Source organism: Nocardia barduliensis, assembly GCF_013315795.1.
In the GTDB taxonomy this organism is placed as follows: domain Bacteria; phylum Actinomycetota; class Actinomycetes; order Mycobacteriales; family Mycobacteriaceae; genus Nocardia; species Nocardia barduliensis.
In genome coordinates, this window is sequence record NZ_JABLTE010000066.1 from 1 (window position 1) to 45,153 (window position 45,153).

At 70.0% G+C, this 45,153-nt stretch carries 43 protein-coding genes and 1 pseudogene; 26 read left to right on the forward strand and 18 right to left on the reverse strand.

The window, feature by feature from the left end; translation table 11 throughout:
- The first annotated feature begins 1 nt into the window (after position 1).
- Both HOV91_RS25075 and HOV91_RS25080 read left to right on the forward strand, forming a co-directional pair.
- The gene (locus HOV91_RS25075; protein WP_246350756.1) at positions 2-1,390 is read left to right on the forward strand and encodes a cobyrinic acid a,c-diamide synthase CobB; all 1,389 of its coding nucleotides are present in this window, start codon (positions 2-4) and stop codon (positions 1,388-1,390) included.
- Complete coding sequence (locus tag HOV91_RS25080) at positions 1,377-1,745, forward strand: cobalamin biosynthesis protein (protein ID WP_174187861.1); 369 nt, start codon at positions 1,377-1,379, stop codon at positions 1,743-1,745. Before HOV91_RS25075 ends, HOV91_RS25080 begins: the two co-directional genes overlap by 14 nt.
- Positions 1,746-2,032: 287 nt before the next feature.
- Here the strand turns inward: HOV91_RS25080 and HOV91_RS25085 are convergent, their stop codons facing one another.
- On the reverse strand, positions 2,033-3,130 hold the full coding sequence (locus HOV91_RS25085; RefSeq protein ID WP_174187862.1) for an Rv3169 family protein: 1,098 nt from the start codon (positions 3,128-3,130) through the stop codon (positions 2,033-2,035).
- 2 nt (positions 3,131-3,132) lie between these two features.
- The gene (locus HOV91_RS25090; protein ID WP_174187863.1) at positions 3,133-4,263 is read right to left on the reverse strand and encodes a phosphotransferase family protein; all 1,131 of its coding nucleotides are present in this window, start codon (positions 4,261-4,263) and stop codon (positions 3,133-3,135) included.
- Between the two features lie 262 nt (positions 4,264-4,525).
- On the opposite strand from HOV91_RS25090, the gene HOV91_RS25095 reads away from it, so the two are divergent.
- Together HOV91_RS25095 and HOV91_RS25100 are read left to right on the forward strand one after the other, a co-directional pair.
- Complete coding sequence (locus HOV91_RS25095; RefSeq protein ID WP_312884760.1) at positions 4,526-5,857, forward strand: DoxX family protein; 1,332 nt, start codon at positions 4,526-4,528, stop codon at positions 5,855-5,857.
- An 85-nt stretch (positions 5,858-5,942) separates the two neighbouring features.
- On the forward strand, positions 5,943-7,301 hold the full coding sequence (locus tag HOV91_RS25100) for a DoxX family protein (protein WP_312884761.1): 1,359 nt from the start codon (positions 5,943-5,945) through the stop codon (positions 7,299-7,301).
- A gap of 9 nt (positions 7,302-7,310) precedes the next feature.
- On the opposite strand, the gene HOV91_RS25105 is transcribed toward HOV91_RS25100, so the two are convergent.
- The gene (locus HOV91_RS25105; RefSeq protein ID WP_174187893.1) at positions 7,311-7,754 is read right to left on the reverse strand and encodes a nucleoside deaminase; all 444 of its coding nucleotides are present in this window, start codon (positions 7,752-7,754) and stop codon (positions 7,311-7,313) included.
- A 269-nt stretch (positions 7,755-8,023) separates the two neighbouring features.
- Here HOV91_RS25105 and cobA point away from each other — a divergent pair, with 269 nt between their 5' ends.
- Positions 8,024-9,298, forward strand: a complete 1,275-nt coding sequence (gene cobA / locus HOV91_RS25110) for a uroporphyrinogen-III C-methyltransferase (RefSeq protein WP_174187864.1) — start codon at positions 8,024-8,026, stop codon at positions 9,296-9,298.
- Positions 9,299-9,488: 190 nt separating this feature from the next.
- On the forward strand, positions 9,489-10,952 hold the full coding sequence (locus tag HOV91_RS25115; RefSeq protein WP_174187865.1) for an MFS transporter: 1,464 nt from the start codon (positions 9,489-9,491) through the stop codon (positions 10,950-10,952).
- Positions 10,953-11,308: 356 nt separating this feature from the next.
- On the opposite strand, the gene HOV91_RS25120 is transcribed toward HOV91_RS25115, so the two are convergent.
- From HOV91_RS25120 to yaaA, 3 genes and pseudogenes are all read right to left on the reverse strand, one after another.
- On the reverse strand, positions 11,309-11,722 hold the full coding sequence (locus HOV91_RS25120; protein ID WP_312884762.1) for a PPOX class F420-dependent oxidoreductase: 414 nt from the start codon (positions 11,720-11,722) through the stop codon (positions 11,309-11,311).
- An 82-nt stretch (positions 11,723-11,804) separates the two neighbouring features.
- Positions 11,805-11,948: pseudogene (locus HOV91_RS40030) on the reverse strand (methylmalonate-semialdehyde dehydrogenase); the annotation flags it as partial.
- A 116-nt stretch (positions 11,949-12,064) separates the two neighbouring features.
- Positions 12,065-12,808, reverse strand: a complete 744-nt coding sequence (gene yaaA, locus HOV91_RS25130; RefSeq protein ID WP_174187894.1) for a peroxide stress protein YaaA — start codon at positions 12,806-12,808, stop codon at positions 12,065-12,067.
- 58 nt (positions 12,809-12,866) lie between these two features.
- On the opposite strand from yaaA, the gene HOV91_RS25135 reads away from it, so the two are divergent.
- Together HOV91_RS25135 and HOV91_RS25140 are read left to right on the forward strand one after the other, a co-directional pair.
- A complete protein-coding gene (locus tag HOV91_RS25135; protein ID WP_174187868.1) occupies positions 12,867-14,624 on the forward strand; it encodes a proline--tRNA ligase in 1,758 nt (585 codons plus the stop codon).
- Positions 14,625-14,821: 197 nt separating this feature from the next.
- Positions 14,822-16,573, forward strand: a complete 1,752-nt coding sequence (locus HOV91_RS25140) for an acyl-CoA dehydrogenase family protein (protein ID WP_174187869.1) — start codon at positions 14,822-14,824, stop codon at positions 16,571-16,573.
- 112 nt (positions 16,574-16,685) lie between these two features.
- Here the strand turns inward: HOV91_RS25140 and HOV91_RS25145 are convergent, their stop codons facing one another.
- The gene (locus HOV91_RS25145; RefSeq protein ID WP_174187870.1) at positions 16,686-17,120 is read right to left on the reverse strand and encodes a ferritin-like domain-containing protein; all 435 of its coding nucleotides are present in this window, start codon (positions 17,118-17,120) and stop codon (positions 16,686-16,688) included.
- Positions 17,117-17,713, reverse strand: a complete 597-nt coding sequence (locus HOV91_RS25150) for a hypothetical protein (protein WP_312884763.1) — start codon at positions 17,711-17,713, stop codon at positions 17,117-17,119. Before HOV91_RS25150 ends, HOV91_RS25145 begins: the two co-directional genes overlap by 4 nt.
- Positions 17,714-17,874: 161 nt before the next feature.
- Here HOV91_RS25150 and rimP point away from each other — a divergent pair, with 161 nt between their 5' ends.
- The 11 genes from rimP to truB all read left to right on the forward strand — a co-directional run bounded on the left by rimP (position 17,875) and on the right by truB (position 29,649).
- Positions 17,875-18,540, forward strand: coding sequence for a ribosome maturation factor RimP (rimP, locus tag HOV91_RS25155; protein WP_174187871.1), 666 nt, complete (start codon positions 17,875-17,877; stop codon positions 18,538-18,540).
- Positions 18,537-19,565 carry a transcription termination factor NusA gene (nusA, locus tag HOV91_RS25160; RefSeq protein WP_043728549.1) on the forward strand — a complete coding sequence of 343 codons (1,029 nt, stop codon included), beginning with the start codon at positions 18,537-18,539 and terminating at the stop codon, positions 19,563-19,565. Before rimP ends, nusA begins: the two co-directional genes overlap by 4 nt.
- A 122-nt stretch (positions 19,566-19,687) precedes the next feature.
- Entirely contained in the window at positions 19,688-20,020 is a 333-nt protein-coding gene (locus tag HOV91_RS25165) for a YlxR family protein (RefSeq protein WP_246350761.1), read from the forward strand.
- A 108-nt stretch (positions 20,021-20,128) separates the two neighbouring features.
- On the forward strand, positions 20,129-23,155 hold the full coding sequence (gene infB, locus HOV91_RS25170; protein ID WP_174187873.1) for a translation initiation factor IF-2: 3,027 nt from the start codon (positions 20,129-20,131) through the stop codon (positions 23,153-23,155).
- 74 nt (positions 23,156-23,229) lie between these two features.
- Positions 23,230-23,520: a DUF503 domain-containing protein gene (locus HOV91_RS25175; protein ID WP_039799368.1), complete on the forward strand. Its 291-nt coding sequence runs from the start codon at positions 23,230-23,232 to the stop codon at positions 23,518-23,520.
- A 98-nt stretch (positions 23,521-23,618) separates the two neighbouring features.
- Positions 23,619-24,062, forward strand: coding sequence for a 30S ribosome-binding factor RbfA (rbfA, locus tag HOV91_RS25180; RefSeq protein ID WP_043728499.1), 444 nt, complete (start codon positions 23,619-23,621; stop codon positions 24,060-24,062).
- Between the two features lie 13 nt (positions 24,063-24,075).
- Positions 24,076-25,077, forward strand: a complete 1,002-nt coding sequence (locus tag HOV91_RS25185; protein ID WP_174187874.1) for a DHH family phosphoesterase — start codon at positions 24,076-24,078, stop codon at positions 25,075-25,077.
- Between the two features lie 557 nt (positions 25,078-25,634).
- Positions 25,635-26,933 carry an MATE family efflux transporter gene (locus HOV91_RS25190; RefSeq protein WP_174187896.1) on the forward strand — a complete coding sequence of 433 codons (1,299 nt, stop codon included), beginning with the start codon at positions 25,635-25,637 and terminating at the stop codon, positions 26,931-26,933.
- A 58-nt stretch (positions 26,934-26,991) separates the two neighbouring features.
- Complete coding sequence (locus tag HOV91_RS25195) at positions 26,992-27,951, forward strand: metallophosphoesterase family protein (protein ID WP_312884764.1); 960 nt, start codon at positions 26,992-26,994, stop codon at positions 27,949-27,951.
- A 130-nt stretch (positions 27,952-28,081) separates the two neighbouring features.
- Positions 28,082-28,750, forward strand: coding sequence for a 4'-phosphopantetheinyl transferase Npt (npt, locus tag HOV91_RS25200; RefSeq protein ID WP_174187875.1), 669 nt, complete (start codon positions 28,082-28,084; stop codon positions 28,748-28,750).
- Complete coding sequence (gene truB / locus HOV91_RS25205; RefSeq protein ID WP_174187876.1) at positions 28,750-29,649, forward strand: tRNA pseudouridine(55) synthase TruB; 900 nt, start codon at positions 28,750-28,752, stop codon at positions 29,647-29,649. The genes npt and truB overlap by 1 nt, the downstream gene beginning before the upstream one ends.
- Positions 29,650-29,724: 75 nt before the next feature.
- Here the strand turns inward: truB and HOV91_RS25210 are convergent, their stop codons facing one another.
- Both HOV91_RS25210 and HOV91_RS25215 read right to left on the reverse strand, forming a co-directional pair.
- Positions 29,725-30,651: a hypothetical protein gene (locus HOV91_RS25210; protein WP_246350764.1), complete on the reverse strand. Its 927-nt coding sequence runs from the start codon at positions 30,649-30,651 to the stop codon at positions 29,725-29,727.
- Positions 30,641-31,264: a hypothetical protein gene (locus tag HOV91_RS25215; protein ID WP_174187877.1), complete on the reverse strand. Its 624-nt coding sequence runs from the start codon at positions 31,262-31,264 to the stop codon at positions 30,641-30,643. The genes HOV91_RS25210 and HOV91_RS25215 overlap by 11 nt, the downstream gene beginning before the upstream one ends.
- A 285-nt stretch (positions 31,265-31,549) precedes the next feature.
- On the opposite strand from HOV91_RS25215, the gene HOV91_RS25220 reads away from it, so the two are divergent.
- Complete coding sequence (locus HOV91_RS25220) at positions 31,550-31,972, forward strand: EF-hand domain-containing protein (protein WP_174187878.1); 423 nt, start codon at positions 31,550-31,552, stop codon at positions 31,970-31,972.
- 11 nt (positions 31,973-31,983) lie between these two features.
- Here HOV91_RS25220 and HOV91_RS25225 read toward each other — a convergent pair whose 3' ends face one another.
- Genes HOV91_RS25225 through HOV91_RS25235 form a run of 3 tightly spaced genes read right to left on the reverse strand, consistent with a single transcriptional unit; the run spans position 31,984 to position 34,121 of the window.
- Complete coding sequence (locus HOV91_RS25225) at positions 31,984-32,649, reverse strand: GntR family transcriptional regulator (protein WP_174187879.1); 666 nt, start codon at positions 32,647-32,649, stop codon at positions 31,984-31,986.
- On the reverse strand, positions 32,636-33,367 hold the full coding sequence (locus tag HOV91_RS25230; RefSeq protein WP_174187880.1) for a maleate cis-trans isomerase family protein: 732 nt from the start codon (positions 33,365-33,367) through the stop codon (positions 32,636-32,638). Before HOV91_RS25230 ends, HOV91_RS25225 begins: the two co-directional genes overlap by 14 nt.
- A gap of 13 nt (positions 33,368-33,380) precedes the next feature.
- The gene (locus tag HOV91_RS25235) at positions 33,381-34,121 is read right to left on the reverse strand and encodes a maleate cis-trans isomerase family protein (protein ID WP_312884765.1); all 741 of its coding nucleotides are present in this window, start codon (positions 34,119-34,121) and stop codon (positions 33,381-33,383) included.
- A gap of 86 nt (positions 34,122-34,207) precedes the next feature.
- On the opposite strand from HOV91_RS25235, the gene HOV91_RS25240 reads away from it, so the two are divergent.
- A complete protein-coding gene (locus HOV91_RS25240; RefSeq protein ID WP_174187882.1) occupies positions 34,208-35,173 on the forward strand; it encodes a D-2-hydroxyacid dehydrogenase in 966 nt (321 codons plus the stop codon).
- A gap of 12 nt (positions 35,174-35,185) precedes the next feature.
- Positions 35,186-36,586 (forward strand): amidase, encoded by a 1,401-nt coding sequence (locus HOV91_RS25245; protein WP_174187883.1) that lies wholly within the window; start codon positions 35,186-35,188, stop codon positions 36,584-36,586.
- Between the two features lie 49 nt (positions 36,587-36,635).
- Here HOV91_RS25245 and HOV91_RS25250 read toward each other — a convergent pair whose 3' ends face one another.
- Both HOV91_RS25250 and HOV91_RS25255 read right to left on the reverse strand, forming a co-directional pair.
- Positions 36,636-37,130, reverse strand: coding sequence for a DUF3830 family protein (locus HOV91_RS25250; RefSeq protein ID WP_174187884.1), 495 nt, complete (start codon positions 37,128-37,130; stop codon positions 36,636-36,638).
- Between the two features lie 68 nt (positions 37,131-37,198).
- A complete protein-coding gene (locus HOV91_RS25255; protein ID WP_174187885.1) occupies positions 37,199-38,440 on the reverse strand; it encodes an aspartate aminotransferase family protein in 1,242 nt (413 codons plus the stop codon).
- A 133-nt stretch (positions 38,441-38,573) separates the two neighbouring features.
- On the opposite strand from HOV91_RS25255, the gene HOV91_RS25260 reads away from it, so the two are divergent.
- Together HOV91_RS25260 and HOV91_RS25265 are read left to right on the forward strand one after the other, a co-directional pair.
- Positions 38,574-40,046 carry an NAD-dependent succinate-semialdehyde dehydrogenase gene (locus HOV91_RS25260; protein WP_174187886.1) on the forward strand — a complete coding sequence of 491 codons (1,473 nt, stop codon included), beginning with the start codon at positions 38,574-38,576 and terminating at the stop codon, positions 40,044-40,046.
- Positions 40,047-40,056: 10 nt separating this feature from the next.
- The gene (locus tag HOV91_RS25265) at positions 40,057-41,139 is read left to right on the forward strand and encodes a tartrate dehydrogenase (protein ID WP_312884766.1); all 1,083 of its coding nucleotides are present in this window, start codon (positions 40,057-40,059) and stop codon (positions 41,137-41,139) included.
- Positions 41,140-41,252: 113 nt separating this feature from the next.
- Here HOV91_RS25265 and HOV91_RS25270 read toward each other — a convergent pair whose 3' ends face one another.
- Together HOV91_RS25270 and HOV91_RS25275 are read right to left on the reverse strand one after the other, a co-directional pair.
- Entirely contained in the window at positions 41,253-41,921 is a 669-nt protein-coding gene (locus HOV91_RS25270; RefSeq protein WP_174187899.1) for a metal-dependent transcriptional regulator, read from the reverse strand.
- A 169-nt stretch (positions 41,922-42,090) separates the two neighbouring features.
- Positions 42,091-42,273 carry a hypothetical protein gene (locus HOV91_RS25275; protein ID WP_174187888.1) on the reverse strand — a complete coding sequence of 61 codons (183 nt, stop codon included), beginning with the start codon at positions 42,271-42,273 and terminating at the stop codon, positions 42,091-42,093.
- A 309-nt stretch (positions 42,274-42,582) separates the two neighbouring features.
- On the opposite strand from HOV91_RS25275, the gene HOV91_RS25280 reads away from it, so the two are divergent.
- On the forward strand, positions 42,583-43,554 hold the full coding sequence (locus tag HOV91_RS25280; protein WP_174187889.1) for a bifunctional riboflavin kinase/FAD synthetase: 972 nt from the start codon (positions 42,583-42,585) through the stop codon (positions 43,552-43,554).
- A 3-nt stretch (positions 43,555-43,557) separates the two neighbouring features.
- On the opposite strand, the gene HOV91_RS25285 is transcribed toward HOV91_RS25280, so the two are convergent.
- Entirely contained in the window at positions 43,558-44,376 is an 819-nt protein-coding gene (locus HOV91_RS25285) for an alpha/beta fold hydrolase (protein WP_174187890.1), read from the reverse strand.
- Positions 44,377-44,635: 259 nt separating this feature from the next.
- Between HOV91_RS25285 and rpsO the strand changes: the two genes are divergently transcribed.
- On the forward strand, positions 44,636-44,905 hold the full coding sequence (rpsO, locus tag HOV91_RS25290) for a 30S ribosomal protein S15 (protein WP_039799352.1): 270 nt from the start codon (positions 44,636-44,638) through the stop codon (positions 44,903-44,905).
- The last annotated feature ends 248 nt before the right edge of the window (positions 44,906-45,153 follow it).

Below are 45,153 nucleotides of genomic sequence, written 5' to 3' on the forward strand. Positions count from 1 at the left end.
GCTGGTGGGGACGGATCGTGTGGTGCCGCTGTATCGGCATGGCGCGCAGGGGTGCGACCTCTCGGTGGTCGAGGGGGTGATGGGCCTGTTCGACGGCCGGATCGACGATCAGCACGCCGGACCCGTGGCCGAGGGGTCGACGGCGCAGGTCGCGGCGCTACTGGGCGCGCCCGTGCTGCTGGTGGTCGACGCGCGGGGGCACAGCCAGAGTCTGGCGGCGCTGCTGCACGGATTCGCCACTTTCGACAGCGGCGTCCGATTGGGCGGTGTGATCCTGAACCGGGTGGGCAGTGAACGCCACGACCAAGTGCTGCGCGCCGCCTGCGATCGCGTCGGGTTGCCGGTGCTCGGGTCGCTGCCACGCCTGGCCGAACTCGAGGTGCCGTCGCGGCATCTGGGCTTGATTCCCGCGGTGGAGCACGGTGCGGCCGCGACGGCGGCGGTGGCGGCGATGACGGATCTGGTCGCCGCGCACGTGGATCTGCCCGCCATCGCGGCACTCGCTCGATCGTCGGTCACCGAGCCCGCGTGGGATCCCGCCGCCGCCGTGCGTGGATGCGAAGACGCAGGTGATGGATGCACCGCGACGGCCATCGGTGGGGTCGGCCCGGCGGCGCAGCTCGGCGGTGGCGGGGAGTCGCGCGTCTTCGGTGAGACGAACCCTGAACACGGCGGTGGATCGTGCGCCCCCGGCGAAACGGCCGCCGAACTCGGCGGTGCGTTCCGGACGGAGTCCGCCATCCACGGCCGCACCGAGGGGCCCGGCCCGCTGGTCGCCGTCGCCGGTGGCCCGGCGTTCACGTTCGGCTACGCCGAGCATCGCGAGCTGCTGGCGGCCGCAGGCGCGCAGGTCGTCGCGTTCGACCCGCTGCACGACGAATTGCCCACCGGTACAGCGGGATTGGTGCTTCCGGGTGGGTTCCCCGAGGAACACGCGGCTGAGCTGGCCGCCAATTCCGAGCTGCTGCGGGCGGTGGCCGAGGCCGTCCGGCACGGCATGCCGGTGCACGCCGAATGCGCCGGGTTGCTGTATCTCACCCGCTCGCTGGACGGGCACCCCATGGCCGGGGTGGTGGACGCCGATGCCGAGTTCGGACCGCGACTGACCCTCGGCTACCGCGACGCCGTCGCACTGGCCGACTCGCCGCTGTGGCGGGCCGGCGAACGCGTCCGAGGACACGAATTCCACCGCACGCGCCTGGTGTCGGCGACGCCGCGGAACCCGGCGTGGGGCTGGCGCGGAAGTTCGGGAGAGCGTGTGCTGGACGGGGCGTTGATCGGCAACGTGCACGCGTCGTACCTGCACACCCACCCCGCCGGAAATCCCGAGGCCGTGGCGCGCTTCGCCACCGCCGCGGCGCGATTCGCGGGCTCCCGTGCCGTCGGCTGACGTCGTCGTCGGCATCGGCCTGCGGCCGCGCACCTCGGCCGACGCGATCCGCGCCGCGCTGCGCGAGACCGTGGGTGAGCACCGGATCGCGTGCCTGGCCACCATCGCCCAGCGCTGCGCCGAACCGGGCCTGCGTGCCGTCGCCGCGGAACTCCAGGTGCCGCTGCGCTCCTACGCCGCCGCCGAACTGGCGGCCGTCGCGGTCCCCAACCCCGGCAGCCGGGCACGTTCGGCCGTCGGCACCGCGAGCGTCGCGGAGGCCGCGGCTCTGCTCGCCGCCGAGGGCGGGCCGCTGGTGCTGCCCAAGCGCGTCGTGCGGGGTGTGGTGCTCGCGGCAGCGCTGTTCGACCGGTAGAGCCGGCGGCGGAACACGATCTCGCCACGCGTGCTGTGCGGAAGATCCGCTGGTCATGCCGGTAAGTGGGCGTCGCGCGACGGGCCGAACCGCTGTCCTCGGAGGCGCTGCGCGGCCGTGGCGCCTACACATATCGCGAGTTCGGGACGGAGCAGACGACCGCGGTCACCTCGGCGCTGCGCCGACCGCGCCAACGCCTGAGTCTGTGGGTGCAGGGCGTCGGTGTCCGAGCCCCGTGCGCGGTCGGGCCCGTGCGCGATCGGAATGCCGGAGCCTCGGCGTCCGGTTCAGGGTGCGACCGAGCCCCAGTCGGCGAAGCCGGTGGGGTCGTGGCGGCCGAGGCTGGCGTGTTCGAACAGGCCCCAGCCCTCGGCGTCGCCGCAGCGGGCGTGGGCGACGTGGTCGGTGACCCCGTAGGGGATGCGGGCGGCGATCGCCGGGTCGGTGAGGTCGTAGCGGCTGGAGGAGGACCAGCCGCGGCCCTTCCACTGGCCGTGCTGCCAATCCGGATCGCCGCCGTAGCCGCAGCCGACGTGCAGTGGGACGCCGGTGCCCGGCGTGATCTCGATCTCCAGCGGCTTGCCGTCGGGCGTGGTCAGCTCCAGCCGCGCCCCGACGGGATGCCTGGTGCCGGAACGGTAGTCGATCGAGATGCGCGGCCAGCCGAGCTGCTCGGTGCGTCCGTCCGGCCAGACGCGGGTCGCGTCGTTGAGTGTGCGCCTGCCGTCCGGCTCCTCCTGCACGATGACCACGACGGCGAACTCCTCGAACCGCAGCGGTACGTACAGCCACCAGAAGCCGCCCGACGGTTCGGTGGCCGCGCGCCCGGGCGGCTCGGTTTCGCCGACCGGGCGGATGCCCCAGGACCGGTCCCTGGTTCCGGTCCATACCGCAGGGTCGATCGCGATGTCGTCGCCGTCCACGTGCAGCGTCCCCGCCCACGAGCCGACCTGCGCGAACCGGGACGCCTCGATGATCGGCCGGTTGCCCGCGAGGATCAGGTGCGGTTGTTCCTGCACGGCGGGGAAGGCGCCGGTCCAGGTCAGATCGAAGCCGAGATCGTCGTGGTCGCAGACCACCCGGATGCGCCGCAGCGGCTCCAGCACCTCGATGCGGTAACCGCCGACGCGCTGATCGAGGCTCCGGTCGCCGAGAGCGTCGGAGAAGCGCACCGCCCGCACCGTGTCACCGCGGCGCACCGCGGCGTAGGCGTCGGTCACCCCGAGATTGGGGTACACCCCGAAACCGGTGATCAGCAGGGTGCCGCCGGCACGGTCGTGGGCGTTGAAGTAGCTGCGGTCGTAGAAGTTCCGATCACTGGAGGCCACGCGGGCCAGCGACAGCGGGGTCTGGTGGATCGGGTACTCGTCCAAAGGCACAGGCATGGTCAGTCCCATTCGTATGTTCCGTCGAGCAGCGCTTCCAGGCTTGCCCGGTGCATGACGTAGTCGTCGCGGTCGGGAGTGTCGGTGTCCTCGCCGAAGTGGATCATCCTGCGCTTCACCCGCGCCATCACGATCGCGTGCCGCAACGCGGCGTAGACGATGTAGAAATCGAGATCGCGCACCGCATGACCGGTCAGCTCCTCGTATTTCGCCACCACGTCCGCGCGGCGCAGGAAGTCGGGCAGCCCCGGCTGGCCGAAACGGGTGGCCAGATCCTGGAAGAACCGGTGGATGAAGATCATCCAGCCCAGGTCGAGTTCGCGCGGGCCCAGTGCCGCCATTTCCCAGTCCAGCACCGCCGCGGGGTCGAACTCGCGGTAGATGATGTTGCCGGGGCGGGCGTCGCCCCAGCTGAGCACGTCGGGGCCGGGATCGGTGGGCCAGTGCTCGTCGAGCCAGGCGAAACTCCGCTCGATGAGCGGTATCTCGAAGCCGTCGTCCGCCAGTCCCCAGCGGTACCACGCGCGCTGCGCGGCGACGTGCCTGCGCAGCGACTCGCCGGGCCCGCTCAGCATCGGGAACAGCGCCGCGGGATCGGGGATGCCGTGGATCCTCGCGATCACCTCGACGGTGTTGTGCGTGAGCCGGAGACGTTCGGCGGGGCTCGCGTCGAACAGCCAGCCCACGAACACGTAGGGCGGGTTGTCCGTCGGCACCCGTCCGTCGATCCGGCGCATCACGAAGAACGGTGTGCCGAGCGGCTTGTCGTCGGTCTCCAGCCAGCACAGTCCGGGCAGCGGCACGTCGGTGGCCGCGGCGACGCCGGCCATCACCTGGTACTGGGTGGCCAGGTCGTAGGTCTCGAACACCGGGAACGACCCGGCCTCGGGCGCCATCCGCGCGACGAACGACCCGTGCTCCCGGCGCCCTGCTGCGCTCCACTCGGCGTCGAACAGGATCGACGTGCTGGACATGCCGCCGGACTGCGGGCGCGACAATCCGGAGATCCGCGGCAGCTCGTCGGCGGAGACCTTCGTACCGAGCCAGCGCGCCAGATCCCCGGCGAGCACGTCCAGGTCGCGTTCACTGACGGTCAGCTGCTGTCGCTGTGCCGGGTCCGGATCGTCGGTCATGTTGTCCTCCTGACACGTGCGGCCCGGCCGCACCGCCCCTGGTGCCCCGGGATACGCGACTGTAACGCGTTCTAGTTGTCGGCGGGCCGGAAACGGAAGACGGAGGGCGCGCCGCCGGTGGGGCGGGCACGTAGACCGAAAGACGTACGCGGAAATCAGGGGTTTTCCCGGAGGTCATCCCATGACCTGGTCGGATACGTTCGGGGTCGCGGAAATGTCGGCCGGCGAGGGGAGCGGTGTGAGTACGGTCGGAACGGATGTCGTGAGTCGAAGCAGCGACGAGTCGTCGGCCGGTACGCAGCAGCGGCCCTGGAGCTTGCCCACCCGGATCGCGTTCCGGTTCGTCTTCGCCTATCTCGGGTTGTTCTGCGTGTTGATGGCGCAGATCCTGTTCGTGTTCACGGGGATCGTGAGCAAGTGGCTGCCGGAAAGCGCGATCATCTGGCAGCTGCGCGCGGCGGGCCCGCTGGTCGGCTGGGCCGGTGAACACGTCTTCGGTGTCGACGCGGTCCTGCGCGAGGATTCGGGCAGTGGCGACCAGGCCGCCATCTGGGTGCTGATCTTCTGCGAACTCGTCGCGGCCGCGGTGATCACGGTCGTCTGGTCGATCCTCGATCGCCGCCGGCTGGAGTACCGGGCGTTGAACAGCTGGTTCGTGCTGTTCCTCCGGTTGTGCCTGGGCGGACAGATGCTGTTCTACGGTCTCGCCAAGGCCATCCCTTCGCAGATGCCCCCGCCGTCGCTCACCACGCTGCTGCAGCCGTACGGCACGATGAGCCCGGCGTCGGTGCTGTGGAATCAGGTCGGTGCGGCGCCCGCCTACGAGATCCTGCTCGGCACGGCCGAGGTGCTCGGCGGTCTGCTGCTGTTCCTGCCGCGCACCGCCACGGTCGGCGCGCTGCTCAGCCTGGTGAGCATGGCGCAGGTCTTCGTGCTGAACATGACCTACGACGTGCCGGTGAAGATCCTCTCGTTCCATTTGCTGCTGCTGTCGCTGGTCGTGCTGGCGCCACAGGCCCGGCGGCTGGCGAATGTGCTCGTGCTGGAGCGGCCGTCCGAGCCGGCCACGCAGCCCGCGCTGTTCGGTTCCCGGCGCGCGAACCGGCTGGCGGCCGCGGTGCAGGTCGCGCTGGGACTGTGGGTGCTGACGGGTGGTGTGTACATCGGCTGGCAAGCCTGGCACGAGGCGGGTGGCGGCGCGCCGAAGCCCGCGCTGTACGGCATCTGGACCGTCGGCGAGTTCACCAGGGAAGGACATCCGGCGCCACCGCTGATCACCGACGAAAACCGCTGGCGGCGATTGATCTTCGACCGGCCCGGCGCCACGGTGCAGAAGATGGACGGCTCGTTCGTCCCCGTCGTGCCGGTGGTCGACGAGGCCGCACACACGATGGTGTTGTCGGCCGCGCCGGAATCGCCGCCCGCCTATTCGGGCGCCTTCACCTTCACCCGGCCCACCCCGGACACGCTGTTACTGACGGGGGAGCTGAACGGAACGCCGGTCACCCTGTCGCTCGACCGTATGGACCTGAACTCTTTCCCGCTGCGCAGCCGGGGCTTCCACTTCGTTCAGGAATACCCGTACTTCCGCTGACCCGGCGGATCCAGCCGAAACCCGATACGGCCACGGCACTTTTCGATACCTTCGGTCTGCATCGACTCGGACTGGAGGAACCGCCGTGACCGAAGCGATCCTCGATCGGACGGACATCGGCACGGGCGCGGAGGATTCCGGTACCCGGCCCTGGCGAGGCGGCACCCGAGTGGCGTTCCGCTTCGGTGTCCTGTATCTCGGGCTGTTCTGCCTGGTGTACCCGTCGATCGTGCCCGAATTCCTCGGCCTGACGCGCGAATGGCTGCCGGACTGGGTGAACTCCGGCGTCGCTCGGGCGCTGCGCCCGGTGGTCGAGTGGACCGGTACGCGGGTGTTCGGCGCGTCCGTGGCGGCGAACACGGCCTCGATCAGCGGAGACCAGGCGTACTTCTGGGTGCTGGTGTTCGTCGTGCTGATTGTCGCGCTGCTCGGCACGCTGATCTGGAGCGTGCTCGACCGCGACCGCCCCGACTACCGTGCCGTGCAGCCGTGGTTGCTGCTGTTCGTGCGTGTGTGCCTGGCGGGGCAGCTGGTGGCGTACGGCATGGCCAAGGTCATCCCGACCCAGATGCCGCCGACACCGCTGAGCCGATTGCTCGAGCCGTACGGGGAGTTCAGCCCGATGGCGGTGCTCTGGAATCAGATCGGTGTGTCGCCGCAATACGAGATCCTGCTGGGCAGCGCGGAACTGCTCGCCGGAGTGCTGCTGTTCGTGCCCCGCACCGCACTGGTGGGCGCGATGCTGGGCCTGGTGTGCACGACACAGGTGTTCGTGCTGGACATGACCTATGACGTGCCCGCGAAGATCCTCGCGTTCCACCTGGTGCTGCTGAGCCTGGTGCTGCTCGCACCGGACGCCGGTCGCCTGGCGAACGTGCTGCTGTTGAACCGGGCGGCCGGACCGTCGACCACACCGCCGCTGCTGCGCACGCCGCGAGCTAACCGGATCGCCGCCGCTGCGCAGATCCTGCTGGGGGTGTGGCTGCTGTTCTCCAACGTGTACACCGGCTGGGACAGATACAACGAGCACGGGGCGGGGCGACCGGAACCGCCGCTGTACGGCATCTGGTCGGTCACCGAATTCAGCGTCGACGGTACCCCGCTTCCGCCGCTGACCACCGACGAACTGCGCTGGCAGCGCCTGGTCTTCGACCGGGACGGGGCCACCGTGCAGCGCATGGACGGCCAGTTGCTCCCGGTGCTCGCCATGGTCGATGCCGATGCGCGCACCCTGGTCATGATCGCGCCGCCGACAGCAGCGGGCGCGCAGGCGCAACCCTTGGGCAGTTTCGGCTTCGACCGCCCCGCACCCGAGCGGCTGACCTTGACGGGCCTGCTCGCCGGGCGGCCGGTCTCGGTCGCGCTGACGTCGGTCGCGCTCGACGGGTTCCCGCTGCGCAGCCGCGGATTCCACTGGGTGCAGGAATATCCGTACTTCCGCTGAGCGCGGACCTCACGCCTCGAGATCGTCGGCGATCCCGATATCCTCCTGCCACAACGCGGGATGCTCGGCGATGAATCGGGTCATCAGGTCGATGCAGCGCCGGTCCTCCACAACGGTGACGGCGACGCCGTGCCCCGCGAGCCACTCGTGCCCGCCGGAGAACGTCTGCGACTCCCCGACCACCACCGAACCGATGCCGAACTGGCGGATCAGACCGCTGCAGTACCAGCACGGCGACAGCGTGGTGACCATGATGGTCCGGCGGTAGTCCCGCCGCCGTCCCGCCGCACGGAAAGCGTCGGTCTCGGCGTGCACGCTGGGATCGCCGGACTGCACCCGGCGGTTGCGGCCGCGCCCGAGCAGCGCGCCGGTCGTGTCGAAGAGGGCGGCGCCGATCGGAATACCGCCCTCGGCGAGCCCGCGCAGCGCCTCGTCGTAGGCCACATCGAGCAGTCGTGCCGGTGTCACCCGCGTCATCGGTCCGCCTTTCCGAGCAGGACGCTTGTGCTTCGCAACCTACCGTCCTGGCTCGCTGAACGGCTCGTTACCGCAGGTCACACCAGGTTGGTCTGCTGGGACGTCCGTGATCCAGAGGGCGAGTCCGGCCGCCGGTCACCGAGCGGCCGGCGGGGGTCGACGTCGGCGCGCACGAAAACCGTCCCGGCGCGGGCCTGCCCGGTCGATTGCCGGTGCCGGAGGGGCACGCCGTAGGCTCGAAACTTGTGCCGAACACGTCAGACGCAACGCAAGACCAGCCCACCGGCGACCCGAACTACCTGGTCGGGCTCGATCTGCGCGGACGGCGCGTCGTCGTGGTCGGCGGCGGGACGGTGGCGCAGCGCAGATTGGGCCTGCTGATCGCTTCCGGCGCGGACGTGCACGTGGTGAGCCGGGCGGTCACCCCCGCCGTCGAGGCAATGGCGACGTCGGGGCAGATCACCGTCACGCTGCGCGAGTACGCCGACGGCGACCTCGACGGCGCCTGGTACGCGATCGCGTGCACCGACGAGCCCGAGACCAACGCGGCGGTGGTCGCCGAAGCGACGCGGCGGCGGATCTTCTGCGTGCGTGCCGACACCGCACGGCTGGGCACCGCGGTCACTCCGGCCACCGCGCGCTACGACGGGCTGACCCTCGGTGTGCTGGCGAGCGGACAGCACCGGCGTTCGGCGGCCGTGCGCAACGCGTTGCTGGAAGCCCTGCAATCGGGTGTGGTGAGCGACGACTCGACGCCGATCGCGCCGGGTGTGGCCCTCGTCGGCGGCGGGCCGGGCGATCCCGACCTGATCACCGTGCGCGGGCGGCGGCTGCTGGCCAGGGCGGACCTGGTGGTGGCCGATCGGCTCGCGCCGCCGGAACTGCTCGCCGAACTCGGGCCCGAGGTCGAGGTGGTCGACGCGGCGAAGATCCCGTACGGGCGGGCGATGGCGCAGGAAGCGATCAACAACGCGCTGGTCGAAGGCGCGAAGGCGGGCAAGTTCGTGGTGCGGCTCAAGGGCGGCGACCCCTATGTGTTCGGGCGCGGTTACGAGGAGTTGGAGGCCTGCGTCGCCGCGGGGGTCCCGGTCACGGTGGTGCCCGGCGTCACCAGTCCCATCTCGGTGCCCGCTGCCGCGGGCATCCCGGTGACGCACCGCGGCGTCACCCACGAGTTCGTCGTGGTGAGCGGGCACGTCGCGCCGGATCACCCGGACTCGCTCGTGGACTGGCCCGCGCTGGCGCGCTTGCGCGGCACCTTGGTGCTGATGATGGCGGTGGAGCGGATCGAACAGTTCGCCACCGCGCTGCTGGACGGCGGGCGCCCCGCGAGCACGGCCGCCACCGTCATCCAGGAGGGCACGCTGCGCACCCAGCGCGTGCTGCGGGCCGATCTCGGCACGGTGGCCGCCCGGGTGCGCGCGGAAGGCATCCGTCCACCCGCGATCGTGGTGATCGGCCCGACCGCCGGGTTCTCCGCCGACACCGTCGTCCCGCACGCCGACTCCGCTGCGGGATAGCGTGGCCCCCGGGTGACGCCGGATGATCCGAGCCTCGCCGAGTTGCCGCCGCCGCGATCGCACCGACCGGCACGCGATTGCGGTGCATCGGCACGCGCGATGGCGGCAGTCCCTCCGGCCGCCGGGCGGGCAAGGTGATGCACGGCATCAATTACAGTGACTCACTGTGCTTCGGAACCCCGCTGCGACGATGCAGTATCCAGTGATGCAGCGGGCCTTCGGGCTCGCGATCCTAGTCCTGAGCGGATTGCAGCTCATGGTCGTGCTCGACGGCACGGTGGTGATCTTCGCGCTGCCCCGGCTGCAAGAGGAGATGGGGCTGTCCAGCGCGGGTAGCGCGTGGACGGTGACGTCGTACGGGCTCACCTTCGCGGGTCTGATGCTGCTCGGCGGCCGGCTCGGCGACGCGTTCGGCCGCAAGCGCATGCTGGTGGTCGGCGTCGCGGTGTTCACCCTCGCCTCGCTGCTGTGCGGGCTCGCCCAGAACCAGGCCATGCTGCTCGCGGCGCGGGCACTGCAGGGCGCGGGCGCCGCGGTCGCGGCGCCGACCGCCTTCGCGCTCGTGGCGACGACCTTCGCACCGGGCAAAGCGCGCAACCAGGCGATCGCGATCGTCGGCTCGATGGTCGGCATCGGCTCCGTCGGCGGGCTCGTGGTCGGCGGTGCGCTGACCCAGCTGTCGTGGCGGTGGATCTTCTTGATCAACGTTCCGATCGGCGCGCTGATCATCCTCGGCGCGGCCTACAAGCTCGCCGACACCGAGCACCATCGCTCGGCGCTGGACATTCCCGGCGCGGTGCTCGGCACCATCGCCTGCGCGGCGATCGTCTTCGGCGCCACCGAGGGGCCGGAGATGGGATGGGGGCACCCGGCGATCATCGGCTCCCTGATCGCGGGCGTGGTGCTGCTGATCGTCTTCATCGCGCTGGAACGACGGATGGACGACCCGCTGCTGCCCTGGTCGCTGTTCGACAGCCGCGACCGCGTCGCCACCTTCCTGCTGATCTTCCTGGCCGGCGGCGTGCTCGGCGCGATGACCTTCTTCGTCGCCCAGTTCATGCAGAACGTCATCGGGTACGGTCCGCTCAAGGCGGGTGTCGCGGCGATTCCGTTCACCGTCGGCATCGGTGTCGGCGGCGCGGTGGCCTCCAAGGCGGCGCTGTACGTCGCGCCGCGCTGGCTGCTCGCGGGCGCGGCCGCGGTGCTCGGCGTGGGGCTGCTGTTCGGTTCCACCCTCGACGGCGAGGTGATGTACTTCGCGACGTTGCTGCCCCTGCTGGTGGTGATCGGCTTCGGCGTCGGCGTCGCCATGGTGCTCTCGCCGCTGTGTGTGCTGGTGGGTGTGCCACCGGCCAACATCGGCCCGCTGGCCGCGGTCGGCCAGATGTTCATGAACCTGGCCACCCCGGTGGCCATCGGCCTGCTCACCCCGATCGCCGCTTCCCGCACCCTGTCGCTCGGCGGCCGCACCGAGAAGGTGGCCGGGATGAAACCCGAGGAGATCGCCGCCCTGGGCGACGGTTACACCCTGGTCCTGTTCGTCTGCGCCCTCATCGCGTTCGCGGCCGGACTGGTCGCCCTGACCTTGCGCTTCACCCCGCAGCAACTCGCCATGGCCCAGCACGCCCAGGAAGAAGCTCAGCAGCAGACATAGTTGAGCGGTGTTCGATTGGCAGCGCCTGCGGCGCTGCGTGTTCGCGGCCCCCTTGTGGCTCGCGTCCGAGCGGCCGCCGCTGGCGACTTCGTCGCGGACGCGGCGGCCGCTCGGACGCGAGCCGGGCCGCGAACGGCGGATGCTCGGTCTCGCTTCGCTCGGAAGACGTGGTTGGGGTGCGCTGGGCGCGTCAGCTGATGACTGCGCCCCGATGTTCGCGGTGGCGGCGCAGAGGGAGATCCGAGTTGCCGTTCAGAACTCTCTGGGCAAGCGGCATGGTTGCCCGGATGTTCAGCACGGGCCGGCATGCGATAGTTACCGGTCCGAGTCTGCGAGGGGTTCGGACAGCCCAGCCTTCAGAAACGGCCGGCTATGCGCCGGGGAGTCACCCGCACGATGATGCGCGGTCCGTCGTTGACGGAGGCCGGGTTGAAATCCGCGTACTTCTGCCCGGTGTATTTCACGGACAGTTCGTCGGGCAGCGTCTTCTCCGGATCGGGGGTGACCGTCGCGCTGCCTCGGATCTCCGCGTAGACGTACGGGTTGTCCGGCGGGTTGATCAGTACGGTGATGCGCGGGTCGCGGGCGAGGTTCTTGCCCTGCTGGCGATCGGTCGTGGTGGAGAAGAGCAGGTCGTCGCCGTCCCGCTTGAGCCAGATCACGGTCAGGTGTGGTTGCCCGTTCGGCCCGATCGTGGCGGCGGTGGCGAAGACCCGCTCTTCGTCGAGGTACTTCTTCAGGTCATCGGAGAGCACTGCGGTACTGGTCACGCTCTGAGCGAACAATCGGCCGCGGCACGGCATTCCCGTCGGCTCGCCCGCCGCGAAGGCCCTGTGTCACCGGTCCGCGCCTATTGTTCTGCGGGAAGCCGAGATTCGGTCCGCCGTGGCTGGGGTCCAGCCAGCGCCTGTTGACCGCCTTGGTGCGGGTGGAGAACCGTACGCCGTCGGCCCCGTGCGCGTCGCCGAACAGCCAGTTCTCCCAGCCGCCGAAGCTGGCCGACCAGCCGTACCTGTTCCGCACGCCCGCCGCCCGCCGCCGGTACGGGTCGGCGGCGCGGGCCGATCTCGCGGCCGAATTGGTGGCGCTCGCCAGGGAACAGCCCGGCGCGCTCAGGTGATGATCAAAAGCTCGGTGGGCGAGGCGATCTCGGTGCGCAAACCGGCTTTGGCCGCCACCCGTGCGACGCCGCGTACGTCGGAGGGTTCGGCCCTGGTGAGCACCAGGGCACGCGCGAGCAGGCCCTTGTGGTGCTTGTTGAAATGGCTCACCACCGTGCGTGACCCGTCCGCATGTTCGGTGAGCACGTTCGCGGTGATCGCGCCGGGCACCCGCCCCAGCTGCTGATAGGTGCCCGAGCGGAGGTCGACCACGAGTTCGCCCGCGGCCTCGGTGTGCAGCGCCGCGGCCAGCTCGTCGCGCCAGATGGCCGAGAGCGTCGGCAGGCCGGGCAGTTTGGAGCCGCCCGAGAGCCGGTAGGCGGGAATTGGATCGCTCGCGCGGACCGCGCCGAACAGGGCGGAGCCGATGCCGAGCCGGGCGTCCGCCTTGGCCCGCTGGAGCTTGGTGAACGAGCGCGCGTCGAGCGCGTCGTAGAGGACGCCGGTGTAGCGCTCCAGCGCGGGACGGGTCGGCGAAGTGCGCAGGGCGGCGTTGCGGGCGATCTCGCCGTCGGCCCCCTTGCCGAGGCCCAGCGCGGTCCGCGCGCGTTCCGGGTCGGCCGCCAATCGCACCACCTCGTCGATCAGCCGTGCCCGCACCGCCGTGAGCTGCGGCATCGCCAGCGCGTCCAGGGTGAGCGGCGTCCCCGCGCCGCCATCGGACTTGGTTTCGGAAGGAGGCAGCAGCACCAGCACGAACGAATACGGTAATGCGCTGGGACCGGCGTCCGGCCAGCGACTACCCTGTGCTTCCGTGATCACCCGCCTCTCCCGCCTGTTCCTGCGAACGCTCCGCGACGATCCCGCCGACGCGGAGGTGCCCAGCCACAAACTGTTGGTCCGCGCCGGCTACGTGCGCCGCGTCGCCCCGGGTGTCTACTCGTGGTTGCCGCTGGGCCTGCGCGTGCTGCGCAAGGTCGAGGACGTGGTGCGCGCGGAGATGGATGCGATCGGCGCCCAGGAGATCTCGCTACCGGCGCTGCTGCCGCGCGACCCGTACGAGACCACCAACCGGTGGACCGAGTACGGCGACGGCCTGTTCCGGCTGCGCGACCGCAAGGGGGCGGACTACCTGCTCGGCCCCACCCACGAGGAACTCTTCGCGCTCACCGTGAAGGGCGAGTACAGCTCCTACAAGGACCTGCCGGTCACGCTGTACCAGATCCAGACCAAGTACCGCGACGAGGAGCGTCCGCGCGCGGGCATCCTGCGCGGGCGCGAGTTCGTGATGAAGGACTCCTACTCCTTCGACCTGGACGAGGACGGCCTCAAAGCCAGCTACGACGCGCACCGGCAGGCCTATCAGCGCATCTTCGACCGGCTGCGGGTGAAGTACGTCATCGTGGCCGCCACCTCGGGCGCGATGGGCGGCAGCGCGTCGGAGGAGTTCCTGGCCGACAGCCCGGTCGGCGAGGACACCTACGTGCGCTGCCCGGAATCCGGCTACGCGGCCAATGTGGAGGCGGTGGTCACGCCCGCTCCCGAGCCGCTGCCGATCGAAGGGCAGCCGGCGGCCGTGGTGCACGACACCCCGGACACGCCGACCATCGCGACGCTGGTCGACTGGGCCAACGGCGCCGGGATCGCCGAGCGCTACGGTCGTCCGGTCACCGCGGCGGACACCTTGAAGAACGTCATGGTCAAGCTGCGTCACCCCGACGGGAAGACCGAGATCGTCGGCATCGGCGTCCCCGGTGACCGCGAGGTCGACGACAAGCGCCTCGGCGCCTCGGTCGAACCGGCCGAGGTGGAACTGCTCACCGAAGCGGACTTCGCCGAGAATCCGTTCCTCGTCAAGGGTTACATCGGCCCGAAGGCGTTGCAGGCCAACGGTGTTCGCTACCTGGTCGATCCGCGCGTCGGCGCGGGCACCAGCTGGATCACCGGCGCCGACGAACCGGGCAAGCATGTCGTCGGTCTCGTGGCAGGCCGCGACTTCACCCCCGACGGCACCATCGAGGCCGCCGAAGTCCGCGACGGCGACCCCTCGCCCGACGGCCGGGGCACGCTGGTGGCGGCCCGCGGCATCGAGATCGGCCACATCTTCCAACTCGGCAACAAGTACACCGACGCGTTCGAGGTGGACGTGCTCGGCGAGAACGGCAAACCGGTGCGGCTGACCATGGGGTCCTACGGCATCGGCGTCTCGCGCATGGTCGCGGTGATCGCCGAGCAGCAGCACGACGACAAAGGGCTGCGCTGGCCCGCGGCGGTCGCGCCCTACGACGTGCACGTCGTGGTCGCGAACAAGGACGACGCGGCCCGCGCAGGCGCCGAGGAAGTGGTGTCCGGCCTGCACGCGCGCGGCTTGGACGTGCTCTTCGACGACCGCACCGCCTCGCCGGGCGTGAAGTTCAAGGACGCCGAACTCCTCGGCATGCCGCTGGTGCTGGTGATCGGCCGCGGCTGGGCCGAGGGCAAGGTCGAACTGCGCGACCGCTTCACCGGCGCGGCCGAGGAGCTCCCCGCCGCTTCGGCGGTGGACGCGGTGGTAGCCCGAGTCCACGGCTGATCGGTTTCGAAAGGCCCCCGGCGGATTCTGCCGGGGGTCTTTCGCTGTCCGGGCGACGGCCACAGCGCGATGCCCCGGCACCGCTGCAACCGTGGCTTCCTGGGGGCCGCTACCTACGCAACCGTAACCTATATTTGCTGGTCACAGATCCGCAGACGGCGCCGACGCTGCTATTACCCGCTGGTAAGTTAACCGGCATGACAAACACCGACGCGCGGTTGTTCAACCCCGCCACCTATGACCCGCAGCAGTTCGACGCCGAGACGCGGCGCCTGTTGCGCGCCACCATCGAGTGGTTCGAGGGCCGGGGCAAGCAGCGTCTGCTCGCCGACGACGCGAACGCGGTGTGGACGTCGGACTTCCTCGACTTCGTGAAGAAAGAGAAGCTGTTCGCCACCTTCCTGACCCCGGCGGCCTACGCCGACGGCGACCCGAACCGGCGCTGGGACGCCGCGCGCAACGCGGCGCTGTCGGAGATCTTCGGCTTCTACGGCCTGGCGTACTGGTACGCCGAGCAGGTGACCATCCTCGGCCTCGGTCCGATCTGGCAGAGCGACAACGAGGCGGCCAAGAAGCGCGCGGCCGCCGATCTGGCCGAAGGTGAGGTGATGGCGTTCGGTCTGTCCGAGCAGACCCACGGCGCCGACATCTACAACACCGACCTGGTGCTCACGCCGACCGAGCCGGGCAGTGCCGACGCCGAAGCGGGCATCCTCTTCCGCGCCAACGGCGAGAAGTACTACATCGGCAACGGCAACGTGGCCAGCATGGTGTCGGTGTTCTCCCGCCGCGCCGACCTCGACGGCGCCGACGCCTACGTCTGGTTCGCCGCCGACTCCCGGCACGAGAACTACCGCCTGCTCGGCAACGTCGTGCACCAGCAGATGTACGTCAGCACCTTCCGCCTGGAGAACTACCCGGTACGCGCCGAGGACATCCTGCACACCGGCCCCGAGGCGTTCTCCGCGGCGCTGAACACCGTGAACGTGGGTAAGTTCAACCTTTGCCACGGCGGGATCGGCATGGTCGAGCACTCCTTCTACGAGGCGATCACCCACGCCAACAACCGCATCCTCTACGGCAACCCGGTCACCGGCTTCCCGCACGTGCGGGCGAACTTCGTCGACGCCTACGCGCGCATTCTCGCGATGAAGCTGTTCAGCGATCGCGCGGTCGACTACTTCCGCAGTGCGAGCCTGGAAGACCGCCGGTACCTGCTGTTCAACCCGATGACGAAGTCCAAGGTGACCTCCGAGGGCGAGACCGTCATGACGTTGCTGCTGGATGTCCTGGCCGCCAAGGGCTTCGAGAAGAACACCTACTTCGCCGAGGTGCAGCGGTTGATCAACACGCTGCCCCGACTTGAGGGAACGGTGCACGTGAACGTCGGGCAGATCCTGAAGTTCATGCCGAACTACCTGTTCGACCCGCAGGACTACCCCGAGATCGGCACCCGGCAGGACGCGGCAGACGACGCGTTCTTCTGGCGCCAGGGCCCGGCCCGTGGCGCGGGCAAGGTGCGCTTCGCCGATTGGACGCCGATCTACGACAAGCACGCCGACATCCCCAACGTGGGCCGGTTCTACGAGCAGGCGCGAGCGCTGCGCACGCTGCTGACCACGGCCGCGCCGGACGCGGACCAGCAGAAGGATCTGGACTTCATGCTGACCATCGGCCACCTGTTCTCCCTGGTGGTCTACGGTCAGCTGATCCTGGAGCAGGCCGCGATCACCGGTCTGGACCGCGACCTGGTCGACCAGATTTTCGACTTCCAGATCCGCGATTTCAACGCCTACGCGACCGCGCTGTACGGCAAATCGTCGGCTACCCCGGACCAGCAGGGCTGGGCCGCGTCGGCACTGCGGCCTCCGGTCGCCGATCGCCCGCGCTTCGACCGGGTGTGGGCGGAGGTGGCCTCCTACGACGGCGCATACGAGATGCGGCCGTAGGAAACGTGCTGCGACGGCGGCCAAGGGCAAACCCTCGGCCGCCGTAAGCCTCGATACCGCCGCACCAGGGTTCGGCGGCGCAACGGCTCTCGCTCGTCGCCGCGGCCCCTGCTCAGGCCTTGCCGGGGAACGCGACGGTGGGCGGATCGGCGCCGAGGATCGACTGCCAGGTGGCCAGCCGGACGGCGGCTTCGGTGAGCGCCTCGACACCGGCGCGCCGGATCGCCATGGACGCCGCGCGCTCGACCACCGACCGCCAGGCGACGGCCGTGTCGGACTCGACCGTGACGGCCAGCCGCGCGGCCGCGATCGGATCGGTGACCGGAAACGGCGCCGTGTAGGCCGCGTCGGGCGGCGGCACCGTCGCACCGCCCAGGGTGAGGGCGTCCGCGGTGGTGTCGCGCCGGGCCCGGTGCGCCGCGGTGTGCTCGGCGATCAGCCTGGTGCGCTCCGGCGAGGCGTAGGCGGCGATCACCCCGTAGGCGTACACCGCGCCGTACTCGGCGTTCAGCGCGTCGGCCAGCGCTGCGCGTTCGGCCTCCGTCATGCCAGCAACACCCCCGCGTGCACCGCGCAGGCGGCGCTGATCGAGGCGAGCAGACCGGCCCGGTAGCCGGACAGGGCGCGGGCCAGATCGGCGGCCGACTTCCGGGATTCGGTCAGCTGCGCCCGCAGCGCGTCGACGGTGGGCGGCGCGGTGGGCGGCACCGCGCTGCCGGAAGCCACGGCCGAGGGACCGGATCCGTTGGCGCGGGTGCGGTGCACCGGCTTGGTGCCGTCGGCGTAGACGCCGATCACGCGGTCCATCTCGGTGCGCAGAGCGTCGGCGTGGGCGGTGCGCTCGGCCGCGATCGCGGTCAGCGCGGCGTGCCGCTGGGGCGCGACGGCGATGGCCGCGCTCGCCGCGGCGGCGTCGGCGCGGGCCGCGATCTCTTGTGCGGCAAGGGGATCCGGCTCGTGAACCACGTCGTCGCCGGTGCAGCCGACCAGGGCGCCGAGGGCGAGGACGCCGACCGTTCCGCCGCCCGCGAGGCGTAGCGCGCTGCGACGATCCAGCGCGGGGTGGCGGGGCTCGTGCCGGTCGGAAGGCATGCCGGAAATGCGCCCGGCACGCGGCGGGGCGGGAAGGCGGATGGGCACGGCACCATCGTGCCAGATTCGCAGGGCGCCACCGGACCAGCGTCGGCCGTGGCGCACGAACTCATCGACCGCTGGTCCTTTACACTCTCGTGGCGCGTTACGCTAGACCTTCGGTAGAGAATTCTCCCGCCGCGTCACAACTGAACCAGGAGCCGCCCCACATGCCGATGCCGACCGAGGAAAGGGTGAGCCAGCTTGTAGCTGGTCTCGTCGAACGCCGAGGATTCGACCTCGAGGGCGTCGAGATCTCGACGGCGGGCAAGCGCGTGGACGCGCAGGCTCGGGTGCAGGTGACCGTGGATCGCGACACCTCCGATCTGGACGCGCTGGCGAACCTCAGCACCGAGCTGTCGGCGCTGCTGGACGAAGCGGGGGATTTCGGCGAGACGCCTTACCTGCTGGAGGTCACCACCCCGGGCATCGATCGCCCGCTGACCGCCGACCGGCACTGGCGCCGGGCGCGGGGGCGGAAGGTGCGCGTCACGCTGCGCGAGGGCGCGCAGCCGCCGGAGGGGTCGGCGAGCTTCGAGGCCAGAGTCGGGGCGCTCGCCGGTGATTCGGTGGCGCTGGTGCTCGGCGGCAAACGCGCCCCGCACCGGGTGACGGTCCCGCTGGCCGACATCGCCACAGCCGTCGTCCAGATCGAGTTCTCCCCGCCCGGCGCGCGGGAGCTGGAACTCGCGGGCGGAGTCGTTCCGGGGCGGCCCGCCCCGGGTCAGGAAGATGCGGTGGCGGTCGACGACGCCGCGGAGCTCCGAGGAACACCGAATGCACTCTCCGAATCCGTGACTTCGTCCGATTCGCCGACCGAAGGGATCGTGGAATGAACATCGAAATCGAAGCCCTGCGCGCGATCGTCGCCGACAAGGGGATCTCGATCGAGACCGTGATCTCCGCGATCGAGTCGGCGCTACTGACCGCGTACCGCCACACCGAGGGCCACCAGCCCAACGCGCGCATCGACATCAACCAGAAGACCGGCGTGGTGCGGGTGATGGCGCGCGAGGTGGACGCCGACGGCAATGTGATCTCCGAATGGGACGACACCCCGGAGGGGTTCGGCCGGATCGCGGCGACCACCGCCAGGCAGGTCGTGCTGCAGCGGCTGCGCGACGCCGAGAACGAGAAGTCCTTCGGCGAGTTCTCCACCCACGAGGGCGACATCGTGGGCGGCGTGGTGCAACGCGACGCGCGCGCCAACGCCCGCGGCACCGTCGTCGTGCGCATCGGCAGCGAGTTGCACGGCACGGAGGGATTGATCCCGCCCGCCGAGCAAGTGCCGGGCGAGACCTACGAGCACGGCGACCGGATCAAGTGCTATGTCGTCGGCGTCTCCCGCGGTCCGCGCGGTCCGCAGATCACGCTGTCGCGCACCCACCCGAATCTGGTGCGCCGCCTGTTCGCGCTGGAGGTGCCCGAGATCGCCGACGGCTCGGTGGAGATCGTGGCCGTGGCGCGCGAGGCGGGGCACCGATCCAAGATCGCCGTGCGGACCACCGTGCCCGGCGTCAACGCCAAGGGCGCCTGTATCGGGCCCATGGGACAGCGGGTGCGCAACGTGATGAGCGAGCTGGCCGGCGAGAAGATCGACATCATCGATTACGCCGACGATCCGGCGACGTTCGTCGGCAACGCGCTCTCGCCGTCGAAAGTGGTTTCGGTCACTATCGTCGACGCCGAGGCGAGGGCGGCCCGCGTCGTGGTCCCCGATTTCCAGCTTTCACTGGCGATCGGCAAGGAGGGCCAGAATGCCCGCTTGGCCGCGCGCCTGACCGGTTGGCGCATCGATATCCGCAGCGACGCCGCCCCCGACATGGGCGGATCCGTGCGAACGGAGGCGCATCGGAGTTGACCGGAGCCCGCCCGCGGAGTGCTCGGGATGACATGTTCGTAACTTCCGCGGGGGAGGGGTTCGGCGTTCCGAGCGTGGCAGCGGTAGAGTGGTCCAAGGTTCAGTCCGAGCCTTCGGTTCCAATGCCCGCCCGCACTACCGAGCAAGCCCCGGCGCCCCAGCGCCGAGCCGCTCCGGTGCGAACGTGTATCGGGTGCCGGAAGCGAGTACTGGCCGGCGATCTGTTGCGGATCGTGGCTCGGGATCGTGAGACCGGAGACGGCTCCCACGTCCTCGAGATCGTTCCCGATCCGCGGCGCAGACTTCCTGGACGGGGTGCCTGGATGCACCCCCTTTCGGCTTGTCTGCGCGCGGCAGAGCGGCGCCGAGCGATCGGCAGAGCACTACGAGTGTCCGGACATCTGGATATCTCAGCCCTGGAGCATTACCTCGAGAACAGGCACGAGCACTCATGAGCACACCGTGAAGTACCAACGATGAACGTCCATCGGAGATAACCCGAGGTCGTGCGGGCCGCCGTCGCCAGAACGGCGGAGCTGCTCGACCTCTCAGTGAGGAGAGCAGTGGCAGGCAAGGCCCGCGTGCACGAGTTGGCCAAAGAACTCGGTGTCACGAGCAAGGAACTACTCGCAACGCTCAAGGAGCAGGGCGAGTTCGTGAAGTCGGCGTCCTCGACGGTGGAAGCTCCCGTCGCGCGTCGGCTGCGTGAGTCGTTCGCGGCGAAATCCGCCCCGTCGAACGGCAACAAGTCGGGTGCACGCCCCGGACCGTCCGGCCGTCCGGCGGCCAAGCCCGCGGGCGGTGGCCCGCGTCCCGGTCCCCGTCCGCCGGCGCCCGCGCCGGCGCCCACCGCGCAGGAAACCGCTGTTCCCGCCGCGCGCACCGGCGAATCCCCGGCCGTGAAGCCGGGTCCCGCCGCGCGTCCGGGACCGTCCCAGGCGCCCAAGCCCCCCGCACGGGAATCCGTCACCCCGCAGGCCGCGTCGGCTTCGGGTGCCACGGCGAGTTCCGCGCCCGCTCCGGCGGGTCCGCGTCCGACGCCGGGTGGCCCGCGTCCCGGCCAGCAGCAGCGGCCCGGTGCGCCAAGCCCGGGTGGTCAGCGTCAGGGTGGCGCCGCTCCCGGCCCGCGCCCGGGGCCGAAGACCCCGCGCGTCGGTAACAACCCCTATTCGTCCGCTCCCGAACGGCCCGCGCCGCGTCCGGCCCCCGGTCAGGGCGGCCCGCGTCCGGGTCCGGCTCAGGGCGGTCCCCGTCCGGGTCCGGCTCAGGGTGGCCCGCGTCCGGGTCCGGCTCAGGGCGGTCCCCGTCCCGGTCCGGCCCAGGGCGGTCCCCGTCCCGGTCCGGGCCAAGGTGGCCCGCGTCCCGGCGGTCCGCGTCCGAGTCCCGGCTCGATGCCGCCTCGTCCGAACCCCGGCGCGATGCCGTCGCGTGCGGCGCGTCCGGGCGGTGCGGGAGGCCCCGGCGCGGGTCGTCCGGGTCGTCCCGGTGGCGGCGCCGGTGCGGGTCGTCCCGGCGGCGGTGGCGGTGGCGGTGGCTACCGCGGCGGCGGCGGTGCTCCCGGTGCGGGCGCGGGTGCGCCCGGTGCCGGTGGCGGCGGTGCGGCCGGCGGCTTCCGTGGTCGTCCCGGCGGCGGTGGCGGCGGTCGTCCGGGTGGTCCCGGTGGCCGCGGTGGTGCGGCAGGCGCGTTCGGCCGTCCCGGTGGTGCGCCCCGTCGTGGCCGCAAGTCGAAGCGGCAGAAGCGGCAAGAGTACGACTCGATGCAGGCGCCCGCCGTCGGCGGCGTGCGGCTGCCGCGCGGCAACGGCGAGATCATCCGGCTCGCCCGCGGCGCGTCGCTGTCGGACTTCGCGGAGAAGATCGACGCGAACCCGGCCGCGCTGGTACAGGCCCTGTTCAACCTCGGCGAGATGGTCACCGCGACCCAGTCGGTGAACGACGAGACCCTCGAGCTGCTCGGCGGCGAGATGAACTACGTCGTCCACGTGGTCAGCCCCGAGGACGAGGACCGCGAGCTGCTGGAGTCCTTCGACCTCACCTACGGCGAGGACGAGGGCGGCGAGGAAGACCTCGAGCAGCGTCCGCCGGTGGTGACCGTCATGGGTCACGTCGACCACGGTAAGACCCGACTGCTGGACACCATCCGCAAGGCGAACGTCCGCGAGGGCGAGGCAGGCGGCATCACCCAGCACATCGGCGCCTACCAGGTGCTCACCCACCTGGGCGAGGAAGACCGGCTCATCACCTTCATCGACACCCCGGGTCACGAGGCGTTCACCGCCATGCGTGCCCGCGGTGCGAAGGCCACCGACATCGCGATCCTGGTGGTCGCCGCCGACGACGGCGTCATGCCGCAGACGGTGGAGGCGATCAACCACGCGCAGGCGGCCGACGTGCCGATCGTGGTGGCGGTCAACAAGATCGACAAGGAGGGCGCGAACCCGCAGAAGGTTCGTCAGCAGCTCACCGAGTACGGCCTGGTCGCCGAGGAATACGGCGGCGAGACCATGTTCGTCGACATCTCCGCCAGGCAGAACATCAACATCGACGCGCTGCTCGAGGCGGTCCTGCTGACCGCGGACGCGGCCCTGGACCTGCGGGCCAACCCGGACATGGACGCGCAGGGCGTGGCCATCGAGGCGCACCTCGACCGCGGTCGAGGCCCGGTGGCGACCGTGCTCATCCAGCGCGGCACCCTGCGGGTCGGCGACTCGATCGTGGCGGGCGACGCCTACGGCCGAGTGCGCCGGATGGTCGACGAGCACGGCGAGGACGTCGAGGCGGCGTTGCCGTCGCGGCCGGTCCAGGTGGTCGGCTTCACGTCGGTGCCGGGCGCTGGTGACAACCTGCTCGTGGTCGACGAGGACCGGATCGCCCGGCAGATCGCCGACCGGCGCAATGCGCGCAAGCGCAACGCGCTGGCCGCACGCAGCCGCAAGCGGATCAGCCTGGAAGATCTGGATGCCGCGCTGAAGGAGACCAGCGAGCTGAACCTGATCCTCAAGGGCGACAACTCGGGTACGGTCGAGGCCCTCGAAGAGGCGCTGCTCCAGATCCAGGTGGGCGACGAGGTGCGTCTGCGGGTGATCGACCGCGGCGTCGGTGGCGTCACCGAGACCAACGTCAACCTGGCTTCGGCGTCGAACGCGATCATCATCGGCTTCAATGTCCGTGCCGAGGGCAAGGCGACCGAGCTGGCCAACCGCGAGGGCGTCGACATCCGGTACTACTCGGTGATCTACCAGGCCATCGACGAGATCGAGAAGGCCCTCAAGGGCATGCTCAAGCCGATCTACGAAGAGGTCGAGCTGGGCCGGGCGGAGATCAGGGCGATCTTCCGTTCGTCGAAGATCGGCAATATCGCCGGTTGCATGGTCACGTCGGGTTCGGTCAAGCGCAACGCCAAGGCGCGCCTGCTCCGAGACAACGTGGTGATCGCCGAGACGATGACGATCTCGTCGCTGCGCCGGGAGAAGGACGACGTCACCGAGGTCCGCGACGGCTACGAGTGCGGTATGACGGTCACCTACTCCGATATCAAGGAGGGCGACATCATCGAGGCCTACGAGCTGCGCGAGAAGCCGCGCGACTGACAGACCGATACGAACCCGGACGCCGCGCTCGGTGCGCGGCGTCCGGCTCGGTCGTCCCGACACTGGAGGGGTGTGTGTACCTGGGTGCACTGGAGTTCGACCTGCTGCTCGGCGACGTGCACTCGCTGAAACAGAAACGTTCGGTGATCCGGCCGATTCTGGCCGAATTGCAGCGTTTCGGTGTGAGTGCGGCCGAAGGTGGGGAACACGATCTATACCGTCGCTCGCTCCTGGGCGTGGCCATGGTCAGCGCGGGCATGGATCACCTGACCGAGGTGCTGGACCGCTGTGAACGGCACGTCGCGGCCCGTCCGGAGTTACAGTTGCTGGCGGTGCGCCGCCGAATCTTCGGGCCCGAGGACTGAGGCGGCCCAGCGACGGCGCGGAGGACGGAGCCCGGGTGGGCCACACCGGTCCACGCTCCGCCCGCCATCGACAGATTAGTAGTGAGGAGGAAACGGCCATGGTGGATCAAGCCAGGGCACGCCGACTCGCCAAGCGGATTTCCTCGATCGTCGCGACCGCGATCGAATACGAGGTGAAGGATCCGCGGCTGCGTTTCGTGACCGTCACCGACGCCAAGGTCACCGGCGATCTTCGAGAGGCGACGGTGTACTACACCGTGATGGGCGAAACCCTCGACGCCGAACCGGATTACGAGGGCGCGGCGGCCGGTCTGGAGAAGGCCAAGGGCGTGCTGCGCTCCAAGGTGGGCGCGGGAACCGGGGTGAAGTTCACCCCCACGCTGGCATTCGTGCTGGACCGGGTGCCCGACGCGGCCCGGCAGATGGAGGAACTGCTCGCCAGGGCGCGGGCCGCCGACGACGAGGTCGCCAAGGTGGCCGCGACGGCAAGGCACGCGGGCGAAGCCGACCCCTACAAGGTCGAACGCGACGCCGACGAGTGACATGCGGTAGTCGATGACGACGATGCGGGAAACGGCCGACCTGGACACGGCCGTGGCGGCGCTGGACGCCGCGCGCTCGGTGACCGTCGTGTGCCATGTGCAGCCCGATGCGGACACGGTGGGAAGCGGTCTCGCGCTGGCGCTGGTCTTGCACCGGCGCGGGATCCCGGTGCAGGTGTCGTTCGCCGAACCGGCGGAGTTGCCCGCGTCGATGCGGTCGCTGCCGGGCGTGCGGCATCTGGTGGCGCCCGCCGCGGTGCGCGCCGAGGTCGACCTGCTCGTCGCGGTCGACTGCGGCAGCGCGGGCCGGCTCGGCGCGCTCGCCGACCGATTGCCCGGCGCGGCAACGACAATGGTGATCGATCATCATCGATCCAACACGCGTTTCGGCGCGATCAACGTGATCGATCCTGGCGCCGAGTCCACCACCAGCCTGGTCGCCCGGCTGCTCGACGCCTGGGGCGTGCCGATCGATGCGGACGTGGCGTATTGCCTCTATGCCGGTCTGGTCACCGACACGGGCTCGTTCCGGTGGGTGCGGCCGGGTACGCACGAACTGGCGGAGCGGTTGCTGGCCACCGGGATAGACGGAGCGGAGATCGCGCGAACGTTGATGGACACCCACCCGTTCGGGTGGCTGCCCATGCTGTCGCGGGTGCTCGGGACGGCGCAGCTGGTCCCGGACGTGCGCGGCGGTGTGGGACTGGTGTACGCGTTCGTGCGTCGCGACGACATCGATGACGTGCGGTCGGAGGAAGTCGAGAGCGTGATCGATATCGTGCGCACCACCGCCGAAGCGGGAGTCGCCGCGGTGTTCAAGCAATCCCGCGTGGTACCCGACCGGTGGACGGTGTCGCTGCGCTCGCGCGACAGCGGATCGTGCGCGGGCGACGGGGTGGACGTCGCGGAGGTGGCGACCGCGTTGGGCGGCGGCGGCCACCGTTTCGCCGCCGGATACACCGCGCACGGCACGCCCGAGGATCTGGTCGGCGCGCTGCTGGCCGCGCTCGGGTGAGGATTGGTTTGTGTACCAGTGGTTTCGGGGTCGGCTTCGACAAAAGCGGTGACCCGCGCCACTGTCGGGGCTCCGCTCATGCTCGGGCCGGTTGATCGACTGGGCCGCAATGTCATCGCGGGCCGGACGCCGCCTCGGCGCTGGATGGTTTTCGCCGAAGTGATGTCTTCGGATGCGGCGCACGCGGTCGCCTGCCCCGTTCCGGGGCAAACTCGCGTGCTCTGTGGCGGCGAGGACGCCCACTTGCCATTTCGCCCACGCGACCGGGCCGGGTCGCCCGCGCGGTCGGCGGGCCGTTGGTCATCGGCGTCGCCCTGCCGGTCCGGAACCCTTGTCGCGACGTCCGCGCGACCCGAGCTGCGTGCTGCGGCAGTAAACGCTCACCGGAGCCGCACTCAGCCGTATTTGTCGGTGCGTCGTGCGAAGGTGAGAGAACGATGGTGGACGCGCTGGGGGAGGTGTAGGTGAACGCGCAGGGTTCCAGTGGCGCGGAGATCGGTGACCCAGTCCTGCCCGCGGATGGGCCGGAGTCGGGCCGTGCCGCCGCGGCGGGGCCGATGCGCATTCTCGGCCTTGCGTTGCCGACCCTCGGCGTGCTGGTCGCCGAGCCGATCTACCTGCTGTTCGATCTGGCCGTGGTCGGCAGGCTCGGTGCGCTCGCGCTGGCCGGTCTCGCGGTCGGCGGGTTGATCCTGGCGCAGACCAGTTCGCAGTTGACCTTCCTGTCCTACGGCACCACCGCGCGCGCGGCGCGTCGCCACGGCGCGGGCGACCACCGGGGAGCCGTCGCCGAAGGCGTGCAGGCCACCTGGATCGCGATCGGCGTCGGCGCCGCGATCCTGCTGCTGGCGCAGGCGTTCGCCGTGCCGGTGACCAACGCGATCGCGGGCGGCGGCGACATCGCCGCGCAAGCGCTGGCGTGGGTGCGGATCGCGCTGTTGGGCGTGCCGCTGATCCTGATCGCCATGGCGGGCAACGGCTGGATGCGCGGCGTGCAGGAGACCCGCAGGCCGCTGGTCTACGTGGTGGCCGGGCTGGTGGTGTCGGGCATCCTGTGCCCGGCACTGGTGCACGGACTGCTCGGTGCGCCGCACCTGGGCCTGCCGGGCTCCGCCGTGGCGAACGTCGCGGGTCAGGTCGTCACCGCGTTGCTGTTCCTGAACGCTCTGGTCCGCGAACGGGTGCCGCTCGCCGCGCGGTGGCCCGTCATGCGGGCCCAGCTCGTGCTGGGGCGCGACCTCATCGCCCGCAGTTTCGCTTTCCAGGCGTGCTTCGTCTCGGCGGCGGCGGTCGCCGCGCGGTTCGGCGCCGCGTCCGTGGCGGCCCACCAGTTGGTGCTGCAACTGTGGAACTTCCTGGCGCTGGCCCTGGACGCACTGGCCATCGCCGCGCAGACCCTCACCGGCGCGGCGCTGGGCGCGGGCGACGCCACCGGCGCCCGCGGTATCGCGCGGCGGGTGACCCGCTGGTCGGAGATCTTCAGCCTCGGCTTGGCCGCCTGCTTCGCGGCCGGAGCGGTGGCGATCCCGGCGCTGTTCACCGACGACCCGGCGGTGCTGGAGCGGGCTCACGTGGTGTGGTGGTTCTTCGTCGCGCTCATTCCGGTGGCGGGCATCGTCTTCGCTCTCGACGGCGTTCTGCTCGGTGCGGGCGACGCGGCGTATCTGCGCACCACCACTCTCGGTGCGGCATTGCTCGGCTTCCTGCCCGCCATCTGGCTGTCGCTGGCCTTCGACTGGGGCGTCGCCGGAATCTGGTCCGGTCTCGCCGCGTTCATGATGTTGCGGCTGCTGGCCGTCGCGTGGCGGGCGCTGTCGGGCCGGTGGGCCCTGGTCGGCGCCGAAGTGCCGAGGTGACCGACACCCGGCTCGGCCGGTGCGTGCGAATCCGAACGGATGTGCCAAGGTAGGTGTGGTGATACCCAAGTTGATGGCGGTGAGCGACATCCATGTCGGGCACCAGGGGAATCGGCCGGTCGTCGAGCAGATCAGGGCGGACTCGCCGGAGGACTGGCTCATCGTGGCCGGCGACGTGGGGGAGAAGACCGAGGACATCCGGTGGGCGCTGCAACTGCTGCGCAGCCGGTTCGCCACGGTGATCTGGGTGCCCGGCAACCACGAGCTGTGGACCACGGCGAAGGACCCGGTGCAGATGGCGGGGGTGGCGCGCTACGACTACCTGGTGTCGATGTGCCGCGACCTGGATGTGCTCACGCCGGAGGATCCCTTCCCGGTCTGGCAGGGCGCGGGCGCCGAGGAGTACGGCGGATCGGTCACGCTGGTGCCGATGTTCCTGCTGTACGACTACTCGTTCTTGCCGGAAGGCACGACCACCAAGGCCGAGGGTCTCGCGATCGCCCGGGAGCGCAACGTGGTGGCGACAGACGAGTTCCTGCTCTCGCCGGAGCCGTACCTGACCAGGGACGCCTGGTGTCACGCCCGGGTGCAGGTGACCAAGCGCAAACTCGACGCGCTCGCCCCCGGCACCCCGGTCGTCCTGATCAATCACTTCCCGCTGATCCGGCAGCCGACCGACGTGCTGTTCTACCCGGAGTTCGCGCTGTGGTGCGGCACCGAGCTCACCGCGGACTGGCACACGCGCTACAACGTGGTGTGCTCGGTCTACGGCCACCTGCACATCCCGCGCACCTCGCACTACGACGGCGTCCGGTTCGAGGAGGTCTCGCTCGGCTACCCGCGCGAATGGCAGCGCCGCGGTCTGCCCGAGCGGCTGTTGCGCCAGATCCTGCCCACCCCGCAGTACCCGCCGGGCACGCTGAACAAGTGGGGCGGTCACTTCCAGCTGACCCCGGAGATGGAAGCCGCCGCCGCGGAGATGCGCAGCAAAGCACAGCAGCGGCGCGGATTGGCATAGCTGGACCGAACCGTTCGCCCGGCCGGTATTCGAGGCGACCGCAGCCCGGCCGGCAGCAGTGCTGATCGAGTACGGGACGGCGAATGGCGCTGCGAACCCGCCCGGTGCGGCTCGACTAGGCTCATCGGTGATGATCGAGAACATTCTGCCCACGGGTGTGGCCTCGGCCGAGTTGCTGGCGTACCCGGAGGATCTGCGGCCGCATCCGGCGGAGGAGCATCTCATCGCCAAGTCGGTGGAGAAGCGGCGTCGTGACTTCATCGGCGCGCGGCACTGTGCCCGGCTGGCGCTCGAGCAACTCGGTGAGCCGCCGGTCGCCATCGGCAAGGGCGAGCGCGGCGCTCCGGTGTTTCCGCGCGGGATCGTCGGCAGTCTCACCCACTGCGACGGCTACCGCGCCGCCGCCCTCGGCCACAAGCTGCGATTCCGTTCCATCGGCATCGACGCCGAACCGCACGCCCCCCTGCCCGACGGCGTGCTGGACTCGGTCAGCCTGCCGCAGGAGCGGGACTGGCTGAAGACCACCGACTCCGAGCTGCACCTGGACCGGTTGCTGTTCTGCGCCAAGGAGGCCACCTACAAGGCGTGGTTTCCGCTGACGGTGCGCTGGCTGGGCTTCGAGGAAGCGCACATCACCTTCGAGATCGCCGACAGCTCCGCTCATTCCGGGCGCGGCAGCTTCCGCACCGAGTTGCTGGTGCCGGGGCAGACCACCGACGGCGGACCGCCGCTGCACTCGTTCGACGGCCGTTGGCTGATCACCGACGGGTACATCCTGACCGCGATCGCGCACGTCTGATGGACGCGCTCGGCGGGCTGCTCGTCATCGACAAGGCCGGTGGCTGGACCAGTCACGACGTCGTAGCGAAATGCCGGAAGCTATTGCGCACCAAGAAGGTGGGCCATGCGGGCACCCTCGACCCGATGGCGACCGGGGTGCTGGTGCTCGGCGTGGAACGCGCGACGAAGTTGCTCGGCCTGCTCACCTTGACCACCAAGGCGTACACCGCGACGATCCGGCTCGGACAGGCGACCACCACCGACGACGCCGAAGGCGAAGTGCTCGCGACGACCCCGGCCAGCCACCTCGGCAACGACGAGATAGCTACGCGCACAATTGATTTGACCGGGAACATCGATCAGATACCGGCCACCGTGAGCGCGATCAAGGTCGACGGTGAGCGCGCTTACGCCCGCCACCGCGCGGGTGAAGACGTGCAGTTGGCCGCCCGCCCCGTCACGGTGTCACGCTTCGAGGTGCTCGCCCGTCGCGACGTCGGCGATTTCGTGGACCTGGACGTGGTGGTCGAATGCTCCTCGGGCACCTACGTGCGTGCCCTCGCGCGGGATCTGGGCGCCGCGCTGGGCGTCGGCGGCCACTTGACCGCGCTGCGCCGCACCAGAGTCGGGCCGTTCACCCTCGAACACGCCCGCACCCTCGAGGAACTGGCCGCCGCCGCGGAATCGGGCGCGCCGCCCCTGAGCCTCGACATGGACCAGGCCGTGCGCACCGCCTTCCCGCACCGCGACATCGACGCCGCGCAAGCCGACGACCTCCGCAACGGCCGATGGCTCGACCCCATCGGGATGGCCGGCGTCTATGCCGCTCTCGATCCGGACGGCCGCGCGATCGCACTGGTCCAGGAAAGCGGCAAGCGAGCCGCATCGGTCATGGTCGTACGCCCGGCGAACCTGTAGGGGCCGAACTCTCCCGCATACCTGCTCGCGGCGCGATTTCGCGCGTGCGGACCATTCCCGTGCCGCCGCGTGCGCTCAGCACGCCGCCGGTTTCGCGGTGACGGGCCTGGTGAACTCCAGTCTGATGGCGCCGGAGCCGTTGCGGGCCAGCACGATCGCGGTGCCTTGTGCACGAGACCATGTTCTGGGGACGGTGACCAGATTGTCTCCGGCCATCATGATCAGGACCAACCCGTCGTAGCGGTAGCGGTAGACCGAGTCGGCTCGCGTGCAGGCTGTCTCCGTGACACCAGGCGCTTTGAGATCGAGGGCTTTCTCGGCGTAGATGGTCAGCCCGGGGGCTGTGCGCAGGGTCTCGGACTCGTATCGTTGGGCGCGGCCGATCCCCACGGCGAGCGAGTAGTCCGTGGCGGCCCAGAAGAAGCTGCCCGCGACGAGCAGGAAGACCAGACCCCATTCCAGCGGCGTGGTCGTCGACGGTGCGGTGGCGGAGGCGGCGGCGAGCTGTCGGCGGCGGAGGCGCACGACGCCCCACAGGAGCAGCAAACCGACGATCAAGCAGGATGGTGCGACTCCGATCGTCCAGTTCAGCGGGTTGTCGAACCAGAGCTGGGATAGTCCGTTGAGCAGCAGCAGTCCACCGGTGATCGCCGCGACGATCAGCAGCCACCTGGGTGGGGAACCGGACAGGACGGCGGGCGGGATCGCCACCTTTCCCCACGTGACGGCCAGTGCGACCACCGCGCATATCGCCAATGGGACGAACAACCCGTCGGCACTGCGCATGACGTAATCGGTCGTGCTGAATCCGAGTACCTGCGAATCTATGCCGAAGTATCCGCAGAATCCACGGGCGTGAAAGAACCCCCAATAGAACAGCAGGCCCGCCAGTAGGGTGGCCGGGGCGACGAACTGGCCGAGAAGCTGCGCCATGTGGGAGAGATCGGCGAAGGTGGACGACTCTTCCCGAGGTCGGTCCGGCGGCGCGGGGTCAGCCGCCATTGCGCTTCGAAGTCGTCGGCGGCGCAGTGGTTGTGACGGGCTTCGTCGTGGTGGTGCTCGGTTGTCCACCACCATTTTCCGAGTCGGTTTCGGGCACGCAGGTCTTGGTGTAAACGGTGATCACTCCACCGGAGGCGATGGTGGCGTCGGGCGGGTAACCAGCCGACGGCAGTTGCGGGTCGACACCCACGAAGGACTCGTACCCCTTGGTGACCGGTATCCCGTCCTCGGAAGACGTGCAGGTTGGCGTCGGCGCCGAATTCTTGGGCTTCTTCGTGACCGTTACGCAGTCGACGGGGAGCTTCTTCTTGTCGCAGTTCCCGGCCATCTGGGCCCGTATGCTTTTCACGACGTCGTCGGCAGGATCGCCTGTGCTGAAATCGAATTGGGCAAGGTCGACCGGAATGCCCTTCGCGCCGCGGCCGCCGTCTCCTGAACCGCCTGGGTTGCCGGAGACGCCGACCGTCGGTCGGACCTCGGGTATGCCGGTCCTGCCCACGTCGGACGGTGCGTCCTCGTCACCGCAACCGCTGAGGGCAGCGAGGGCGGCGGCGAACGCTATGAAGAAGATGACGATGCGCGATCCCGCGCGCCCTTGGCATTTCACACCCATGAGATGCTGCCGTCTCTCTGCGATTTCCGGCCCGATCGGCGTCGTCCACCTATTGTTCAACGCCGGCGCCGTTCACGCAGCTCAATTCTCGACTGCGCTCGGGTGAATCGGTGGCGCAGGTCGTCAACGGGAAGCCGGTTGCCGTTCTGTCCGAACGTCACGTTGCGTGGCAGGGCCGGAAGGCTGTCGACAGCTACTCCCGCAAGGGATTCCGTACAGTGTGGGGTGGTCGGCCACACCAGTTCCTGACGGCCGTGGTCGGTAGTTGCGGCGAAGGTAGCGGGCATGAGTGATGGACCGGTGGACACGTTCGGGTTGTGGGACCGCGATGGGGACGGACTCGTTTCGGTAGCGGACATCACGGCGGGAATCCGGGCGCTCGGCCTCGAGGTCGACGACGCGGCGGTCGAACGGCTCGTCGCGGCCGCCGATACCGACGGTGACTTCCTGGTATCCCGAGCCGAGTTCGACGCGGCGCTGGCGGGCGGGCGCATCGAGGTTTCAGACGCCGACGCCGCGTTCAAAGTCTTCGACGTCAACGGCGACGGCCGCATCTCCGTCGAGGAACTCGAATCGCTGATCCGCCACTGCGGGGCGGGCCGGATCGAGGAACCGGCGGACGGCTTGCTGGCCGCCGCGGACCGGGACGGCGACGGCTATCTCTCGCTGCCGGAATTCCGCGCGCTGCTGGAGTTCCTCGCCCGGTAGTCGCCGCGCGCTCAGGAGACGATCTGGCGACGGAGCCGTTCCACGGCGTCGTCCATGTGCTCGATGAGCAAGGCGCGGGCGCGCGCGGGCTCGGCGGTGGCGATCGCTTCGCGCAGCTCGACGTGCTCGCGAGCCTGTTCGCGGAGGTCCGGATAGGTGGTCTGCAAAGCGCCCAGGCACATCCGCGTTTCGATCAGCAGGGTGCGCGCCGCGCGAACCAGTCGTGGGCTGGCCGCGCTCTGCACCAGCGCCTCGTGGAAGGCTTGATCGGCATCCGAGACACCCACCGCGTCACCGCGGGCGGCACAGGCGACCATCTCATCGACGCTGGGCGCGAGCGCCTCGGCGGCGATCGGGCGGCGGCCGTCCAGGATCAGCTCCAGCGCACCGCCCTCCAGCGCCGTTCTGGCCCGGTAGATGTCGACGACGTCGTCGAGGCTCAGTTCGATGACGAAGATGCCGCGGTGGCGGATGCTGTGCAGCAGGCCCTCGGACACCAAGCGCTGCATCGCCTCGCGCACCGGCCCGCGCGAGACCGCGAACCGCGCGGCGAGGTCGGCCTCGCCCAGCTGCGACCCCGGCGCGAGACTGCCGCGCATGATCGCCTCGCGGAGCCGATCGGCGATCATCTCCGCGGTCGACTGCCGGTTCACCGGCTCGAAATCAACGACGGACATCGGCCTGCCTTTCCGCGAACAAGGTGCCGAGCCCGGGAACGACCGGCTCGGCGCCGGCCAGCCGCAAGCCCGCCCAGATCGTGACCTGATTGGCTGTGAGCACCGGTTTGCCCAGCGTAGCTTCCAGCTCCGGCAGCACCGCCATGGTGTGCATCGCGGTGTCGGGGACGAGCAGCGCCTGGGCGTCGGGGTGGTCGTTGGCCGCGGCCAGCCGTAGCACTTGGCTCGCGGTGAGGGTGCCGACCTCGGCGGCGGTATCGATGCCCGCGCTGGACATGGCGACGACCTCGATGCCCGCGTCGGCGAGGAAGTCCACGAACAGCCGGGCGACGTCGTCGGGGTAGCTGGCGGCGACGGCGACGGTGCGCAGCCCCAGCGCGTGCACGGCATCGGCGAACGCGATGCTGGTACTGGTCGCGGGCACACCGGCGGCCTCGGCCAGCGCGCGCACTTGGTCGCGGGCGCCCGCCGGTCCGTAGACGAAACTGCCGGAGGTGCACGCCCAGACGATCGCGTCGGGGTGCTGCGGGGCCAGCAGCGCAGCGCCGAGGCGCAATTTCTCCGGACTGCCCAGCTCGAGCAGTTCCGGGACGGCGTGCAGATCGGTGCCGTAGATGTGGGCTACCGGAAGGTGCGCGCCGAGTGCCGCCGCCGCGAGCGGGTAGTCGTCCTCCGCCGCGTGGTCGGGGTAGATGAAGCCGACGGTGGGTGCGTGCATGGGTGTTCTTCCTTCAGAAAACGTTGAGTAGCCACTTGCCCGGGCCCATCCTCGGGAGCTTCATCCGGCTGAGGCAGGCCCACATGGTGAGTTGGTTGGCGGTGAGCACCGGTTTGCCGAGCGCGTTCTCCAGCGGCTCGATCACGTCGTAGGTCGGCAGGTTGGTGCAGCTGACGAAGACGGCCTGGGCCGCGGGATCGTCGGCGGCGAGGATGCGTTCGGCGATCGTGCGATAGCTGACCTTCCAGATGCCGCCGCCGAGCCCGAGGTGGTCGGAGCGCACGACCGAGCACCCGGCTTCGGCGAGGAACTCGTGCAGCCGGTGGGTGAGGATCTCGTCGTAGGGAGTGAGCACCGAGATCCGCGTGAGGTTCAGATGGCGGATGGCTTCCAGCAGCGCGCCCGAGGTGGTGACCGCGTCCTGCGCCCCGGCCTGGCAGATGGTGTCGCGCAGCGATTTCTCGTAGGCGAGACCTTTGATGAAGCTGCCCGATGTGCACAGGTAGGCCACCACTTCGGGCTCCACGTGCAGTACGTTGCGGGTGGCCGCGGTGAGATGCGCGGCGTCCGAGACCAGTTCGGCCATCTCCAGCGACACCGGGACCGGCTCGTAGGGAGTGCGCGCCAGGTGCAGGCTCACCTCCAACGGCGCCCAGCGCCAGAGCTCCCGTTCGAGGGCGAGATCGAACGGTGCGATGATCCCGATACCCCGTTGGGCCACGGGCCCCTCGAGGTCGGGAAAGCTCAGATCCACTACGGCCCCTCTCGCGCTCAGCCGGGACGACCTCCGAACACGATCGGATTGTTGACAATCATACGATGTCATCTTAGTGTGTCAATGTGGAAGCGGGCCCGATTGTCGCCGTCCTGCACAGTGACAGTGTGCCCGACGCCGAGCGCATGGACCGGATAGCAGACCGTGCCACCATCCGGTACACCGAAGCGCCCGGTCTGGCCCGGGCTCTGCGCGGGGCGGAAATCTTGTTCGTCTACGACTTCCGCACGCGCGCGCTGCCCGGCGCGTGGCACGCCGCCGACCGTTTGCGGTGGGTGCACATGGGATCCACGGGCGTCGACCCGGCGATGTTCCCCGAACTGCGGGCTAGCGACGTGGTCGTGACCAATACCCGGGGCGTCTTCGACGCCGCGATCGCCGAATACGTGCTCGGGCAGATCCTCGGTTTCGCCAAGGACCTGTCCGGCTCACTGCTGCTGCAGCAGCGGCACGAGTGGCGGCACCGGGAGTCCGAACGGGTCGCGGGCGCCACGGCGCTGATCGTCGGCACCGGCTCGATCGGCCGCCACATCGCCCGGTTGCTGCGCGCGGCCGGGATGCGCGTGCGCGCGGTTGGCCGACGGGAGCGTGCGTCGGATCCGGATTTCGGCGAGGTCGCCACCGACTTGCACGCCGAACTGGCCGGCGCCGACTACGTCGTCGCTGTCGCCCCGCTCACCGAGCTGACCAGGAACATGTTCGACGCCGCTGCGTTCGCCGCGATGAAGCCACACGCGAGGTTTGTCAACGTGGGCCGTGGGGAACTCGTTGTGACCGACGACCTCGTCGCCGCGCTGCGCACCGGATCGATCGCCGCGGCGGCGCTCGATGTGGTGGACCCAGAGCCGCTCCCCGCCGATCACCCGCTGTGGGAACTGCCCAATGTCCGGATCACTCCGCACAACTCCGGTGACTTCATCGGATGGCGCACCGAGATCGTCAACGCGTTCACCGAGAACTTCGACAACTGGATCGCCGGACGTCCGCTGGACAACGTGGTCGACAAAAGGCTGGGGTACGTGCCCGGCTGAAGGAGCCCATCCATGAGCTACCCCGACAGGAAACAACCCACCGACCCGACCGCCATGACCGCGGTCGACCTGGTCTCGGCATACGCGGCGGGCACCTTGTCGCCCGTCGAGGCGACCGAGGCGATCCTGCGCGCGATCGCCGACCGCGACGGCGCGCTCAACGCCTTCTGTCTGGTCGATCCCGATCGGGCCTTGGTGCAAGCGAAGGATTCCGAGGCGCGCTGGCAGTCCGGCCACGCCCGCGGCCTGCTCGACGGGGTGCCGGTCTCGATCAAGGACGTCTTTCTCACCGAGGGCTGGCCCACCCGGCGTGGCTCCACGTCGATCGACGCGGCCGGACCGTGGCCGGTGGACAGCCCCGTGGCGGCCCGGCTGCGCGAGGACGGCATGGTGGTCCTGGGCAAGACCACGACACCGGAGATCGCGTGGAAAGCGGTCACCGACAGTCCGCTGTCGGGTGTCACCCGTAATCCGGCAGATCCGTCCACCACCGCGGGCGGCTCGTCGGGCGGTAGCGCCGCGGCCGTCGCGGCGGGCATGGGCCCGGTGTCGGTGGGCACGGACGGCGGCGGCAGCGTACGCATCCCGGCCGCCTTCTGCGGCATCGTCGGGTTCAAGCCCACCTACGGACGGATTCCGCTGTTCCCGGCCAGCCCGTTCGGTCCGCTGGCGCACGCGGGGCCGATGACGCGCACCGTCGAGGACGCGGCGCTGCTGATGGACATCCTGTCGCTGCCGGACCCGCGCGACCCGACCGCGCTGGCCCCCACCCTCACCGTGTTCCGTGCCGAGATGCACCGCGAGGTGCGTGGATTGCGGGTGGCGTACTCGCCGACGCTCGGCTACGCCACGGTCGACCCCGAAGTCGCGGCGATCGTGGAGGCGGCGGTGGCTCGCCTGGCCGAAGCCGAATTCCGGGTCGGCGTCGCCGATCCCGGGTTCGGGGATCCACGCGAGGCGTTCGAGCTGCTGTGGGCGGCCGGCGCGGCCACCATGCTGTCCGGCTTCCCGGAAGGCACCCGCGACCGGGTGGACCCCGGTCTGCGCGCGGTATGGGAGCGTGGTGAAACCGTCACGGCCGTCGACTATCTGGCCGCGCGTAACGTGGCGGCGCAGATCGGCATCACCATGGGCGCTTTCCATACCGACTACGACGTCCTGATCACTCCGACGGTGCCTATTCCCGCGTTCGAGGCGGGACACGACGTGCCCCCGGGCAGCGGCCTGCGCAGCTGGCCGGAGTGGACCCCGTTCACCTACCCGTTCAATCTCACCCAGCAACCCGCGATAAGCATCCCGGCGGGCACGACCCGGGCGGGCTTGCCGGTCGGGTTGCAGATCGTCGGCCCGCGCCACTCGGACGATCTGGTGCTCGCGGTGGCCCGCTACGCCGAATTCGTGCTGGCCTCCTGAACGCCGATGGCCCCGCGAGTCGTCGCGGGGCCATCTGGGGCATCGGTTTTCAGGCTCGGGCGAAGGCGAGTGTCTCGCCTTGGACGCCGTGCAGCCACAGCGAGTTGCACGCCGCGGCGATGTCGGCGAGCCCCTCTTCGATCGTGGCGAAGACATTGCCCGGCACCCAGCCGAGGTCTCCATTGATCAACAGATTGTTGCGGCCGTAGAACAGCGCCAGGTCGGTGGCTCCGCGTTCGTGCTCGGCCGCCGAGCCGGGCTCGTAGCCGTAGGCCGGATTGCCGATCTCCCACGGCTCGAAGTCGAACAGGCACACGTCGCCGGGAATCGGGGTGACCGTCGGATTCTCCCGGTGCGGGGCCGCGCCGATGCGGGGCAGCAGGGTATAGACCTCGTTGCGAGCGTACTTGGCGTGGAAGGCACCCCCTTCTTGCGGCAGGGCGTTCCATACCGCCGCGCAGGTACGCGGAGCCTCCTCGTCGAGCAGACGGGCGCGGCAGGTCACGGCGGCTTTGGTGAGCGTGATGGTGATGTAGCGGGCCATGCGTTCCTGCTTCCTGATCGGTGCCGCCGGGCGGGCCCGGCGAGCGGACGGGGTGGTGTGCGCGGGCGCTACAGCTCGGCGAGCACCTCGGACCAGATCGCCAGAGCGTCCTCGATCTGAGTATCGGTGACGATCAGCGGCGGGATCATCCGGACCACGTTCATGTGCGCCCCGCAGGTCAGCAGCAGCAGTCCCTTGTCCACCGCGGCGCGCTGGGCGGCCGCGGCGGTGGCCGGATCGGGTTCGCCGGTGGCCGAGGTGAACTCGGCGCCCGCGAGCAAGCCGAGGCCGCGCACGTCACCGATCGCCTTGGTGGCGCTTTCGCGCAGGCCGCCCAGCAGCTGGGCGCCGCGTGCGGCCGCGTTCTCGACCAGCCCTTCGGACTCGATGACGTCGAGCGTGGCGATCGCCGCCGCGCACGCCACCGCGTTGCCGCCGTAGGTGCCGCCCTGCGAACCCGGCCACGCCCGCGCCATCAGCTCGCGCGAGGCCGCGATGCCCGACAGCGGGAACCCGCTGGCCAAGCCCTTCGCGATGGTGATCACATCGGGCCGGACGCCGAAGTGCTGATGCCCGAAGAATTTTCCGGTGCGCCCGAAACCGGTCTGGATCTCGTCGAAGACCAGCAGGATGCCGTGCCGGTCCGCCCGTTCGCGCAACCCGCGGAAGAACTCGGTGTTACCCGGCACATAGCCGCCCTCGCCGAGCACCGGCTCCACGATGAACGCGGCGGTCTCGGCGGGGGAGGTGAGCGTGGCGAAGAGGTAGTCGAGTTCGCGCAGCGCGAAGGCGGTGGCTTCCGATTCGCTCCAGCCGTAGCGGTACGCCGTGGGGAACGGCGCGACGTGCACACCCGCCATCAACGGGCTGAACCCGGCCGAGAACCGGGTGCCGGAGGTCGTCATGGTCGCGGCGGCCACGGTGCGGCCGTGGAAACCGCCGTGGAAGACGACGACGTTCGGCCGCCCGGTGGCCTGGCGGACCAGCCGCAGCGCGGCCTCGATCGCCTCGCTGCCGGAGTTGGCGAAGAACAGCGTGTCCAGCCCGTCGGGCAGTACCGTGCCGAGCCGTTCGGTCAGCTCCAGCAGCGGCCGGTGCAGCACGGTCGTGTACTGCCCGTGGATGAGCGTGGCGACCTGCGCCTGTGCCGCCGCGACCACATGCGGGTGGCAGTGGCCGGTGCTCGTGACGCCGATACCGGCGGTGAAGTCCAGATAGCGGCGGCCGTCGGTGCCGTAGAGGTAGCACCCCGCGCCGTGGTCGACGGTCACCGGAGTGGCCTGTTTCAGGATGGGCGAGAGCTCGGTCATGGTGGTTCGCCTCCCGGAGCGGGGATGGGTACGGCATTGTCTATTGTCGGATTGTCGACAATATGCATAACATGGCGGCACGGGTCGCGGCAACGGCCGAACGCTGCCCGGGTGACGAAAGGAGCTACCGACGATGCTCACCGAAAGCGCCCTCAGCGCCGCCGAGCGCGCCGCGATCGACACGGTGCCGCGCGGCCTGTTCATCGCTGGGCAGTGGCGTACGACCGCGCGGACGCTGCCGGTTAGCGATCCGGCGACCGGCGCGACGCTGTGCGCGGTGGCCGACGCGGACCCGGCCGACGGGCTCGCCGCGCTGGACGCGGCATGCGCGGCGCAACCGGACTGGGCGGCCACTCCGGCGCGGGAGCGCAGCGATCTGCTGATGCGCGTGCATCGCGCGCTGCTGGCCGATACCGAACGGCTCGGACTGATCGCGACCTTGGAGATGGGCAAGCCGCTGGCCGAGGCGCGCGGCGAGATCGCCTACGCCGCGGAATTCTTCCGCTGGTTCGCCGAGGAAGCCGTGCGCTTGGACGGCGGGTACATGCCCGCGCCCACCGGCGGGTCGCGCTTCCTGGTGACCCGGCAACCGGTCGGCCCGAGTTTGCTCATCACGCCCTGGAACTTCCCCGTGGCCATGGGCGCGCGCAAAATCGCGCCCGCGCTCGCGGCCGGTTGCACCTGCGTGGTGAAACCCGCTGAGCAGACGCCGCTTTCGATGCTGGCGCTGGCCGAGGTGATGGCCGCCGCCGGGTTGCCCGCCGGGGTGGTCAACGTCATCACGACGGCCGAGCCCGCCGCGGTGATGACGCCGCTGATCCTGGACGACCGTTCACGCAAGCTGTCGTTCACGGGCTCGACGGCGGTCGGCAAGCAGTTGCTCGCGCAGTGCGCGCAGACGGTGATGCGCACCTCGATGGAACTCGGCGGCAACGCGCCGCTGCTGGTGTTCGACGACGCCGACTTGGACGAGGCGATCGAGGGCGCTCTCGCGGCGAAGATGCGGAATATCGGCCAAGCCTGCACCGCCGCCAATCGCATTCTCGTCCAGCGCGGCGTCGCCGCGGAGTTCGCCCGCGGGCTCGCCGAGCGGATGGCGGCCCTGCCGATGGGCCGCGGCACCGAACCGGACGTCGTGGTCGGGCCGCTGATCGATGCCGAGGCCGTCGCGAAGGTGCAACGCCTGGTGGACGACGCCCGCGCCCGCGGCGCCACGGTGCTCACCGGCGGCACCGCGCCGGGCGGACCTGGCACCTTCTATCCCGCGACCGTGCTGGTCGGCGTCCCCGACGACGCCGAGCTGTGCCACACCGAGATCTTCGGACCGGTCGCCGCGATCGGCGTCTTCGACACCGAAGACGAGGCGGTGAGCCGGGCCAACGACACCCCTTCCGGGCTGGTGAGCTACGTGTTCACCGAGAACCTCCGGCGTGGTCTGCGCGTGTGCGAGGCGCTGGAAACCGGCATGGTGGGACTCAACCAGGGCGTGGTGTCGAACCCGGCCGCACCGTTCGGCGGGGTCAAGGAGTCCGGGCTGGGACGCGAGGGCGGACGCACCGGGATCGACGAGTTCCTGGAGACCAAGTACATCGGAGTGCGACTGTGAAGGAGTGCCAGTGAGCGAGTACCGCATCGCCACCATCCCGGGTGACGGGATCGGAGTCGACGTCACCGCGGCGGCGGTGCGGGTGCTCGACGCCGTGCTGCCCGGCCTGGAATGGACCGAATTCGACTGGTCCTGCGCGAACTACCTGCGCACCGGGGCGATGATGCCGCCCGACGGCGTGGAACGCCTCGCGGGCTTCGACGCGATCCTGCTCGGCGCCGTCGGCTTTCCCGGCGTGCCCGACCACGTTTCGCTGTGGGGGCTGCTGATCCCGCTGCGCCGCGCCTTCGGGCAGTACGTCAACCTGCGCCCGGTGCGCCTGCTCCCCGGCACGGAGTCGGCGTTGCGCGGCCGGACCGCCGACGACTTGGACATCTTGATCGTGCGGGAGAACTCCGAGGGCGAGTACTCCCGGATCGGCGGCATCCACAACGAGGGCCGCCCCGACGAATTCGTGCTCCAGGAGTCGGTGTTCACCCGCATCGGGTGCGAGCGGATCATCCGCTACGGGTTCGAGCGGGCCGCCGAACGGTCCGGGCGACTGTGCTCGGCCACCAAATCGAACGGGATCATCCACTCGATGCCGTACTGGGACAGTGTCTTCGAACGCGTCGCGGCGGACTACCCGCAGGTGACGACGCGGCAGATGCACGTCGACGCGCTCGCCGCCGAACTCGTGCTGCACCCGGACCGGCTCGATGTGATCGTGGGGTCGAATCTCTTCGGCGACATCCTCTCCGACCTCGCCGCCGCTGTCACCGGCGGGCTCGGTCTGGCCCCGTCGGGGAACATCAATCCCGAGCGCACCGGCCCATCGATGTTCGAGGCCGTGCACGGCAGCGCCCCGGACATCGCCGGTCAGGGCATCGCGAACCCGGTGGCGCAGATTCTGGCCGGTGCGATGCTGCTCGACCATCTCGGCGAGTCCGCCGCGGCCGCCGCGACAGACCGAGCCGTCTGCGAGGTGCTCGCCGCGGGGGAGATCCGGACCCCGGACCTCGGCGGCACCGATTCCACCTCGGACCTCGGCGACGCCATCGCCGCGCGCGCCGCCGAACTGGTCCGTCGGCCCGCGTCAGCCGAACACGGCTGACCGGTCGCGACGTGACTACGGCGGTGCGCCATGGAGCTGTTCCCGGTGGCGTGCCGCCGCCCCGTGACGGCGGGGAATTCTCGAGTGGACGCGCGACCGAGCCGACCGGTGGCTCAGGCGGTGAGCCAGATGGCCTCGGCAGCGGGGCGCCCGAGGTCGGTGGCGGTTTCGGTGGCGCCGATGCGGATGGCGATGGTACCCGCGAAGTCGCGGCGTTCGACCACCGTGATGATGGTGTCCAAGGCGATGCCGACGGAGTCGAAGTAGCGCAGCATGTCGGGATCGGCGTCCGAGATGCGGGCGACCCGGCCGTGCTCGCCCGCGTGGAAGTCGCTGAGCTGGCGCGCGGGCGGGGTGGGTACCGCGCCGTCCACCGAGGGGATCGGGTCGCCGTGCGGGTCGCGATCGGGGTAGCCCAGTTTCGCGTCGATGCGCGCCATCAACAACTCCGAGACCGCGTGCTCGAGCACCTCGGCCTCGTCGTGCACCTCGTCCCAGCCGTAGCCGAGTTCGTTCACCAGGAAGGTCTCGATGAGCCGGTGCCTGCGCACCATCGCGATGGCGGCGCGGCGGCCCTCGGGCGTCAGGGTGATCGCCCCGTAGCGGGCGTGCTCGACCAGCCCTTGGTCGGCGAGCTTGCGCACCGCTTCGGAGACGGTCGAGGCCGACACGCCGATCCGCTCGGCGAGCAGTTTCGTGGTCACCTTCTCCTGCGACCATTCCTGCGCGGTCCAGATGACCTTCAGATAGTCCTGGGCGACCGACGAGAGCACAGGCGCGATCGTCGCGGTACCGCCGTGCGGATCGCCCGGAACCGGGGCGTCGGCCAGCTCGCGTCGAGTGGCGATATCTCGTTTACCGGGCACACACCCGAGCTTAGGCACTAGCGTGCCGATACACACATCCTGCGGCCCGCCGCCGGGCCATCGCAAACGAATCGCGATTCGACGTTCATCCGCCGGTGGCGAAGCGGCGTTCGCGCAGGATCGGAGCCGTTCGCGCCGCGATCTCGACGCCCGCACCAGGTGCCGCAGTGATCCAGCGCAGCGCGCGATACGCGGCTGAACCGTTTCGACGCTCGAGCGTGCCATTGCCGTGCGCGAACCGGCGCGCCGGACGCTCGCGCATTTCCACAGCTGGACCTTTTCCGCTCCTGTCGGAAGCACGCTCGGGAGGGCGTGGAAACAATTGCGAACTCGGCACTTTCACGAATCCGTCCGGCGCGTTTCCGACGTGCGGAGTTTCCGCCGATGGCGTCGTGAACCCCGACGCTTCCGCACGGCGGAAACACCGTCGTGCGGTAGCCACGGCCACTCGGCGGTCGGCGGATGACGCCGGTACGCCGATCCCGCCTTCCGCGCCGGCTCGCGGCGCGGGGAAGTGTTGTGTGAGATCCGCACGCCCGAATACTGTTCGCTACCTGATTTGCGTAGGCTGCGCACTGTGCAGAGATGGCGAAGTCTCGACGAGGTGCCCGCGGACTGGGGGCGCTGTGTCCTCACGATCGGTGTGTTCGACGGTGTGCACCGCGGCCACGCGCAGTTGATCAGCCGGGCCGTGAAGTCCGCCGCCGCGCGCGGCGTGCCCGCGGTGCTGATGACCTTCGATCCGCACCCGATGGAAGTGGTGCGCCCCGGCTCCCACCCCGCGCAGCTGACCACGCTGACCCGCCGCGCCGAACTGGCCGAGGAACTGGGCGTGGATGTCTTCTGCGTCATGCCCTTCACCCACGAATTCATGAAGCTCACCCCCGCGCGATACGTGCACGATCTGCTGGTGGAGCGGTTGCACGTGGTCGAAGTGGTGGTCGGCGACAACTTCACCTTCGGCAAGAAGGCCGCCGGCACGGTGGAGACCATGCGCGAGCTCGGCAAGCGCTTCGGTTTCGAGGTCGACGGCGTGACACTGCTCGCCGAACACGCCGTGACCTTCTCCTCCACCTACATCCGCGCGTGCGTCGACGCGGGCGACATGGCCGCCGCGGCCGAGGCGCTGGGACGGCCGCACCGGGTCGAAGGCGTCGTCGTACACGGTGACGGCCGCGGCAAGCAGCTCGGTTTCCCGACCGCGAACGTCGCCCCGCCGATGCACGCCGCGATCCCGGCCGACGGCGTGTACGCGGGATGGTTCACCGTGCTCGGCCCCGGCCCCACCATCGGCACCGTCACCCCGGGCGAGCGGGCCATGGCCGCCATCTCGGTGGGCACCAACCCGACCTTCTCCGGCCGCGCCCGCACCGTCGAGGCGTACGTGCTCGACGGCGAGGCCGACCTCTACGGTCAGCACGTCGCGGTCGACTTCGTCGAGCACATCCGGGGCCAGCGCAAGTTCGAGTCCGTGGACGAACTCATCGAGTGCATGGGCCGCGACGTGGAGACCGCGCGCAAGATCCTCACCGCCGCCGACGCCGGGTGAGCGTCAGGACTTCATGAACTCGAGCAGGTCCTGGTTGAGCTGGGTGGCGTGCGTGACGTACAGCCCGTGCCCGGCGGTCGGGTACTCCTTGTAGACGCAGTCCGGGATGAGTTTCGCCGTGCGCCTGCTGCTGGCGTCGATCGGAATGGACTGATCCGGCACGCCGTGCACGACCAGCGCGGGAATCGGCAGATTCCGCAGCGTTTCGCGGTGGTCGGAGGAGAAGGTCGACTCCCAGACCGCGATGGTGGACCACGGTGAGGCCGACAGGCAGCGGCGCGTCTCGTGGTCGATCAGCGCGGGGGACACGTCGTTGCCGAGGTGGGTGGCGAAATATCCCTGGGCGCGATCGGCGAACCACTTGGGCCGGTCGGTGCGCCACTGGGCGACCGAAGCGCGGCTCAACTCGTCCGGCAGGCCCTCCGGGTTGTCCTCGGTCTGCCGCAGGAACGGCAGCGTGGTGGCGAACAGCGCGATCCGTCCCACCCGCCGGGTGCCGTGCCTGGCCAGGTAACGGGCGAGCTCCGCGCCGCCCGCGGAGTGCGCGACCAGGGTCAGGTCGCGCAGGTCCAGCCGTTCGATCAGCTCGGCCACGTCGTCGGCGCGGGTGTCGAGGTCGTATCCGGCCGACGGGCGATCGGAGCGGCCGTGGCCCCGCCGATCCAGCAGCACGCAGCGGTAACCCTGCTCGACGAAGAACGGGACCTGGTACTCCCACATCTCGGCATCGAGCGCCCACCCGGCCAGGAACAGGAGCGGCGCTCCGGTTCCGTAGTCCTCGTAGGCCAGGCGGGTGCCGTCGGTCGTCTCCAGGTAAGGCATCGTTGTCTCCTCGTATTCGGCGGTACGAGAGAAAGATTCGCAGCCGATGCGCGGCGAGTCGATTACCCGGAAGGTAAAGCCGGCGCTTCCGTGCGCGGCACGTCCGAAGCGGTCGGCCGAGCCGATCGACGTGCGATTTCAGCCGGAAGAGCTCGGTCCGGTAGGGTGGTCCCTCGGGTTTGCTGCGGTCCGCGGTGGCGCCCGCACCCGGGTGACCGGACATTCGAGCGCGGAACTGAGAAACAGGAGTGGATGCCCCATGGCGCTGACCACCGAACAGAAGTCGGCGATTCTCGCCGAGTACGGCCTGCACGAGAAGGACACCGGCTCGCCGGAGGCGCAGATCGCGCTGCTGTCCAAGCGGATCGCCGACATCACCGAGCACCTGAAGAAGCACAAGCACGACCACCACACCCGCCACGGCCTGATGGCGCTGATCGGTCGTCGCAAGCGGCTGTCGAAGTACCTCCAGGACAACGACATCAACCGCTACCGTTCGCTGATCGAGCGGCTCGGGCTCAGGCGGTAATTTTTGGCCGCGCCTTCGGCGCGGCGTGTTCGCGGCCCTCTTGTGGCTCGCGTCCGAGTGACCGCCGCTTGCTCCTTCGTCGCTTGCGCGGCGGTCACTCGGACGCGAGCCGGGCCGCGAACGACGCATGCTCGGTCTCGCTTCGCTCGAAAGACGTGGTTGGGGTGGGCTGGGCGCGTAGGCACGGAACTCGCTACTCGGGGCACGCGGCTGGAAGTTGGCCGGATCGCGCCGCGCGGTGCGAGGGC

What these genes read in the sequence shown, in the direction of transcription:
- HOV91_RS25085 (WP_174187862.1), bottom strand. Translation starts at nt 3,130, where the DNA reads ATGCCTGTGCCTTTGGACGAGTACCCGATCCACCAGACCCCGCTGTCG.
- HOV91_RS25090 (WP_174187863.1), bottom strand. Translation starts at nt 4,263, where the DNA reads ATGACCGACGATCCGGACCCGGCACAGCGACAGCAGCTGACCGTCAGT.
- HOV91_RS25115 (WP_174187865.1), top strand. Translation starts at nt 9,489, where the DNA reads ATGCAGTATCCAGTGATGCAGCGGGCCTTCGGGCTCGCGATCCTAGTC.
- HOV91_RS25140 (WP_174187869.1), top strand. Translation starts at nt 14,822, where the DNA reads ATGACAAACACCGACGCGCGGTTGTTCAACCCCGCCACCTATGACCCG.
- HOV91_RS25145 (WP_174187870.1), bottom strand. Translation starts at nt 17,120, where the DNA reads ATGACGGAGGCCGAACGCGCAGCGCTGGCCGACGCGCTGAACGCCGAG.
- rimP (WP_174187871.1), top strand. Translation starts at nt 17,875, where the DNA reads ATGCCGATGCCGACCGAGGAAAGGGTGAGCCAGCTTGTAGCTGGTCTC.
- nusA (WP_043728549.1), top strand. Translation starts at nt 18,537, where the DNA reads ATGAACATCGAAATCGAAGCCCTGCGCGCGATCGTCGCCGACAAGGGG.
- HOV91_RS25165 (WP_246350761.1), top strand. Translation starts at nt 19,688, where the DNA reads ATGCCCGCCCGCACTACCGAGCAAGCCCCGGCGCCCCAGCGCCGAGCC.
- rbfA (WP_043728499.1), top strand. Translation starts at nt 23,619, where the DNA reads ATGGTGGATCAAGCCAGGGCACGCCGACTCGCCAAGCGGATTTCCTCG.
- HOV91_RS25185 (WP_174187874.1), top strand. Translation starts at nt 24,076, where the DNA reads ATGACGACGATGCGGGAAACGGCCGACCTGGACACGGCCGTGGCGGCG.
- HOV91_RS25190 (WP_174187896.1), top strand. Translation starts at nt 25,635, where the DNA reads ATGCGCATTCTCGGCCTTGCGTTGCCGACCCTCGGCGTGCTGGTCGCC.
- npt (WP_174187875.1), top strand. Translation starts at nt 28,082, where the DNA reads ATGATCGAGAACATTCTGCCCACGGGTGTGGCCTCGGCCGAGTTGCTG.
- truB (WP_174187876.1), top strand. Translation starts at nt 28,750, where the DNA reads ATGGACGCGCTCGGCGGGCTGCTCGTCATCGACAAGGCCGGTGGCTGG.
- HOV91_RS25210 (WP_246350764.1), bottom strand. Translation starts at nt 30,651, where the DNA reads ATGGCGGCTGACCCCGCGCCGCCGGACCGACCTCGGGAAGAGTCGTCC.
- HOV91_RS25215 (WP_174187877.1), bottom strand. Translation starts at nt 31,264, where the DNA reads ATGGGTGTGAAATGCCAAGGGCGCGCGGGATCGCGCATCGTCATCTTC.
- HOV91_RS25220 (WP_174187878.1), top strand. Translation starts at nt 31,550, where the DNA reads ATGAGTGATGGACCGGTGGACACGTTCGGGTTGTGGGACCGCGATGGG.
- HOV91_RS25225 (WP_174187879.1), bottom strand. Translation starts at nt 32,649, where the DNA reads ATGTCCGTCGTTGATTTCGAGCCGGTGAACCGGCAGTCGACCGCGGAG.
- HOV91_RS25230 (WP_174187880.1), bottom strand. Translation starts at nt 33,367, where the DNA reads ATGCACGCACCCACCGTCGGCTTCATCTACCCCGACCACGCGGCGGAG.
- HOV91_RS25245 (WP_174187883.1), top strand. Translation starts at nt 35,186, where the DNA reads ATGAGCTACCCCGACAGGAAACAACCCACCGACCCGACCGCCATGACC.
- HOV91_RS25250 (WP_174187884.1), bottom strand. Translation starts at nt 37,130, where the DNA reads ATGGCCCGCTACATCACCATCACGCTCACCAAAGCCGCCGTGACCTGC.
- HOV91_RS25255 (WP_174187885.1), bottom strand. Translation starts at nt 38,440, where the DNA reads ATGACCGAGCTCTCGCCCATCCTGAAACAGGCCACTCCGGTGACCGTC.
- HOV91_RS25260 (WP_174187886.1), top strand. Translation starts at nt 38,574, where the DNA reads ATGCTCACCGAAAGCGCCCTCAGCGCCGCCGAGCGCGCCGCGATCGAC.
- HOV91_RS25285 (WP_174187890.1), bottom strand. Translation starts at nt 44,376, where the DNA reads ATGCCTTACCTGGAGACGACCGACGGCACCCGCCTGGCCTACGAGGAC.
- rpsO (WP_039799352.1), top strand. Translation starts at nt 44,636, where the DNA reads ATGGCGCTGACCACCGAACAGAAGTCGGCGATTCTCGCCGAGTACGGC.